This is a genomic window from Streptomyces sp. NPDC029044 (assembly GCF_040637495.1).
Classification (GTDB): domain Bacteria; phylum Actinomycetota; class Actinomycetes; order Streptomycetales; family Streptomycetaceae; genus Streptomyces.
In genome coordinates this window covers 1-55,390 of the sequence record NZ_JBEZWN010000040.1, presented here as the reverse complement: position 1 = coordinate 55,390, position 55,390 = coordinate 1, and the positions used below count along the sequence as shown (strand labels likewise).

The window sequence follows — 55,390 nt, the reverse complement described above, 5'->3', positions numbered from 1 at the left end:
GCGCCCACGACGAGGGAGGAGACCGACTCCAGGTGGAGGGTGCCCTCCCCGCCGTTGCGCAGGACCACTTCGGCGCGCAGCACGGGCACGCCGTCCGGTGAGCGGTAGGTGACCTCCGCGGCGAGACCCGTCTCGGGGTCGTGAAGCCGGACCGCGAGCATGTGCCACTCGCCGTCGCGCGTGACCCGGTGCTCGCGGTACCGCAGGCGCGCGCCGAGAGAGGTGTCGATGAGGCGCCCGCCCGACCAGGCGCGGCCGTGGCCCGCGGCCGTCACCTCCACCAGGGGCAGCTGAGGCCAGGTGCGCCGCTCGGGACGCGTGCCGCTGGGGCGGCCGATCCGTGTGAGGCGGGCGATGCCGTCCTCGGCGACGCCGATCTCGACCTCCAGGGCCCGGTGGCCCCATCGGAGGATCTGCGGTGCGCTGGTCATGGTTGCCTTTCCGGTCGGGCAGCGGGGTTCAGGCGATACGGAGCACGAGGCAGCCGCCGGGCGGCAGTTCGGACACCGGGGCGTCGAGCAGGTGGCGGGCGGGCTCGGGGAGCGGCACGGGTTCGGTGCGATGGCTGATCAGGAAGCGCCGGCGGCGTCCGTCCGGGGCGTGCCGGGTCACGGTCTCGACCCGGGGAGGCAGGCCCGGCACCTCGGGTCCCACGCCCGTCTCGTCGAGGAGCCGGGCGACCGGGGCCGCGTAATCGGCGTCGTCGAGACGGGTGGAGAGGTACCAGCCCCGCCCGGCGCCGAAGCGGTGACGGGTGAGCGCCGGGCTGCCGGCGAGCATGCCGTGGGTGTAGGCAGCCGCTCGCCGCCCTCGGAAACCGCACGCCCACGGTCAGAACGCCGGACGCGAAGCCGGGTCGAACCGGTCAGTCCTCCGCAGCCGTTCCCGCAGGCGGCGAGCAGGGACGTGATCGCCGCGGCCCCCGGCCACAGCGGTGTCCTTGGCGACGAAGCTTCTGCGGTTCAACTCGTTGCTCATGAGCGGCCCTTCCCTCGGAGCGTCGAAGCGCTTCACCTGGGCGCGAACGCTAATGACATGTTTCTTGCGAAACAAGAGGGCGATGCCCGGGAAACTTTCCTTCCTCCCTTGCATTGACAGCTTGCGACCTTGCATTGACAGCTCGCGAGAGCGATGGCAGCGTCGAAGCGCTTCAACACCCGAAACCGGCCTGCTGCTCACGGTTGCCGCGTGGGTTCTCCGTCGCAGAGCACCGGAAGCGAGGTGGCGCAGCTCCACGTCTGTGCGCTGAACGCCCGTTACGAGGCGCCCAGGCTGCGGCTCGCGGACTTCCGCACCGCCTGCGAGGTCCTCGTCGCACGGTCCGCCGGACCCCGGAGGACGACAGCGACGGCTTCCATGCCCTGCGAGCCTGCTGTGGTCTGGTCCGGGACAGGCGCGGCCCACACTTCACCACGCAGGACCGCTCGCTTCCCGCGGGTTGCCGGCCTGCACGGTCGAAGCTCTGGACTTGCTCAAGAGGTGCTGTAGGCCAACGCAACGCCGGGCATACTGCGGGCAATCGGGCGCAGTCCGGCGGAGGGGGACGTCATGTTGATCGCATTCGTATGGGTGGGCGTGCTCGTATTGGCGCTCGTCACGGTGATCACCTGGATGGTGCGCCGGGCATGGCGTCGTGCGTGGGACGATCTGAGTTTGCGGGCAACTGCGCCCGGCTGGGGTGCGGGGCCGGGCCATGGGGCATGGCCGACCGGGCCGACCGGGCCGGGCATGTACAACGCCACGACGGCGCATGCTTCCGGCAGTCCCGCGGAGCACCCTTCCTGGTGGGAGGCAGGCGCGAACGAGCATCCTTCGAGTGACTGCTCCGGCGGCGGTTCCTCGTCTTGCGGTAGTTCGTCTTCGTGTGGGAGTAGTTCGTCTTCGTGTGGGAGTAGTTCGTCTTCGTGCGGGAGTAGTTCCTCTTCGTGCGGGAGTAGTTCGTCGTCCTGCGGCAGTTCCTGCTGACCGAGCCAGGCCTCTCGCTGAAAGGCGGAGTCCCGTCCCGCAGTCACGGCTTGGTCCGTGCTCATTGAGGTGTTCGGGCAGTGGGCCGAGGCGACGGACGGAGGACGGCGGCCCTCGGGCATCGTGGAGCCGGAGCCGGAGCCGGAGCCGGAGCCGGAGCCGGAGCCGGAGCCGGAGCCGGAGCCGGAGCCGGAGCCGGAGCCGGAGCCGGAGCCGGAGCCGGTGGTGGTGACGCCCGGGGCGGGTGTGATGCGGCTGATCCCGGACCGCGTGGAAGGCATGGGGGCGGAGGCGCTCGCGCCGCGGTACCTGCGGATCATGGAGATCGTCGCGAAGGCGTCGGGGCCGGTGATGGCCAAGGACGTCGAGCTCGCGCTGGGCCGGGAGAACACCCCGGGCAAGGTCGAGCCGGTCCGCGGCCAGTTGCGCAAGCTATCGGACCGGGGCTGGCTGTCGCGCACGGGCTCCGGACGCTATCTGCCGCGCTGACCACCGGCTGCGGTCCGGCGTCGGCGTACAGATCTCTGTGTCCAGCCGCGTACACCAAAACGTGCCCATGGAATCGCGTGGCGCAGACATGGCGGAAGCCGGGCGCCTGTTGACTCTCCCTTCGTGGGAGACCCAAAGGTGGAGCGCATGCACGTCGGTGACAACACGTTCTGGAGTATCGGGGAGGTTGCCCGGAAGACCGGGCTGTCGGTAAAGCTGATCCGGCACTGGTCCGACACCGGGGTCATCCACCCCGCAGGCCGGACTCCGGCCGGCTACCGGCTGTACGGCACCGAAGCACTGGCCCGTCTACAGCTGGCGCAGACACTGCGAGGGCTGGGCCTGGGGCTGGCGACGATCCGCGACGTACTGGAACGCGAGAACACCCTGTCGGAGGTGGCCGCAACGCACATCGACGCGCTGGAGAGGCAGATCCGCACGCTGCGAACGCAGCAGGCGGTGCTGCGCTCCGTCACCCGCCGCAACACCACTGCCAAGGGGCTCACCATCATGACCGAGCTGGCGCGCATGTCCGCCGCTGAACGCCGTGCCGTCATCCAGGACTTCGTCACCGACACCTTGGGGGAACTGGACGTACCCACCTACCGACGGGGCCTTCTGGCAGCGACCCCGGACCTGCCCGCCGATCCCACCAACCAGCAGGTCGACGCCTGGCTCGAACTGGGCGAACTCGTCAGAAACCCAGCTCTGCGCACCGGTCTGCGCCGTATGGCCCACTACGCCGCCGAACACCACCCAGGCGAGCACGACGACAGCGCGTTGCGGGACGCCGAGCGGGTGACAGATGACTGGCTGCGGCGAGTGGAAACCGCGATGGCGCAGGGAATCGCCGCGGACTCGCCGGCGGCCGACCCCATCGTCACCGCCATCGTCGAGACGTGGATCCCCACGCAGGCCGCTCCGGACGACGAGACGCTCGTTGACGACGCGCAGACGAGGGGTCTGCTCCTTCAGCAGCTCGAAGTCGCCTCCGACACGCACGTGGAGCGGTACTGGCAGCTGCTGTGCATCATCAACGGCTGGCCCGTGCGGCCCAGCATGGCGGAAGCCGGTCGATGGCTGACGACGGCATTGAGGGCGCATCCTGAACCCGGTGCGCGAGCCGCACAACTCGCTGAGATGTACGACGCCGGTGAGGACGCGTGGGGACCGACCGGCGTACTCCATGCCTGTGAAGAAGTCCTGGACGCCGTCGGCAGGCTCGTCTCCGCGGTGGAGCCGGGCCAGTTCGCCCAGCCGACGACCTGCGCCGACTGGGACGTTCAGGCCCTCCTCAACCACCTCGTCTGGGAGAACCTGCTGTGGGCCGGCCTGGCCAACGGAACCCCCCGCTCCGACTTCACCGCCGACCACCTGGGGGACGACCATGTCGCGGCCTTCCGTACCGCGTCCCAGGCCGCACGGTCGGCCTTCGCAGGCCCGGGCATGCTCGAACGGCGCTACGGGCCCGCTCCCGGGCGACGGCTCGTCGAGCAGTTGGTGATCGAGATGCTGGTTCACGGCTGGGATCTGGCCCAGGCCATCGGGCGCCCCTACGACAGCGTTCAGCACGTCGCTGAGACGGCCCTCCCTGTCGTATGCGAGATCTACGGCGATCTGCCCCGTACTGCCGGGGGTTCCTTCGCCGAGCCGCAGCCGGTACCCGCTGACGCCGGCCCGCTCGACCGTCTGGCCGCCTACCTGGGCCGCACCGTCACCTGACGAACACGAGCACGCTCCCGTGTACCTGGCTGGGCGCGTTCGCGCGTACGCCGACATCCGGCCGGTTACGGCCGTAACACGAGGGCCCCCGGCGGGAGTTGGCGCCTGTGTGAAGAAGCAGCCGCCCGCCGAGGGCTCTCCCGGTGTTGTCTACCAGGTCCGGCTTCCCGTGTCGAAGCGGACCGTAGATCTCGTCGCCGGCCTGATACGCCGCAGGCGCAAGCAGCTGGGCACCCGCTGGCGCAAGGCCGCTCCGGGCACGCAGGCGATCGTGGTCCTGGCCGTCCTTCTTTGCGTTCATGCCACGCCTCGGCCGGCATGCTCTCGCAGCACACTGTGCAGGATGGCCGTACAGCTCTGACCCTCGCGCTGTTGCTGTTGCTGTTGCTGTTGCTGTTGCTGTTGCTGTTGCTGTTGTTGCTGCCGCTGCTCGCCTGTGACGGCGGGGCTCACCGATCGCCTGCGAAGTGGTCGTGGATCTCGTCGCTGCAATCGTCCGCGCCGACCTTGCTCCGTGAGAAGGCCAGCACGCCGTCGTCCGTGTCTTGCTGCTCGGCCTTGGCCAGCTTCGTCTCGATGTCCGCGATGTACTGGGCGCACTCGGGGCTGACGGGCTTCGGGGGGCGTGGGTCCGGAGCGGAGGTGGCGTTCAGCCCGGCGGTGGCGGCGATGCCCAACGCGCACAACAGCACCCACCCGGCGATCCATGTGCGGCGGCTTGTCCGTATCGGCTTGGGCATCCGGGCATCCTACGGGTGCTACGGGATCGCCCGCGATGCTCCGGCACCACGAGCCGCGAGCCGTTGCATCGAAGCCGCTCTTCCAGATCGCCGGCGCGCGCTGCCCGTCCGCGTGGAAGACCGCCGACCCTGGGGTCTCAGCGCAGCCGGCGTGCCCGCAGCACGATGTCGTCGGTGTGGTGTGCGCCGGCGCCACCCTCAGGTGCCACGCGCGGCCGTTGCTCGTTCGCCTCCACCTCCCAGTCGTCGTCGAGAAGAGCGGCGACCATCGAGGGCCAGACGTAGTCGGCGGGGTCGAAGCCGCTGTCGTGCGCGTGCCGGGTGTCCATCCCCGCGTGATGCACGAGCAGCAGCACGCCGCCGGGCGCCACGGCTGTGAGGAGCGCACGCTCGGCTGCCGCGTCGGGGGTGCGCAGCAACGCCGGATACTGCGCGGACACCAGGTCGAAGGAGGCCGGTGGAAGCACCGCCTCGGTGAGCGCCGCATGAACCCACTGAACGACGACGCCGGCGTCCAACGCGTGCCCGGCTGCCCGTTCCAGCGCCAGGCCCGAGACATCGAGCGCGGTCACGTCCCAGCCACCGCGCGCGAGCCAGATGGCGTCCGCGCCTTCCCCGCAGCCGACGTCGAGCACGCGCCCGGGTGCGAGCCCGGCGGCTTCGGCCACGAGGGCGCCGTTGGGCCGGCCGCTCCACAAGGAGTGTCGGCCGGCGTACCGGCTGTCCCACTCGGCCCGCACCGCGGGGTCGCCGACGTATCCGTCGGCAGGCGTTGGGCTGTCCGGCGCGGGCGATCCTGCTGCGAGGTCTTCGGTCACGGGCCCACGGTCGCCCACCGGATCGCACTCTGGCCACTCCCGTTGCCGATCCGGCAAACGGCCTCGCCCCTGAGCTGCGGGCGCAGAGGCGGCGGTCTCGGGCGGCCATACGCAGCCGGGGCGCGGTCCCTCCACCGGTACGCATGGAGATGTAGGGCGGTTCGACCTGTACTTCGGTTGCGGCGATCGCCCCCGGAACGCGACCGGGGGGCATGGCCAGGGGGCTCGGGGCGCCGATCTGCTGCCGAGGGTTGTTATGACCGCTGTCATGATAGATGCTGCCTATCGGCGTTCACTGCACCCGAGCAGGACGAGCCGGGAGGGCTTGAAGATGAGCGAAAGCGTCGCACGGGCAATGTGGGAGAGGTTCGAACCGGTCCACCAACTGGTCTACTTCACCCCTGAGGTGCGCGAGGCCGCGGAGGGTCTCGGATTACGCGGCTACTGGATGGGCTATTTCGCTCTGCGTGCGGCGCCTCTCGGCCCGGTTCCCGCCTCCGTCGTCACCAGCTGCTTCTACGTCTTCCATCCCGACCGGGCCGCGGGCGCCCTGCCTGACGCCTGGGCTGTCGCATCTCCTCAGCAGGTGATCGAGGCGCGCGAGCGGGCCGTGGACGCCGCGATGACGAGCCTTTTCGGTGCGGACGTCGTTGCCTCCGCCGGGCTGGCCGAGGCCGCCGACCTCGCCTGGGAGGCCGCCCGCGCCGCGGACACGGCGGGACGGGTGCTCGGCGCGGCCAACCAGGCCCTGCCCCGCCCGGCCCAGCCACACGTGAGGCTCTGGCAGGCTGTGACCACCTTGCGCGAACACCGCGGCGACGGCCATGTCGCCGTGCTGGTGGGCCGTCGTCTGGGGCCGGTCGAGGCACTGGTACTCAAGAGCGCGACAGGGGAAACCGACGCCGAGTTCCAGCGACGCATCCGTCAGTGGGACGTCGTGGAATGGCGTGCGGCGCAGGCGACACTGCGGGAACGCGGCTGGATCGACGAGGAGGGGCGCCTCACCGAGACCGGGGCGGCCGTACACGAGCAGATGGAGGCGGACACGGACGCGGCGGCCCTCACCCCGTGGCAGGCCCTGGGCGCCGACGCCACCACCCGCCTCGCCCACCTGCTCGAACCGCTCGCACGACGCGTCCTGGACTCCGGAATCATCCCGACCGGAAACCCGGTCGGACTCACCAAGGGCACATGGAGCTCCAAGACTTGACGGTGGCGGTGCGGTCGATCGGGATACCCGTATCGGCAGTAGAGGGCCGCCCGCCCCAGGCATCGATGCGGGCCTGAGTCGGACGAGCAGTCCGGCGAACAGCCGGATCGGGCCAGTGCCCGTGTCCGACCGCGGTGATGAAGCTGTCGGAGGTGCCGTAACCCACGGCGATCTATGCACGGAGGATCACCCAGAACCGGAAGTGCTGAGCAAAGCCGTCATCTCAGACGTCGGTAGTCGGCGCAAGGGTGTCCAACCAGACGTCGAAGACGAAACGTGTGTGGTCGGGGCCGCCCTCCAACCACCACGTGCTCACTGTGGCGATGTCATCAGTGACCTCTTCGATCGTGCACTGGATGCTGGTCGGGCACGGGTAGGCCGAGGTCGACAGAAGGTTCCCTCCGAAGTAGGCGGTCTTGCCGACCAGTTGGTGAGGGCGGTCGTAAGCGTCGGCGAACTCCACCAGGACCAGGCCCGGTTGCGGATCGTCGGTGAGCCAGCAGACAGCGATGGCGGGCAGTTCACAACCATCACCCTTGCCCAGGTTCAGCCCCATGGCTTGACGTTATCAACCGGGCGTCCCACAGGAGACAGAAGCAGAGGCAACCGCACGTCAGGCCGCGGCCTCGGCCTCGGCCGCATGGTGGCTCTGGCGGCTTCGGTGGGTCCGTGCCGTGGCCAAGTCCGCTGCCCGCGTGACCGAGTTGGCGTCGGCGGCCAGCAGGGGTAGCCGGACGGCCGGGCTGGGGATGCGGCCCTGGGCGTGCAACACCCCCTTGATCACGGTCGGGTTCGGCTCGGCGAAGAGTGTGGCGGACAGGCGGGCCAGATCGGCTCCCAGTCTGCGAGCCGGTCCGGCGGCGTCACGCTGCCAGAGGGAGATCAGCTCGGCGTAATCAGCGGTGCGGACATTGGCCGACGCCAGGATGGCGCCGTGGGCGCCCGCCGCGAGCAGTGGCGAGATGACGGCGTCGTCACCGCCGAGCACCGCGAAGTCCGGAGGCGACGAGCCGAGCAGTTCCATCGCGGCCGCGTTGATCGCGCCTGTGGCGTATTTGACGCCGACGACCTCCGGCAGGTGCCCGAGCGCGATGAGCGTGCTGGTGCTGAGGGACTGGCTGGTGCGGTACGGGATGTCGTAGATGACCAGCGGCAGGCCCCCGTGCTCGGCGAGTGCCGTGAAGTGCGCCAGTGTTCCCGCCTCGCCGGGGCGGGTGTAGGCCGGCGCGGGAACCAGCGCCGCGGCCACGTCACCGCTCTGAGCGAGCTCCCGCAGCGTGGAGTTGGCGGCGGCGGTGTCGTTGGTGCCGACGCCGACGATCAAAGGAGCTTTGTGTGCCCGGCAGGCGGCCGCGCAGATGCGCACCACGGCCTGCTTCTCCTCGCTGGTCAGTGTGGCTGCCTCCGCGGTGGTGCCCAGGGCGACGAGTCCGCGAGCACCACCGTCCGACAGCGCATCGTGGGCGAGGCGGGCGAGCGCGTCCGGGTCAAGGCGCAGGTCGTCGGTGAACGGTGTCACCAAGGGGACGAAGAGGCCGGTGAGGTTCGCTTCGGGCTTCATGCATCCAGCCTGACCGACCGGAACCCGGTAGATCCAGCTCATGTTTCTACACGTATGCGTAAGATCAGCTTATGCTCGATGTCCGAAGGCTCCGCCTGCTGCGCGAACTGGACCGACGCGGCACCATCGCGGCCGTGGCCGAGGCGCTCGCCTTCACCGCCTCGGCCGTCTCCCAGCAACTGGGCGTGCTGGAGCGCGAGGCCGGTGTGCCCTTGCTGGAACGAAGCGGCAGACGGGTGGTGCTCACGCCCGCGGGCCGCATCCTCGTCGCCCACGCCGACGCCGTTCTCGAACGCCTTGAGCTGGCCGTGTCCCAATTGGCCGGGGCGCGCGAGGGCATCGGCGGGCCGCTGCAGATCGGGACGTTTCCCTCCGGCGGCCCCGCGATCGTGCCCGCCACGCTGGCCGAACTGGCCCGCAGACACCCGGCGCTGGAGCCGATGGTGCGGGAGATCGACTCGGCACGGGTCTCCGACGGCCTGCGCGCCGGCGAACTCGATGTGGCCCTCGTTCACGACTACGACTTCGTTCCCGCGTCTCCGGACACCACGGTCGACCAGGTGCCCCTGCTGGAGGAGCCCATGTACCTGGCGACGGGCCGCACCAACGACAGCCCTCCCGCGACCGGTCCCACCACCCCCGGCGGCACGCTGTCGGAGTTGCTCGGACCCTGGGCCACGTCACCGTGGATCACGGCCAGGGAGGGTACGACCGGTCACGCGATGGCCGTACGCGCCTGCCAGGCGGCCGGCTTCCAGCCGCGCATCCGGCACCAGGTCAACGACTTCCGTACGGTCCTGGCACTGGCCGCCATCGGGCAAGGCGCCGGATTCGTACCGGAGATGGCCACCCGACACGCCCCCGAGGGCGTGTCGCTGACCCGACTGCCCCTTTTCCGCCGCTCGAAGGTCGCCTTCCGCGCGGGCGGCGGCACGCACCCTGCGATCGCAGCATTCGTGGCGGCGGTGCGAACAGCGGTCCAGGGGCTGGGAAATCCCTAGTTGGTGAGTGCGTAGCAGGTGGCGCGGGCTGCGCCGTGCTCGTTCCAGTCCCATTTGTCAGTGGGCCAGGTGAACCAGTGCGTGTCTCGCTCGGCGGACTCCGCTCGCCAGGCGGCGGGGGAGTTGGGGACGGCTCGGTCGCAGGCGGTTTCGGCTTGCTGCCGGGCTTTGTCGGCCCCTGGGTAGGTGGTGGTCATCTCCGGCTGGGCCAGGATCCGGGCGCCGTGCTTCGTCTCGCACGGGCGGCTCACGACCAGGCGATTGGAGTCGGTGCCGGTGTGCGGGTCGAAGCACGCGCCCGGTTCCAGTTCATCGATCTCCCGGACCGTGTCCCGCGCGGGGAGCTGCCGGGCGGCGGACGGCAGCTTCGGGGCACCCGCACCGTGCCGACTGATGGTCAGCTCGGCCCGGATCCCCTTCAAGCTCCGCAACGAACCCCACTCCCGCGCCTTCAGGGCACCCAGATCGGCCGAGGCGCGGGTGAAGCGTCCTTGGCCGTCGGTGCGGAGCACGAGGTCGATGGGCAGGGGTGCGGCGGCTTCGTCGGTCCCGCGGTGCAGCATGTCCCGCAGGTCCTTGGGGAAGAGGGCGAGGGCCGCGGGAGCGGTGGTGCGGATCGTGTAAGTCCGGCCGGCCTTCGTCGGCATGGACTTCGTCACCTGACCTCCGGACGAGAGCAGCTCCAGCAGTGTCCCGCCGAACGGGACCTGGGTGCCGGCCAAGGACTCGACATTGCGGTTGCCGTCGAGGGTGAAGTCGCTCGGGGCATGGCGGATCCAGTACGGCGCGGTGCCCGGCCGCACCAGCACGTCTGCCCCCTCGACGGCGACGCCCAGCTCCGCAGGCTGAGGAGACGGTGCGGGGGAGGAGCCCAGTAGCGCCTCCCGCTGCCCCGTGGTGACCCGCTTGGTGAAGGTCCACGACCGGGTGCCGACGGCGTGTCCCGCCTTCGGGGCCATCCGGCCCTCGCTCGTCAGGACCGCCTCACCGGTGCCGAGCTCGAAGGCCATGGTCTGCCGGAACGCGAAAGCATCCGCCGCCAGGGTCGCTTCGAGAGCTTTGGCAGGCTGCTGCTCCTTCGGAGCGGAGAAGACGGGGTGCGGCGGCTCGGCCGGTTCGCCGGCAAAACACCCAGCGACCGTAAGCGCGGCTGCGGCTGCGGCTGTGGCGACGCCGAAACGGGCGCGCGTGAGGGAGGGATGACGGGATATCACGACGGTACGACAGCGGCACCCACTCCACGGTTGCACGGCGGACGATAACGGAACCGCAACGCCGCCGGGAGGCGCCGGACCTGGGCCGGCGGGCTGTGTGTCCCCACCAGCCTCAGAGAGCACTAAGAACCCGTCTTTGAACCTGCTTGTACGCAACAGCGTTTGCTGTGGGTTGCCGGGGGTCTCGTGCGGCAGGATGCTGCGGGCAGAGGCCGGGACTTGTCGCCGGCGGAGGGAGTGCCGGCGTCCCGTGCCGAGGGGTGGTGGGCGCCATGCCCACGAGCACGAAGATCGGGAGCGTCTCCCGGGCGCGGTACGAGGAGATCATCGCCGAAGACCGGAAGCTCGTCGAGGTCGATACGAAGATCCAGTTCAAAATCGGTGACCATGCTTTGGAGATCGAGCCGATGCGGCCGCACGGCGGCTCGTTAGCGGCGGCCGGTGAGGAACTGCTCGGGGTGCGAGAGACCCTGGAGCTCTATGCCGAGGACATCGGCGTTCCCTACAACCAGGTCCGCCTCAACCGGCAGACGGCCAGCAAGTGGCCTGCAGAGCACCGGATCGCGGGCGTCTCCTTCGAGATCCACCGGATCCTGGAGAAGCTCGATGACCGTTTCGACCGGATCAAGGAGCCGCCCTCGCATCCGCGCGACGGAGTGCCGCGGTGGACGCAGGACGCGGCGAAACGTCAGGTCGGGTGGCGGGTCGACCATCCGCAGACCTCGCAGGAGAAGGTCGAGGCGATCCACGACCTGGCGGTCGACGATCAGGTCGCCGCACGCGTAGCCACCGACTTCCTTCGCCGGCCCAGCGTCGCCTTCCGGGCGGCCAGTGACGATACGACCCGGCATCTGTTCAACAAGGCCCAGACCGACCGGTGGCACCAGGCCGACCAGGCAGAGCCCGTTCCCGGGCGGCCGGAGAGCCCGGTCGCGCCGGTCGTGCGGCAACTCGACCGGACGATCGACTTCCTGGATCTGATCGGCGCCTGTCACAAGTTCGTGGCCGCGACCGGCCGCCTGGTGCCCCAGATGCGCGGACGCCGCCTGTCCGAGGACGAGCGGGAACTGATCCACAAGCAGGTCGACAGGGTCCGTGCGACCTGCGAGTGGATTGTCACCGCCGTCGACAGCGGCCATCTGGACATGGACGAGGAGCTGACCAAGCTGCTGCGGGGCGAGTAGCCGTGCCGCGCCGATCGCGGCGCGAGGGCGATGCCGCCCGCGAGTATGCCGAGGCTCTCTGGCGAGTACTGATGTCGGCCCGCCCCGCCGGCCTGCACATGCCGCAGCTGATGCGGGCCACCGAACTGACCCGAAGCCAGGTCCGTTCCGGGCTCGCGATGCTGCGCGACACCATCGGCAAGAAGGGCTGGCCGCCCCTCATCTACACACGCGCCGACGGCTACCAGTTCACCGCCGACGGCGACGTCCTCCAGGCATACGAGGTGGCAGTGATCCGCGAGAAACTGACCGAGATCCGCAGACTGATCACGGGCACGGTCACCCCGCACGCCGCACTCGCCCCCGAGGACAAGTGGGTCCGTCACATGGTGGCCCAGCTCAACTCCGTCGAGTCCACCCTCGACCTGATCGCCTGATCCCCGCCTCCGCAGGGAGGACAGGCCTGAGGAGCACGGGATGCGACAGCGCCGCTATCCCTCGGACACCAGCATCGGCGAGTGGGTCCTGCTGGAGCCTCTGCTGCCCACGCCCGCATGCCAGTTGTCCACGGGCGGCCACCCTGAGAAGTGGCCTCGCCGCGCGATCGTGGACGCCATCCGGTATGTGGTGGATACGGGCTGCAAGTGGCGGGCCCTGCCCGCGGACTTCCCGCCCTTCCAGACGGTCTTCGGGTTCTTCAGCCGGTGGCGCGCGGCCGGCATCTTCAACCTCATCCGCGACCAGCTCCGGCGCCGGGTCCGCCGCGCCATGGGCGCCTCCCCGCACCCCGTGGCCGCGGCGATCGATTCGCAGTCCGTCAAGGTTGCCGCCACCGTCCCGAGATCCACTTCCGGATTCGATCCGGGCAAGAAAATCTCGGGCAGGAAGCGACATATCGTCTGTGACATGAAGGGGCTGCTGCTGTTCGTCATGGTGACGCCGGCCGACACCCACGATGCCGTCGCAGCCAAGGAAGTCCTCCTGCGGGTGCGTCTCATGCATCCGCAGATCGCCGTCGTCTGGGCCGATTCGATCTACGGCGGAACGCTGACCGACTGGGCCAAGTCCTTCCTCAACCTGACGGTCAAGACCGTGAGCAGGCCCGAAGGAGCGAAAGGCTTCGTTCTCCTGCCACGACGATGGGTGGTGGAGCGAAGCCTGGCGTGGTGGCTCCACGCCCGCAGAAACGCCCGGGACTATGAGACCCGGCCCGAGCACTCCGAAGCGATGCTCACCCTCGCGGCCATCACGCTCATGACCCGTCGCCTCACCAGGCCTACGACCGAGCCGAACGCCGCTCCACCGCGTCCCGCCTCGGGTGTCGTGGCTGCGTGAACGAGAGCATTCACAAGCGGTCCGTACGCCGGTGATGCTGGGTCGTTCGGGATGCATCACCGCTAGGAAGTGCCGTCCTGCGGATGCGGCAATTGTCAGGTGGCCGTGTAGCCGCCGTCGACGGCCAGCACGGAGCCCGTGACATAGCTGGCGGCCGGTGAGGCGAGGAAGGCGTAGGGTGCGGCGATTTCCTCGACGGTGGCGCGGCGCCCGAGGGGTGTGAAGGTGTTGATCCGCTGGTCGGAGCCGGGGTCGTCGTGGGCGGTGACACTGTCCATGATGTTGGCGACGTAGCCGGGGGCGACCGCGTTGACCCGGATGTGGTGTTCTGCCCACTCCGCTGCGAGGGTGCGCACGAGTTGGTTGATGCCGCCCTTGCTGGCCGCGTATGGGGCGAGTGTCGGGATGCCGACCGTACCGGCGATCGAGGACGTCATGGTGATCGACCCTCTGCTGTTCTCGGCGATCCAGTGGCGGGCTGCGGCCTGGGCGGGCTGGAAGGCCCCCCGCAGGTTGACCGTCAGGATCCGGTCCCACTCCTCAGGGGTGTATTCGATGGCGGGCTTGATGATGTCGATTCCCGCGTTGCACACGAGGTGGTCGAGGTGCCCGAAGATGCTGGCCGCTTCGTCCACCAGGCCGCGGGCCACCTCGGGGTCGGTCACGTCGCCGGCGAGGGCGGCGGTCCGGGGACGCTCACGGTCGGTCTGTGGGTACTGCTCGCGCAGAGTCTTGAGCGCCGCGCCGGTCTCGGCTTCGTCGTAGCCGTTGACGAGGACGCTCGCGCCCTGGGTCAGCAGGGTGCGGGCGATCGCCAGCCCGATACCGCGGCTGGAGCCGGTCACGACAGCCGTGCGGCCGGAGAGATCGAAAAGGTTACTCATGTCGGATTTCCTTGATTCGGGCCCCAGGGCGGTCGGGGCGGAGGTTCTGCAGTGCGGCAACCGCCCGGTGCAGGCACAGGGCAGCGGCCCGCTCTGCCGCTTCCGGGTCGCCGGCCTCGATCGCGGCGACGATTGAGGCGTGCTCCGGTGCCTGGTGACGTACGGCATCGGGCAACGGGGAGTCGACGACGGCCCGCAACGTCTCACGCAGCCCGTCGGTCAGGTGCGCGTACAGGTCGATCAGGGCGCTGTTGTGCGAGGCCGCCACGACCTGGCGGTGAAAGCGCAGGTCCGCCTCCACGAACGCCTCGTGCTCCTCTGGGCGGGTGCTCTGCGCCCGGTCCCGATCTGCCAAAGCCGCACGCAGCAGAGCCAGGTCGTCCGGGGTGCCGCGCATAGCAGCCATCCGGGCCGCATCCCGTTCCAGGGAGGCCCGCACCTCGTAGACGTCCAGGATCTCCCGGTGGTGCCGGGCCACGCGGGCCAGTGCGGCGCCGACCCCGCTGCGCGAGCGCACATAGGTGCCATCGCCCTGGCGCGCCTGCAGCATCCCCGAGTGCACCAGCGCCCTCACGGCCTCACGGACGGTATTACGTCCCACGCCCAGCAACTCGACGAGTTCCGGTTCGGAAGGGATGCGGTGCTCCAGCGGCCATTCGCCGCCGGTGATCAGGTCCTCAATCTGCTCAATGACCTCGTCGACCAGATTCCTGCGGACCGCTCCGCGCAGCGGCACGACCGGCCCCTTTCATCTGCTGACGGCTTACCTTCACCGTAACAGACATGTGGTCATCCCATGTTTGTATGCTGCGGTGTCTGCTGGAGCCGGTAGACGACCGTCCGCTCGGCTTACACCAACACCGCGCCAACCGTGCGGTCCCCGCTTTGACAAGCCGCCCCGACGACCTGCCGCCGGGGCGCAAGTTCCAGGTTCAAAGACAGGTTCTAACAGGGACGCCGTCGCAGCTGTTGCCGGGCATCCTGACCACGGGGCCACTCAGTGACACGAGCAGTGCGGTGTACCGACCTCGGCGCCGGGTACTCCGCATGAAAATCAGCAGGTCGAGCCGCTTGTGGCGAGGAGAGTCATGACGCAGGAAACTCGGATCGAGAAGGGCAACCGGTTCTGCAAGGCGTGCGGCGCGCCGGCCGAGAACGGGAGGTTGTGCAGTCACTGCGGAACTGTTCTGCACTTCCCCGACGCGGATGGTCTGGTCGAGGACGAGGGTGCTGCGGTGCGGCGGGACTTCGAAGGGCGTGCCCCGCACCCAGAGGTCTGAGCAGTCGAAGTAGACCGCCTCGATCCCCCATCTGCAGGTCCTCAGCGGCACGACTCGGCCGGGGTACGCGCTTCACACAAGGTTCCCCGGTCTGCCGATCGCGGTTACGGGGGAAACTGTGCGACGGTGGATGAACGCCGAGACCGGCCGGCCACCTTCGGGTGCCGGTCTTTTGGGGAAGTCGGGCGTTGCCCCCATCCCGGGCACCCGGCCCCCGCCATCGTCGTCCATCCCCTCCAAGGGGGGTGCTTCGCCTTTGGGCTCGCCAACCCCCGAAAGGGGGCGCACCCCGCATGAACATCATCACCACGATCGACGGCACCTCCGCACGCGTCTCCCCGGGCGGAGACATCGACTTCGACACCCTGCCCCCGCTCCGCGCCACCGTCGACGCCCTGCCGCCGCATGTGACCGACCTCCAGTGGGACCTGACGAGTACGGCCTTCATGGACGTCACCGGCCTCAACTTCCTCTTCGCCTCTGCGCCGCACGACAGCGCGCCGGGCCGCCGAACGACCGTGACGGGACTGAACCGCCAGCCGCTGTGGCTGCTGCTCCTGGCCGCCGAGGTGCGTCCCACGGCGTTCGACATCTCCCGCCTGATTCCCAACACACCACCGGCCGATTTCCGGCCCGTGGCCCCTTGAGCGGCCCCGCGCCGGTTCCGATGGGCGCCGGCGGCAACCGGACCGTTACGACCGGGCCGGCAGCGGGGGCAGGCGGGAAGCCAGGAGGCCGGAAGCCGCCGGGCCCCGTCCCGGTCGACGGCACGGCGGCGATCGCTCGCGGCGTAGCAGCCGCCGGCGCCTGACTGGACGCGTTCTTCAGCTCACTCGGCCCATCCGTCTCCTGAAGGATCACCGGAGCGGACGGCGCTCCTGCTGCGCAAGCCTCCGTCATGTTGGCCTGGGGGAGGGGCCCTGGTGCCCCTGCACGGTCGCCGTGCCGTGCGACGGCGTGACGATGCGGGAGCTGGGCCCGCCCGCTCCCCGATCGCCCGGTCCGGCACATCGCCGCGGCGTGTGCAAGGGGCCTGGGGCGGGGAGGATGCCGGCTGTGCCGGGGGAGGCCGCCGAGGCGTCCGGCCTCGCGGGACGGGGGCGTGAACCCGTTGGCCGCGGCGTGGCAAGTACTGGATGTGAACACCCACCCTCCTCCTGCCACCCACGATCCCGACGACCACCAGCCCCACCAGCCCCACCAGCCCCATCGGCTCGGCCCCTTCGGCCCCATCGACGGACGGACTGTCCATGACTGATCTGGACGGCGGCGACGCCGAGCTCATCGCAGCCTCACGTGAGGAACCCGAGCGTTTCGCCGCACTCTTCGACCGTCACGCCCCGGCGATCCACCAGTACGTCACCCGAAGGCTCGGTCGGGACGCAGCCGACGACGTCACCGCCGAGACGTTCCTGACGGCCTTTCGGATACGGGCCCGGTTCGACCCTGCCCGCGCCGGGGTGCGGCCCTGGCTGTACGGCATCGCCGCCAAGCAGATCGGCCGGCACCGCCGCCAGGAGGTCCAGGCACTGAAGCTGCTCGCCCGTACCGGCCACGACCCGGTCGCCGACAGCTGGACCGACTCGGCCGATGACCGCCTGGCTGCCGAGGCCGCCGTCCGCTCACTGGCGGGGGCACTGGCCCGTCTGCCCGCGGGTGACCGGCACGTCCTGCTGCTCTTCGCCTGGGCCGACCTCGGCTATCAGGAGATCGCCGAAGCCCTCGGCATTCCCGTCGGTACCGTCCGCTCCCGCCTCAACCGCGCCCGCCGCAAGCTCCGCACCCAGGCCGGCACGGTCGGCGACTCCCTCATCGAAGCTCGCATACACGAAGGTGACCCCGCATGAACGAGCTTGACGAGTTGCACGGCCTGCGCGCCGACGCACCCCTTCCCGACACAGAGCGGCTCGCCGCGCCCCGGGCCCGGCTCGCCGCGGCACTCCGGCACCAGACCCGCCCGGAGCGCGCCGCCCTTCCCCGGCGCCGGATGATCCTGGTCGGTGCCGCCACCGCAGGGGTCCTCGCCGTGACCGCCCAGATCGTCGCGAACGGACCCGAGGACGGCACCCGCGCCTCCACACCCAAGGGCCCGAAGGTGCTCTCGGCAGGCGCCTCCGCCGACGCCCTCGAACTGGCCGCCGCGACCGTGGAGAAGCACGACGGCACCGAGCCCGGCCCGAAGCAGTGGGTGTATGACAAGAGCACCGTCTTCGTCCAGGGCAAGCCGCAAAGCAGCGAGGAGTGGTCCCGCTGGGACGGAACCGGGCACGCCAATCTGCCCGGCATCCCCCCGGCCGGTGACGTCTCGGACTTCGATCCGGACAAGCTCCAGGTCTGGTACGGCCCCAACCAGGAGGAGAGGTGGAAGAAGGAGGGCTACGACGACCGCTCCCAGCGGCAGTTCTACCGCTTTCTCGCCACCCTGCCCAGCGACCCCGGCCGCATGATGCAGCGCATCCGCCAGGAGCACGCCATCGACTCCATCAAGGGGGAGACCCGCGCACAGCGCGACTGGCGGGAGATCGACGTCCTGTACCGGTCGGTGCTGATCCCGCCGAACGTCCAGGCGGGTCTGTTCCGGGCTCTCGCGAAGATCCCCGGCGCCCGTGTGACGACCGGCGTGAAGGACCCGCTCGGCCGCGCGGCGATCGGCGTGAGCGTGACCTACGCCGCGAAGACGCCCTCCGGCTGGCAGGGCAAGCAGGAGATCTTCTTCGACCCCGACAGCTACGCCTACCTCGGGCAGACCCGGGACGACGGACAGCTGGTCAGCGCCCGCGCCGCCTGGGGCGTCGTCGACAAGCCCGGCGCCCGCCCCTGAGCATCCGCGAGGGGCACCCGATGCCACACGGGGCGCCCCTCACCGGCGCACCGGCTGCTCCGGGCTGCCACGTCCGCAACGTGGGCCTTCAGCGCGCCGGAGAACGGCTTCGTCCTTGCGCTGGAGAACGGCCTCGTCCTTCTGCGACTAGGGGCGGCTCACCCCCGCCAGGGCGCAGAGCACGTCCGCTGGCCCACCTGGGCGGACCTGCGGACCTGAAGCCCGATCGCGACGTGACCGGCGGCTTCCAGGAGGTCACGGGGGGCAGGCACGCTCTCGGCCGGTCCCCGAGACCCGGCCCGGCGTATCCTGCGGGGGTGGAGCTGCGCTTCGGGACACGTCGGTCGGACTCACCGTGGGTCGACAGCGTATGGACCTGCACCAGCGAGCAGGTCACGGCGATGACGTCCGTCGCCGGTGTGCGCTGGGGTCTGGTGTTCTGGGAGCAGGACGCCCGGTCCTACGCGGCCGTCACCGGCCCGGAGACACGCACGAGCACGGCGCCCGTCCCGGAGGGCGCTGCCTTCACCGGCATCGAGTTCGCCCTGGGCACCTCGCTGCGGGCCCTGCCCGCACCGGAGCTGCTCGACGGCGGCGTAGAGCTCCCCGACACCACACGCAGGACGTTCCGACTGGACGGCGCCCGCTGGCAGACCCCGGGTGCCGATGACGCCGAGCACTTGGTGGAGCGGCTGGTCAAAGCCGGGATCGTGGTGCGTGACCCGCTCGTCGTCGAGGTATTGCGAGGTCTCGAACCGGCGGTGTCGGGAAGGACCGTGGAGCGCCGATTCCGGGCCGCCACCGGTTTGACGCGGGGTGCGGTACGGCAGATCGAGCGGGCCCGTACGGCGGCGGAACTGCTGGCGGCCGGTGACACGGCCGCCGACGTCGTCGTCAAGCTCGACTACTTCGACGAGCCGCACCTCGCCCGGGCGCTGCGCACCTACGTGGGCCGCACCGCCGGGGAATTGCGCAACGGCACGGGCGGCGCGATCGCACTCGACCTGGGTCAGCGCTTGACGTCGTAGACCAGCTTCAGGATCCCGTTGGAGTAGCTCTCCGACTCCCGCAGTGACAGCATCTGCTTGTCACGGTCGGCCCGGTGGAACAGGCTCTTGCCGGCGCCGAGCAGGACGGGGAAGACGAGCAGGTTGTACTGGTCGATCAGGCCGGCTTCCGACAGCCGCCGCGCCAGTTCGGCACTCCCGTGGATGTAGATGGAGCCGCCCTCACTTTCCTTGAGGCCGGCGACGTCCTCCGTCGTGCGCAGGATCGTCGACGGCCCCCACCCGCCGACGAGAGCGTCGTCCGACAGTGAGCTCGACACCACGTACTTGGGCAGTTCCTTGTAGGAGGCGTGGTCCTCCGAGGCGGGCCAGACCGACGCGAAGGCCTCGTAGCTACGGCGGCCGAACATTAGCGCCGACGTGTCGGCAAGCTCCTCGGCCTTCAGCGACCAGGCCTCCGGTACGAACTCCAGGTCCTTCACCACCCAGCCACCGCTGCGGTGCCCTTCCTCGGGCCCGCCGGGCGAGTCCAGAACGCCGTCGAGCGACATGAAACCGGTGTAGACCAACTTACGCATCTGCGTCTCCTCATCACGTGCTGGGCTCCTGGGATCAGGCTATGTCTCGCCGGGACGGGCGTCTTGGACGGAAACGACATCAGTGCTCCGGCCGACGTTGTTGTGGCAAGCGTTGCTGAAGACCTGGCGTCTCAGCCGCGGCAAGACGCTGACCCGGGCGGGTTACGAGCCGACCGGAGGGCTGGACGGCGCCGTCGCCACGACCGCCGAGCAGGTCCATGACCGGTTCACAGAAGGTCAGTCGACCGCCACCCGCCGGGCGTTGCTGCGCGGCAGCGTTCCGGCGCCACCGGGTGTTCAGGGCGTCCCCAGGGTCGGATTGCGGGAGACGGAGTGCCGGTCGCGGTAGCGGGTGGCGGCCATCAGGTTCGATCGTGAACACCTGACGCCTTCCGGGTGCGCAGTACAGCCACGAGCGGCCGGCTCTACCACTGCCCGCTGCACACCGAACGTATGACGAGATCGTGGCCCTTTCCCGAGGGGAGCGTCGCCTCACAAGCAGCAGCGGCCTGAACCACCAGAGTGCGCTACCGCACCACACAGATATCTGGCAGCACCGAAGTCTCCGCGCCTTCCCGGACCAGAACCCGCTGAGCCAGCTCGCGAGCCTGGCCCCACCCGACGTCGCTGATCAGAGCCGCTTTCGTCCACCGATCGGCGGACTCATCGCGAGTCATCTCATCGAAGATCGAGTCGATCATCCGCAGGTCAGGCAGTGCACCGCGACTGAGGAGTCCCTGCTCCACCAGGCGCTCGGCCATGCGGAACGCGTGATCGAAATCGAGGGCGATCTCGTCCGTCACGACACCGTGTTTCTCCAGCCATGCCGTCTGGGCCGGCGCAGACGCAGCCAACACGATGAGCGCCTCCATCAGGAGGCGACGGGGCAACGCGGGATCCGGACTCTCCACGCCCCGATCGTGCCACGACTCCACAGAACAGGAGTACCCGCTTGTTCGACCACGACCAACTTGACGCAATAGCGCCGGAGGTGCCTCAACCGCCCTTACTGGCAGGGGCGGTGGCATCCCGAGGGCGACCACTCCTCCTACGACCGCTGCACCCCGGTCATGGCGACACGCTGGAGGAGCTGCGCGAACACGGCCCGGCCTGGCATCCCGCCTCCTGGCGCTTCGGGCCACGACCACCGCCGGCCGCTGCGGAACGCGATCGGCAAGCGCCGGCCTCATGGAACGTCGACGGCGGTAGACGACGACCAGGGCTCGGAGAGGTTCGGGCAGGGGCGGAGTGAGTAACAGCTTGGACTCGTGACCCCTAGTCGGCCCGGGCACTGGCATGCTCGGGTCATGGGCGGACGCGAGGGGGTGCGGAGTGGAACGACCGGAGGGTGTCTGTTCCATGGTTGTCTGACTGTGCTCGTGCTGCTTCTTGTGTGCACCGTCGGGCTGGGGATCTGGGCGGTCACGGCGGATGACCGCGCCGAGAGCCAGGCCCGCGCCGATATGCGGAGTGACGCCGAGACGCGGCAGGAGAAGCTCGTCGGGGCGGCGGCCGACGGCGTGCTGGACGACAGCGAGATCGCTCGGGTTCTCCCTCGGGGAAAGCCGGCTCAGGGCCTGGTCAGGGTCGAGCGGCACGGGCCTGACGTCATAGTGACGGCAGAACTGCTGGGCGTCGGGCCAGGGGTCTTCCTCACCAGAGAGACACTCGTGAACGGATGCTTCACCTTCACCATCACACCGCACGGGCGCGGCCACCGGATGACTGAGGCCACCACCAAGGAGCTGGCCGTGGAAAACGAACCACAGTCCGCGTGTACGACGGCACGAGTGCCGTCTCCCAGCGCCTCCCCCAGCCACTGAATTCGGATGAGCGGTGACGTCGGATCCGATCGCTGGAGATGTGGTGAACGCGGTGGACGGCCTCCCGCTGGCCGAAGGAGCCCCGGGCGCGGGGGCCTCCTATACGGTCCACCCGATCCTGGCGGGGATCGCGGACGACGAGGAGCGGTTCGATGCGATCGGCACTCCGCCCACGGGGAAACCGCGGTGGACGCCGGACAAAGCGAACCGGCCGGCGTGCCGTCAGTCGTCGAGGCCATCACTCCTCAGGAGAAGGCCAGCGCAATCTACACGCTCGCGAGGGACGAGGAGGTCGGGGCGACGGTGACCGGCGACGTGCTGCCGCTCCCCCCGGGCAGTGGTCGGGCACCATTGGGTGCCTCAGCCGGGGCGAGCGCGTCGTGGGGCGGCGGCCGGCGGACGTGCTGCTCGACGAGCTCAACCGCCCGGGCCGCCGCTGGAACCAGTCGCGGGCCCTAGGGAATCGGCATGGGCCGCTAGCGTGACATCCGTGGTGGTGCGGCTTGGGTGAGTGTCTCGGCAGCCGAGAGTAGACGGCTGCCGAGGGTGTGCTCGCTGAAACGTGATCAGATCGGCCCGTCGGACCGGGGCGCGCCGGTCTTCCGGTTCGGTCGACAGTGACACTTCGGCCGCTGCGCAGTTGCGCGTACAACGTTCGGAGCAGTAACCAGGGCCGGCTGCCGATCCTAAGTGCCTAGCTCCGCAGGCCGATGACGGCCCAGTCGCGGCGGGCGGCCTGGCTGACGACGTCACCCCATTCGGTGACGAGCCGTGAGAACGACGGGAAGTCACGGATCCAGCCGATGGGTTCGGTGAGATGACGGTCGAAGGGCTCGCGCAGTGAGCCGAGACGGGGCGCGACCTGCCCCCAGAAGCGCTGCAGCGCTGCCACCTCCTGCGGCAGCAGCCAGAGCATGACATCGAGTCGAGAGGTCCAGTCACAGGCGCCCGGCTCCACAGTCGGAGAGAAGCCCGACGTCTGCGACGCGTAGGTGGAGCCGCCCCAGAACAGCGGTGCACTGAACTGGTCAAGGGAGTCTCGCAGCGGCACATCGACGAAGGCACGCAGTTCGTCCCAGCGTTCGCCGGCCCAGAAATGCGCTTTGTACGAGGTCATGGTGTCGAGGAACTCGTAGCGCGCCCACCACCCGGTCTGCGCGGGATCGGGCCACGTCCACCCCGGCGGGGGGTCGTAGTCGTACACATCGTCCGGGCCGAACGCGGCCTCCATGATCAGGTCGTCCCGCTGTCCAGCCGGCACCGACTCCAGATGGGCCCAGTCGATGATCAGGACCTCCATGCACACGCCCATGCGGTCATCATACGAATTCGGCTCATGCGCTCTGACTGTGCCGGGCACCGCCCAGGTTGTGCCTCCTTGACTTGGCGCTGTGAGGCGGACGCGCTTCAGGCCGGCCAGTGGCTCGATGTCGTTGCCCGCGTGAGCCCTGGTGGATGATGTTCCGCATGATGATGCGACCTCCCCGACGAGGCATAGTTCCTGTTGTGCCACCGGTCGCGACATCCTGGCGCCGCATCGACGCCTGGTTGTCCCGGCACGCGTCCAGGGCTCTGGCAGACCTCAGGCCCCCGGCTTCGTGGCAGTCCCTCCAGGAAGCCGAGTCGCGTTTGGGGTTCCCTCTTCCTGAGGATCTCCGCCAGTCGCTGCGATGCCATGACGGAGATACATCCCTGCTGGGTGTGCTCCCCTGCCGGAGGCTGTACTCGGTGTCGGAGATCATCGAGGTCCGCGAGAGGCGGATGGAGGTATGGGAACCAGAAGACCCGGACCAGGCGGAAACGCCCTGGTGGGGAACGAGGTGGGTCCCGCTCTCCGGAAGTGACGGTGACGACCACTTCATCGATGCCGGGGAAGGGATGTGGCACAACCACCTTGGCGATGCTGTTCACAATGACCGGGCATGCTTTCTGGGGTGGCCCAGCCTGGGTTCATGGCTCCACGAGGTGGCGGAAGCCATGGAGCATCACGGCCAGACTTTCTGGTTCGGCGCAGTGACCGCCCCCAAGGTCGACAGCAGCGGAGACATCGACTGGTGAATTCTGAACCGGGGTCGGCCGTGCGTTGATCATCGGAAGTTAGGGTCACCAATAGATCGACTGGTTTGGCTGACTGGGAGGGCACATGGTTCGCGGGCGTTTGCTGCATTTAAGGGCTGCTGGGTTGGTGTGTGTACTCGCTGTCGGGGCCGGGTGCTCGGGAGGGGAGGCGTCGCCCCCTGGCCCGGCAATGTCTGGCAAGGCCCGGTCCTACCTGTCCACCGCGTTGGACCTCATGGAGGACAAGGCACTTCGCCGCGACGATGTCGACTGGGATGAGGTACGGCGAACAGCCTTCACCGAAGCCGGCAACGCGCAGCGTCCTGGCGATACCTATCGAGCCATTGAGGCGGCCCTGGGCAGATTGGGAGACGGGCACAGCGGCTTCCACGACCCGAAAGAGGGCGAAAAAGCTGCACGGGGAGGAGCAGATCCGCAACCCTGTGGAAGGGCGGGCGTTAGCCGGCCGCATGGGGTTTCTGTCGCTCCCCGGCGTCCTGGGATCTGAGAAGGTATATCAACAGTACGTGCGGGAGGGGCGAAATGCCGTGGCGAAGGCTGATCGTCCGAACGCCTGCGGCTGGGTGATCGACCTCCGCCGCAACCTCGGTGGCAACATGTGGCCGATGCTCGCCGTCGTGGGACCGATCCTCGGTGACGGTCATGTCGGATCATTCGTCGATGCGGACGGCAAGAAGACGGTGTGGTCCATTGAGAAGGGCAGCCCTCGTCTGGACGGTGATTCCACCGGCTGGGGAACAAGCCCTCCTATAGGCGGCGGATCGGCCCCTGTTGCGGTGCTCACCAGCCGTTCCACTGCCAGTTCCGGGGAGGCGGTGACCGTGGCCTTCCGCGGGCGCCCTGATACGCGCTCCTTCGGCGAGGACACGGCAGGCGTCCCCACTGGCAACGTACAGCATCGACTGTCCGACGGGGCGGTCCTCAATCTGACAGAAGTGAAGGACGCCGACCGCACGGGGCGCTCATACGACAGCCCCATACCGCCTGACCAGCCAGTCGTCGACAACCTCGGGCGCGGAAGAAGCAACGATCCCGTCCTGGACGCGGCAACGCGATGGTTGTCCGAGCAGCCCGGCTGCGCGTAGACGGGGCGGGTGATCAGCTGGTCGGCGCCGGTTTTCTCGCCCAGCTGGGGGTTGCGCCTTTCCGCGCGAGTCGCCTGGTCATGAGGGTGATGGCGGCTCAGGTGATCAGTGTCTCGGAGTGCTGGATGAGCCGCTCGTAGTCCCTCGCGTGGCGGCGGGCGTGCATCATCAACGCGAACGAGGGAGCGGCTGCTGCGGCTGCTGAGGCACGGGCGGCACACCGCCTGCGGGGAGCCGAAGGCGCCGCCGCCCGCCCGCGTTCGGCGCAGCACAGCAGGTCTGGGAGGATGGCCGGCAGCCGTCCGTGCCCGGATCTGGGAAGCTGCGGGCGGCGAGAGGCGGGCGCGGACGGGCAGCGGCCCGGCGGGCGGGAGAGCGGAGCGGTGCGGCACATGCCGGAGTACCCGGAGTATCTCGCTGCGGTCGTGTTCGCCGTGGCCGGCGTCGGCAACGCCCTGCTGGCACCGCGCCGGTTGGCCACCGCTGTCCTGTTCTGCCTCGCGGTGGCCTCTGCCGGACTGGGCGTGGCCGTTCGCAGTGCGGCCGCCCACCCGGCCTTCGCCACCGTCCTCGCCGTCGCTGCCATGCTCCTGGCGTTCGCGCTGGGCTTGCTGCTGCTGGCCGACGGCGTCCTCCTGGTCCGGCGTTACGGACCCCAGGCAGCCCTGCTGGCCACCGGGGCCGCCGGCTGCGCGGTGCTGGCGGTGCTCGGCCTCGATGTGGCCTTCCACGTGGTCGGCGGCGAGGCGTTCGGTGCCATCGTGATCGCGGTGAACGCGGCCGCGGGATACCTCACTTTGCTCTTCCTGGTCTTCGCCGGCTACGTGTTCGTCCGGGGCCGTGGCAACCCCCTGCCGGGAACCACCCATGTCGTCGTCCTGGGCGCCGGGCTCAACGGCGACCGGCCCGGCCCGCTGCTGACGCGCAGGTTGGAGCACGCCCTCGCGATCGACGCCGACCGCGCACCGGACACGCCTGGTGTGGTGTTCGTCGTCTCGGGCGGCCAGGGCGACGACGAGGTCCGCTCCGAGGCGGACGCGATGGCCGACTATCTGCGAGGACGCGGCGTGCCCGCCGACCGGATCGTGCGGGAGGACCGCTCCGTCAACACCGGGCAGAACCTCCGCTTCAGCGCGGCCCTCGTGGACGGCACCACTCCGGGCCACCGTGTCACAGTGGTCACCAGCGGCTTCCACGTCTACCGCACGACCTTGCTGGCCCGCCGCGTCGGCGTGCCCGTGCGCGTCGTGGGCGCGCCGACCTCCCCCGCATACTGGCTGGCCGCGACACTGCGCGAGTTCGCCGCCATCCTGTGGCTGGACCGCCTCCTGGTCGGACTCAGCCTGCTGCTGGCAGTGCCGGTGGCGACGGCGGTCTTCGAGCACTGAAGCGCTGGGCGCCGACCTCGTAAGAGGACCTGACAAAGGCGCCGTACACGGCGCGGTTGAGGAGGAGAGGCGCGGTGGGTGTCGGCGCAGTGCTCGATGCCGCGCCGGCTGATCTGCGCATACGCCGCGACGAACTCCTTAGTCCAGTGGGAACCAGTACTCCAGCGGCGCGATGAGCCCGTGCTGGTGGAGGTAATAGGCCAGTACGTGGCTCACCGGTACCTCGAGCGCGGCCGCAGCCACGGCGAACCACCAGGCGAGGTTCCACTCGCGGAGCCTGCGCGTGAAGCGCCGTCCGGATACGGACGGGGGGTGGAGCGGAGGAGGCGCCAGGGCCGCCGCCTTGGCCGTCGCCCGCGTCGCCGCCCCGTCCGGCATCGCCTCGGCCGGCAGGGCGAGTACGACGGTTGATCCGGCGGCGACGGCCCCCGCCGGTACGACAACGATCAGTACGGGCGCCGGGCGGATGCCCGGTTCGGCCTCGGGTTCGGAGGGCACGGGTACGTCGGACATAGCGGTCTCCAGCGGGATCAGCCAGCAGCGGACTGCCGCCGGCGGAAGGCCAAGGAGGCCGTTTACAAGGGGTTTCCATCGATCGGGTCACCGCCCCGCACGGGGACGACTAGGCTGGTCAGCCCTGGGTTCGAGGACTTTTCCGACGATCGCGAACCTTGCAAGCCGCACATGGTGAAAGGCCGGCGATGGGGCACGCGGAGCGGTTACGGGCGGAGCTGAACGCGCTCCATGAGGCGGCGGGTTCGCCGACCTTGGCCAGCATGGCAAACCTGGGCGCGAAGCAATTACCGCCCGTCACCGTCTCCCTCTCGTCCGTCGCCGGGTGGCTGAAGGGCCCGGCCGTGCCAAGCGCCGGCGCGTACACCCGCTACTTCCTGGCCCTCGTACGCCACCTGCAGACCGAGGCTCAGAAAGCCGGGTCGGACTACGCCCCGCGGCCCCCGCGGTACTGGGAGGCGCTTCTGGGCCGGGCACGGGCGGAGCGCAGGGCGCGCGGCGGGCGTCCTCCGAGTGCCCCGGCCGATCACGTGCCGGCGCCCGCCCCGATAACACTCCCGCCGGCCCCGGCCGGGTTCACCGGCCGGACCGACGAAATCGACCAGGTCTTGCGGTGGTTGCAGCCGCCGGACGGCGACGGTGAGCGGGACGAGGAGGCGGCGGCCATCGTGGTGTCGGCCGTTTCCGGGATGGGCGGCGTCGGCAAGACGGCGCTGGCCGTGCACGCGGCCCATCAGGCCCGGGCTCGGGGCTGGTTCCCGGGTGGGACCCTCTTCGCGGACCTGCGCGGGTACGGTGACGAACCGATTGGCGCCGCCGAGACGGCCGACCGGATGCTGCGTGCTCTGGGAGCGAAGACCAGGGACCTGCCGCCCACGCCTGATGGGAAGATCGACGCCTGGCGGCAGAAGCTGGCGGGGCTCGCGGCACAGGACCGGCCGCTGCTGGTGGTCCTGGACAACGTGCGTGACCCCGCGCAGGCCGACGCTCTGCTGCCGGGCACGCCCCACCGGGCCCTGCTCACCTCGCGGCACCGGCTCTCGGCGATGCCCGTGCGCCGGATCGAGCTCAAGCCGTTGAACGCCGCGGACGCCGTAGCGCTCCTGGACCGGGCCCTGCGCGCCGGCGGCATGGAGGACGACCGCGTTACCACCCAGCCCGAAGCGGCAGTGGAAATCGTGCAGCTGTGCGGCTTCCTGCCGCTTGCCCTGCGGATCATCGGCGCACTGCTACGGGACGAGCCGGGCCGGCCGCTGGCGGCCCAAGCCAGGGAACTGACGGACGAACGGACGCGACTGGATGCGCTGAAGTACGACGGCGTCGAGTCGGACGGGCGGCCGCTGGCCGTGCGGGCCTCGTTCGAGCTGTCGTACCGGCACCTCACGCCGGATGCGCGGCGCGCGTTCAGGCTGCTGAGCGCGGCTCCCGGCGTGGACGTGTCCACCGCGTCGGCGGCCGAGCTGTTCGACCGAGGCCCGGCGCAGGCTCGGCCGCTCCTGGCCGGGCTGGCGCGGGCCCACTTGGTCGAGCAGAGGGCGCAGGGTTGGGCCGACCAGGAGCCTGCGGAACGCGAACGCTGGTCCATGCACGACCTCTTACGGCTCTTCGCGGACGAGCGCGGGCGCGAGCAAGCCGCGTACGACGGCCGGGATGCGGCGGTGGCGCGCTTGCTCGACCACTACCTCACCACCGCTCAGGCCGCCGACACTCACCTGCAGACGACGCCAGGCTGGCCCCTCCCGGACGACTTCACCGACCGCGGTCACGCGCTGGAGTGGCTGGAGGCCGAACAGAGCAACCTCGTCGCCGCCGCCGCGGCCGCCCCTGCGCATCACGCCGCCGCGACAGGACTCGTACTGGCTCTTGGTACGTTCTTCGACCTGCGCCACCACACCAACGACTGGCTCAACCTCAGTACTGCCGCCGTCGGCATCGCTCGTGATGCCGGAGACCGTCACAACGAGAGGGCAGCGCTTGATGGTCTAGGGCGTGCCCTCATCCGTGCCGGCAGGTTCAAAGAAGCTGTCGACGTCTTCACAGCGGTTCTCGACCTGTGCCGTGAGACCGGAGACCGCCACGTAGAAGCCATAACGTTGACCAATCTCGGTCAGGCTCTGGCATTCCTGGAGAACTTCGTGGATGCCGTCAACGTCCTCACCGACGCTGCAGCTCTCTTCGGAGAGGTAGGAGACAGTCTGGGCGGGGCCAGGGTTCTGGGAATCTTGGGGCCCATCCAGATCAACCTGGGCGCATCCAGGCAAGCCGTCGGCTACTTGACCGAGGCCGTCGCTTTCTGGAGGGAGATAGGCGACCGCCACGCAGAGGGCGTAACGTTGGTCAACCTCGGACTGGCGCTGGTCGGCGCGCAAAAGTTCAGGGAGGGGGTCGAGGCTCACACTGGTGCCGTTGCCCTCTTCCATGAAAACGGTGACCTCCATGGGGAGGCAGATGCTCTGAACAACCTCGGGGCCGCATTGATCCAGATGCGGAAACTCAACGAGGCCGCCGACGCTGTCCTCAGCGCTGCTCGTCTCTCCAAGGAAATCGGATACCCTCAATGCGAGGCCAAGGCGCTGGCCAATTTCGGGCAACTGCTCCTTCGGAAGAGGAGATTCGACAAGGCCGTCACTCCGCTCACCACCGCTGCCAGCCTCTTCAGGGAAACCGGCGACCGCCACAGTGCCGCCTCCACGCTGGATCTACTCGGCCAAGCCCTCGCGGAACAAGGCAGATTTAACGAGGCTGCTGACGTCGGCACCCAGGATGCGTCGCTTTGCCGGGAGCTGGGCGACCGCCACGGCGAAGGCATCGCTTGGAAGAATGTCGGGCTCAGCCTGTGTCAGGTGCACAGGTTCGACGAAGCCGTTAAGGCTCTTTCCACCGCTGCTGCCCTCTTTCGAGACACCGGCGATCGGCGCCGCGAAGCCGAAGTACGAGCCCAACTGGCCCGGGTCTCCGGCGGGCGGCGCAACTGAGCGGCCGTCCCCCAACCACAGTCCCTGTCCCTTGAGCCGATTTCGCCGGCCTCCAGCCGACGAAGCCCCCGGACCCCACCTCCCGCTCCCTGATTGAGCGTCACTTGAGCGACACCCATTGTCGTGTCGGGCCCAATACTCCAGCCCTAGATCGTGATCTTCCTGGTGCGGGACGTCGCGGAGATGGCCGGCGTTGATCATCTGGGCGAGATCGCCCACACCGACGGCGGCGTCCGTCCCTTGCCCGCTTACTCCAGTCCACCGAGGCGGAGGGCATCCTGCATCTGCCTGAGCTTCGCGGCTGCCGTCTCCGTCCACTCCTGCGGCTGTTCAGCAACACGGAGAGCGTCCTCAATCTCCCTGAGCTTCACGGAGGACAGCACGCCTGCCCGCTCGACCAGGTCGTCCCGGGAGACCATGGCCAGCCACGTGCACGGGGTGAAGCCTGGACGCGGGAGCGCGAACCGCAGCACGCCTTCAAAGGGCAGTCCTTCCGTGGCGCCCACGGCCACTTCGATGCCCAGACCGCTGATGTCGACGCCCGCCGGAGCGACGACCTGCATCGCCCGGAGCCCGAACGCCTCGTCTCCCGGCAGCAGCACGACCGGCCGTCGCTCATCAAACTCGACCCACCAGACTTCGCCGTGTCGCATATGTCCTCCTGGGTGCGCTCTGCGGTGAGAGCGCTGTGAAAACGGGTGCGGCCACCGTTGACCATAGGTCTTCTCTCGGTCCCGGGCTCCAGCCCTACCGGCGAAGAACCTTGAAGAAGACCACGGGCGCCTGCTGGGGTCGGGCGGGGGAGGCACGTGGAGCCGACGTGAGCCGACCGGTGCACCGACGTCCGGGCGGGGACTCATGCGACATGGCCCGGCCCCCGGCTCAGGTTCCGGGGAGGATACGGCGCGTTTCGTAGGCCCACATCGCGATCTCGACCCGGTTGCGGGCGCCGAGTTTGGCCATCAGGCTGGCCAGATGCGTCTTCACCGTACTGAGGCTGATGTGCAGTGCGTCGGCGATCTCGGTGTTGGTCAGCCCGCGCGCGACGGCGAGGAGCACCTGCTCCTCGCGGGCGGTGACGGGGGAGACCGGCTGGGCCACGGGCCGGCCGGCGGGCAGCTCCGCGAATGCCTGGAGCAGACGGACGGTGACGCTGGGCGCGATGAGCGCCTCACCGTCGGACGCCGACCGTACGGCCTGCGCCAGAAGGTCCGGTCCCGTGTCCTTGAGGAGGAATCCGCGTGCGCCGGCACGCAGTGCGCCGTAGACGTACTCGTCGAGGTCGAACGTGGTGATGACGACCACGGCCAGCGGGTCGGCGACGCCCGGGCCCGCGACCAGCCGGGTGGCCTCCAGCCCGTCGAGTACGGGCATGCGGATATCGAACAGACAGACGTCGGGGCGCAGTTCGCGGGCCTGCCGGACCGCCTCCCGCCCGTCGGCGGCCTCGCCGACCACCTCGATTCCGGGCTGGGCGTTCAGCATGATCCGCAACCCGGTGCGGATGATCGCCTGGTCGTCAGCGACGAGGACGCGAATGGACACCGCTCTCGCTCCTCGCTCTCGGCAGTTCGGCTTCGACATGCCAGCCCCGGTCGGTACCCGGGCCGACTCGTAGTGTGCCGCCGAGCAGGGTCGCGCGCTCGCGCAGTCCGGTAAGTCCGTATCCGTCGCGACCCCGGCCGGTACGCCGGCCGTTGTCGCGCACGCTCACCCGTACCGTGTGCCGTTCCGCGACGACCCGGACGACGAGCTCGGTCGCGTCGACCGCATGGCGCAGCGCGTTGGTCACCGACTCCTGCACGATCCGGTAGACGGCCGCGTCCACGGCCGGGGGCAGCGCGTCCAGTTCGCCGTCGAGCCCCAGGTCGACCCTGAGGCGGCCACCCGGGGTGCGCACCAGGCGCTCCAGATCCGCGACCCCGGCAGGGGGCGCCAGCTCGGCGCCGACCCCGCGGTCGCGCAGCGCGGCGACCATGGCGCGCATTTCCTCCAGCGTGCGCGCCCCTTCCTCCTCGACCCCCTCCAGCGCCGCGAGGGCGGCGGACGGGTCGGTGCCCGCGAGCACCCGGCCCGCCTGGGCGACGATCACCATGGCCGACACATGATGGGCCACCGTGTCGTGCAGTTCCCGGGCGAGCTGCTCGCGCTCGCGGGAGCGCACCTGCTCCACCTGCCGCTCGCGGGCGGTCACCCGGAACCGCACGGCAGCCCCGACCACGCCGGGCACCAGCAGGAAGACGATGCCCACGACATTTTCGACGACCGGGGTCTCGTCCGTGGCGGAACACAGCGCGCCGGCCGCGAGGGTCACCGCGCCGCCCAGCACGATCTCGCGTCCCGATCCCCACCGGGGCAGCGCGTACACCAGCACGAGCACGACCGCGCCGGTGTACAGGCCGAGAGGCTCGGGCGGTCCGGCGACGAACCAGGCCACCTGAAGCAGGACCACCGAGCCGAACGCCAGCGTCACCATCGCCAGTGGGCGGGTTCGGCGCCACAGGGGCAGCAGGCACAGCCATACGGCGAACACCACCGCCACCGGCCGCCACACGACGTCCTCGCGCAGGGTGGCCTCCAGCGCCACACCGGCAAGGCCCGCGGCGAGCAGCGCCCAGTCCCGCCACACCCGTGCGGGCGCGTCGGGCGGCCGGGGTTCGGTCCACAGGGTTCGCAGGTCGTCTCGGAGCACGGTTCTCAGCCTAGGGACCACGGCGTGCCGCGCATCGGCCGAAAGGACGGGTTGTCACTCCGCCCCGGGGCCGACGGATCCGCGGCCCGCGGGCCGATGTCGCGGAGCGCCGTGGCGACGAGCCTCGGCATCGGCGGCCGTACAAGGACGGCCGACGAGGTGGTTGGAGGACCCGATGCTCTCGAAAGCCCTGTTGCGCCTGGGCTCAGGCGCCGCCCGCCATCCCTGGCGGATGATCGCGGCATGGCTGGTCGTCGCCACACTCGCCGTCCTCGCCGCCGTCGCCTTCGGCGGGCGGATCGCGGACTCGATGACCGCTCCGGGACTGGATTCGGGGCGGGCCGCGGAACTGATCGAGCGGGCCGGCACCGGCCAGGAGGGGATGACCGCGCAAGTGGTCGTCACCCCCCTCGACGGCGCTGCGACGTTCTTCGACGACGACAGCGCGCGCACCGCTCTCACGCGGTTGCAGACCGAGGTGAAGCGGCTGCCGCACGTGCTCGGCACGAGCGACCCGGCGGGGGCGCTCGACGCACGCGGGGACACCGCCGTGCGCGGCGGCCTCGTCTCGGCCGACGGGCGGATCGCGGTCGTCCGGGTGCAGTACCCCGACCAGAGCCGGCTGTCGGCCGAAGACCTCGACGCCCTCGTCGGCCTCGGCGACCGGCTGCGCGACGAACTGCCCCTGCGCATCGAGATGGGCGGGAACCTCTTCTACGCCTTCTCCGACCCCGACGGCGGCGCGAGCGAGCTGATCGGCCTCCTCGCCGCGGCCGCGATCCTGTTCCTGGCGTTCGGTTCGCTCGTCGCCGCCGCGCTGCCGATCGGCATGGCGGTCTTCGGGCTGACCATCGGAGTTGCCACGATGACGGTACTGGCGGGGGTGACGGACGTCCCGACGTTCGCCCCCGTCCTGGGCAGCATGGTCGGGCTCGGAGTGGGCATCGACTACGCGCTGTTCGTGCTCGCCAGGCACCGGGAGTACCTCGCGGGCGGGCTCGATCCCCACGAGGCGGCGGGGCGAGCGGTGGCCACGGCGGGGAGGCCCGTGGTCTTCGCCGGCGGCGTAGTCGTCGTGTCGATCCTCGGCCTGGCGGTCGCGAACGTGCCGTTCATGACGGTGGGCGGACTCGCCGTCTCGATCGTCGTTCTGACCATGGTGGTCGCGTCGGTGACGCTTCTGCCGGCGTTCCTCGGCGCCGCCGGCCCCCGCCTTGCCCGGGCCGGCCGGATCGGCCGGGCTCTGCAGACCAGGAAGCCGGGCCGACTCGCACGGCGGCGGGACCCGGCGGCAGACGCCGTCCACGCTGCCGGGTGGCGGCGCTGGATCGGGCACGTCAGCCGGCACCCGGTGCCGTACGCGGTCGGCGCTGCGGGGCTGCTGCTGACCGCGACGCTGCCCGTGCTCGGCCTGCGCGTCGGCCTGCCCGACGACGGCTCACTGCCCGACAGCCGTACCGAGCGTCGTGCCTACGACCTCGTCGCCGAGGGGTTCGGCCCGGGCACCAACGGTCCCCTCGTCATCGCCGCGGACCCCGCCGGTGATCCGGGAGTGCTGGACCGACTCGTCGGGGCGGTCGCGGCGGATCCGGGCATCGCATCCGTCGCGCCGACGCACATCGACCGGGCCACCGGCATCGCGACCCTCGTGGTGTTTCCGACCACCAGCCCTCAGGACAAGGCCACGGCCGACACCATCGCCCGGCTGCGCACCGACAGGCTGCCCACGGCGATCGGACACGGCCCGGCCAAGGCCCACGTCGGCGGCGCCGCCGCGAGCCTGTCCGATGTGGGCCAACGCACCAGCCAACGCCTGCCGGTGTTCGTCGCCGCCGTGCTGGCGATGTCGTTCCTGCTGCTGATGCTGGTCTTCCGCTCGATACTCGTACCGCTCAAGGCGGTACTGCTGAACCTGCTGAGCATCGGCGCGGCCTACGGCATCATGGTCGCGGTCTTCCAGTGGGGCTGGGGAGGCGCACTCATCGGACTGGAAGCGACGGTTCCGATCGTGTCGTTCATCCCGATGTTCCTCTTCGCCATCCTGTTCGGCCTGTCGATGGACTACGAGGTGTTCCTCCTCTCCCGCGTACGCGAGGAGTACTTGCGTACCGGCGCCAACGGCGCGGCGATCGTCGAGGGCCTCTCGCGCACCGCTCGGATCATCACCTCGGCCGCCCTCATCATGGTGGCGGTCTTCCTGTCCTTCGCCGTCGCCGAGGACCCCTCCACCAAGATGTTCGGGCTCGGCCTGGCCACCGCGATCTTCATCGACGCCACGGTCGTACGCATGGTGCTGGTGCCGGCGACCATGACACTCCTCGGCCGGACCAACTGGTGGCTGCCGCAGTGGCTGGACCGGATGCTTCCCCGCGGCCCACTCGGCACCGACGACACCGACGCGGAATGCACGAGTGGCACCGCTTCCACGGCTGGTTGACCGTTGACCCAGCTCCTGCCCGCACTTGGCGTCCGGCACCTCGACGCGTCCCATAGGGCGTGTGCCGAAAGCGTCCGTGGAGAGCCCGGCGCCACTCGTGTGATGCTGGCGTCATGAATCATCACCGCGAGATCGCTATCGTCCGCTGGCCAGGCCAAACTCCTCCGATCGAGGACGGCCTGGCCGCGCTGCTGGCCGCCTACCATCTGCGTACGGAGGCCGAGAAGGGCGCATCGGTAGCCGACGTGCATGGGCTGCCGGACCGCTACCGGGCAGAGATCACCGACCCCCGGACCGCGTTCGCCGGCGATGTCGTACTGGTGGCTCTCCTGGACGACACCGTCGTGGGGTGCCTGGTGGTGACCTCCCCGAACAACGGGCAGTCGGAGATCAAGAGGCTCTGGACCGACCCGGAGTCCCGTGGCCGTGGCGTTGCCTCGGCCTTGCTCGGCGCCGCGCTCACCCAAGCTGCGGAGCACGGGGTGCACACGGTCCGGCTTTCGGTGTGGGAATGGCGAACCGGGGCCATCGCTCTGTACGAACAGCTCGGCTTCACCACCACCCAATCGTGGGATGAGCGGAAGCAGTTGGTGTGCATGCAGCGCTCCCTCTGAGTGGTCACAGCCATTCGTTGACGGCCGCGACGAGGACGATCGCCTCATAGCGGACCGCGAGCTTGTCGTACCCAGTGGCGACGGCACGGTGCCGCTCAAGGCGGTTGCTACCGCACTCGACCGCGTGACGCTCGCGGTAGTCGACCGGGTCGAAGTGCGGCGGCCGGCCGCCGCGGGAGCCCAGCTTCTGGCGGTTACGCGCTGGGTCGGCCTTGCGCGGGATAGTGCAGCGGATGCCCCGACGACGCAGGTAGGCGCGGTTCTTTCGGGAGGCGTAACTGACCGAGCTCACCGGCGGCGGCCGCGGCCACCAGCCGGCTCCTGGTCCACCGCGCCCGACACGTCCCGCTCGGCCAGCAGACTGCATACGGAGACCCAGAACCCGGCTGGGACGGCCCTGGCCTCGTGCACCGACACCGCGCCGTCGGCCAACTCCTGCTCGTCGACCCCGCCGCCCGCGTTCCCGGCACCTCCGTCCTTCTCGGCGGGGACTCGGCCAGCGGGGTGTGCCGTCCTCCCTCCCCCCGCCGGCCGGCGGCCCAGCACTGCTCGCAACCGCCGTCGCACCGTCCTCCTCAGTTGACGATCTCCGACTTCGCGGTCGGCCGTCACGTGTTCCTCCAGCGGTACACCGTCGACCCCGGCCACATGACCGAAGCGTCGCCGGGGGTCGAGCGGTGCGGGGGCTCGTTGCACGGCGTCGCTCAGGGGCGTTGCCCCACCCGGTCCACCACACCGTGGGCCGCCACGTACGACCACTGCTCGTAGGTCGTGGCTGCGCGCTTCCCCTTGCGCTGGTCGCGCATGCCCAGGTACTGGTACGTCTTCGCGTCGAAGATCAGCACCTGTTCACCGTCCGCCCAGGGGGTTCCCGGCGGACCCACGTACTGGATGCCGACGCCGGCGCGGCCGTCCACGTCGGTCCGGCCGGGCAGCACCTTGACTCCCGGGACGGTGGCGAGGGCCTCGAAGGCGGCGGGGCGCAGCCCCTTCGGCAGGACGGGGGCCCGGAGCAGGCCGGAGAGGAAGGTGTGGACCTGCGGCCAATCGTCGGCCTTCATCGGCCGACCGTAGTCCGGCTTCCCGGTCACGTCGCGCAGAGCGATCGACAGCCTGTCAGGCTCGGTGGGCAGCTGCTTCAGCTGCGACCACCTGCGCGGCGGCCAACTGCGCTGACCCGGCTTGTCCGGCGGGACCCACTGAGTGTGACCCAACTCGCTGACGTAGGACTTCTTGGAGCCGTCGACCGAGTTCCAGCTCTCGTCGACGTACGTCCTGGTCCGGCCTCCTCCGACCGGGGTTTCCTCGATGATCTCCTTGGTGTAGAGGAACTGGTCGTCGCGCGGCGCGATCGGCCTTTCGAGCCTGCGTTCCTCGGCGGCCGCCCCTCGCAGCACGGTGGCCGCGCTGACCGTCCGGGTGCGAGGCGGGGGCCCGGTGTTCTCGGCGACCACCACAGTGGTGATGACCGTTGCCGCGGCAACGGTCGCCACCGCGACCCGCAGCAGCGGACGGCGGCGAACGACCGTGGGGGCGACTGCGGGAGCCCGCATCGCCTGATACAGGCGGAAGCGGGCACGGGCGCGGACGGCGTCCGTGAGAGGAGGTGCCTCCGCGTCCAACTCCTTCACGAACTCGAGTTCATTCATCGTCAGATTCCTCTCGAAGAGTGGTGGGATCGGACCCACCCAATGCCTCGCGGACCTTTCTGCGTGCCCTGTGCAGCCGTGACCGGACAGTCCCCACCGGCACCCCAAGCGCGCGTGCGGCCTCCTCGTAGCCGAGGTCGGCCCAGGCGACCAGCAGCAGCACGTCCCGGTGCCGGGCGGGCAACCGGGCCACGGCGCGGGCGAGTTCGCGGCTGACCGCCTGCGCGCTGACCCGGGCCACCACCCGGTCCGCGAGCATCTCTTCGGCTTGGTCGCCGGGTGCGGACGAAGGCAGCTGCCCGAGCGCCTTCAGACGCCTGGCCTCGGCGCGCCGGTGGCGGCCCACGAGGTTGGTCGTGATGCCGAACAGCCACGGGCGGGCGCTGGCCAGCGCCGTGTCGTACCGGAAACGCAACTGGAATGCGGTGGTGAAGGTCTCTGCCATCACGTCCTCGGCCGCCTCCGCACCCAGCCGACGCGCCGCGTACCGGTACACGGAGTCGGCATGACGGTCGAAGAGCACGGCGAAGGCCTCGGGTTCATCCCACGACCGTTGCACCACCGAGGCGTCACTGTCCTGCCCCACCCTGACGCCTGGTTCGACGGTCATCGGGGCTCCTTTCATCGATTCACCGCTTCGAAATACTGTGCTCTCACCGGTACTTCGCCGCCCGCGGCGATCCGGTTCCCCATGTCGCGACCGCGCGTGCCGGAGCAGGGGCGGGCCTCATACGGCGGCGAGTGGCCGGCCCGCCTTCGGGCGCGGCGTTTCGTCGGCCGCGGCGTGCTGGGTGACCTGAGCGTGGACGCCGATCGAGGGTCCCCTGAGAACACGAGCCGGGCAGAGGCCGTCGACGTCGCGCTCTGCACCACCGCGTCCATCGATGTGGTGGTGCGCAAAGGGGGGCAACCGTCACGGCCCGGCACCAGTCGAACCCTGCGAGGTGCTCAAAGGGGGAGACCGGAATGGCACAGTCGGACAGGGCACGGCGGTGGGCTCGGTGGCTGGCGGCTCACCGGTGGTGGCAGCACGGGCTGCGGTGGCTGCTGATGGCCGTTTTCACGGCGATCGTCGTCACCATCGCCCACTTCGCCGGACTGCCCCAGTGGACGCTGATGATCGGCATATTTCTCATGCTGGCGATGGACGACGCGGTGGCCTGCTACGTGAAGCGGTGGTCCGCCGAACCGGGCCGTCCCGGCGGTGAAGAGGTGTCCGCCTGACCCCGGTTCGTTCGTCGTCTCGGTGACCGAGAGCCGGCTTCCGTCGGGAGCCAGACTGTAGCCGACGCCGCCGGCCATGTCGTGGACGGCCGTCCGGTCGGGTTCGCAGGTCCGCGGGTATGCGCGCAGATCCAGGACCGCCGCGGCCGCGACTGCCGACCTTCAGCAACGGGCGGCCGGCGAGGACATCAGCAGTCCGCGGACGGCAGCAGGTGGAGCGGCACCGACTGGCCGGCCACCGGGATCCTGACATCCGTCAGGACCATGTGCCTCGCACCCCCGCGTACTCTGCGGCGGGCAACGGAGTGACGAGGAACACGGGGGGACAGGGGGAGTCATGAGACGCATGCGCGCCGCCCCGGGGCGGTCGCACGGTGCCGGTTCACCGGCGGTACCAGCCGCCGGGACGAGGCCCGAGGGCGGCGGGGGCCCCGGGCGCACACACCGCGGTCCCGAAGCTCGCGACTTCGGGACCGCGGCTGCCGACTGCGCCCGGAGTCGGCCCTCGTGCAGGGCGGGGTCAGCAGGGGCGGGCGAACCAGATGGGGGCGTAGTCCCACGACGGGGTGGCCGTCCCCGGGGAGATGGAGAGGTTCACGGTCCAGTTCCGGTTGTAGAGGGTGCCGACGGCCCCTCCGGTCTGGTTGTTGGCGACGGACCCGAAGCCGTTCCAGTTGTAGAGGTTGTAGGTGCCGCAGTTGTACAGCGGGAACATCGTTCCGCTGTAGTCCCTGCCCGTGTACAGGCACAGGTTGCCCCGCGGGCAGTCACTCGGATTCCCGGTGGCCGGGACGCCTCGTACTCCGCCGACGGTGGCGCCGTTGTTGTTCGTGGACGCCGCGCCGGCGGGTGTGGTGGCCATGCCGAGTCCGACGGTGGCCAGCGCCGTGACGGTGGCAGCGGTCAGTGCCCTCTTGATGCCTCGACGGTTCATCGGTCTTCCTCCCCGTGGGATGAGCGCGAGACCCCGCGGACTGCGGGGCGCGGATTCTCGCATGCGGTCGAAGTGACGTCCCGATCCTGCGGTCGCCGACGGCCGCGCGGTAGCGGAACGACTGTGCCAAGGAGTGCCAGAACGATGAGGTGTTGTGCATGAGTGCCGGTCGGAGCGTCGAGGGCGCCGTCGCGACCCGCATCGGGACCGCGGCGGCTTCACACCGTGACCCCACCACGCATCTGTTGCGGCTGTTCCTGACGGTCGCCGACGAGTTGCATTTCGGTCGGGCCGCCGCCCGGCTGTACATCACGCAGTCGGCACTGAGCCGGCAGATCCGCACGCTGGAGCAGCACCTCGGTGTCGCCCTGTTCGAACGGGACAGCCGTACCGTGTCCTTGACCCCGGCCGGCCGGGACCTCCTGCCCCGTTGCCGGGCCGCGGTGGAGGCGATGGCGCAGGTGCGGAGCGCCGCGGCGTCGCACCGCCGCAGAGTCGGCGGGCAGTTGGTGCTCGGGGCCATCGGCGCCGAGGCGTCGATGCCGTACGCCCATGCCGTTCTCACGGAACTGCGTGGCCGGCACCCCGACATCACGGTCACGGTACGCAGCCTCGGTTTCGCCGCGCAGTTCCGCTCCGTCATCTGCGGAGAGGTGGACGCGGCGTTTCTGTGGCCGCCGCTGCCGACCGGGCTCCAGGGCCTGGCGCTGTCGACCGAACGGCGAGTGGTGTGTCTGCCCGCCGACGACCCGCTCGCCCGCTCGTCGCGCCGCTCCCCGCTCCGGCTCGCGCGGCTGGCTCGGCATCCCGTGGCGGACGTCCCTGCGGGCGTGCCTCGCGTGTGGTGGGACGGTTGGGCTGTGAACCCCCGCCCGGACGGCACAGCGGTGCGGCTCGGACCGGTCGTCGATGACATCGAGGCGATGTTGCACACCGTGGCCCGGGGGCAGGCCATCGCCTTCGTCCCGGCGGCGTTCCGCCGGCTCTACCCACGGCCCGGCGTGAGCTACGCGGACGTGGCCGACCTTCCGCCGGTCACCGCGGTGCTGGCCTGGTCGCCCGCACGCCGCGACCTGCCCGTGGTCGCAGGCCTGCGCCAGGTGGCCCATGATGTCGTGCACGCGCATACGCCCGCGTCGACCGGCGCGCATGTGTCCTCCGCGGGCGCTACCGCCTGAGTGGCCGACCAGGGGCCCGGTCGTCGCAGACGAGCACGCGGATCGGTGACAGCACATCGCTCACTGCTACGCGGCCGGTGTCACGCGGGGGTCTCACACCAGAAACGTCAGAGCCGTCACGGCGCACAGGGCAAGCAGCGGACGCCGCACGCGAACCGCGCTGACGCTCGGAGGGGGGCTTGTTGGTGTATTGCGGGCTTGCTGGCCTGGTGTGTTGTGGGTTCGTTGAGAGAGGCCGGGTGCACAGGTTCAGCGGGCAGTTCGGGGGGTGAGCTGGGGTTGTGTCATGTGCGCTGAGTGGGACCGGGCTCGTTGTGGGTTTCGCCAGCGTGTAAAGGCTCGGTTGGTGTTTGTGCTGGTCAGCGCTGTTTTTCCTGGTCGGTGGGAAGGGGTTAGCGGCTGCGGGTGGGGCGCCTGTGTTGTTCGGCGAGGTGGTCGAGCTGTACCGCGTCGAGGGCAGCTTTTGTGATGCGTTCGGTGCCGTCGTGGATGGCGATGATGGCTGTTTGGCGGATGAGGCGGGTGAGGGATCCGATGCGGCCGGCGGTGCGCTGGTGGAGGTAAGCAGCGTGGCGGGGGAGGGTGCCGGGTTTGTGTTGTTCGAGGTCGAGGGCGTTCTCGATGTCGGTGATGACGTCGCGGAAGGGTTGGCGCGTGCCGTGGCGGGCGGGGAGGGGGCCGCAGGTGATGAGGGTGGCTCGTCCGGCGAGTTGAGCGCCCCGTGTCCCGCTGAAGAGGGGGGTGTCGGTGACGTTGATGCCAGCGTAGACGAAGGTGGCGGCCAGGCGTTCGGTGAGGTCTTTGAGCAGGTCGGCGGCTTGGGCGCCGGTGGTGGTGCGGGGGTTGAGGCGGTGGATCTCGTCGATGAGGACGAGTTGGACGCCCGCGGCGGTGTAGGTGTGGCAGACGGCGTCGGTGATCTGGGTCTGGGTCATGCGGGTGGCCACGGGGATGCCGAGGTAGCGGGCGAATTCGGTGATGAGGGTTTTCGCGGTGGCGCCGGGCGGGACCAGGACGTACGCCACGGGTGCTGCGGCGTGGGCTGATCCGGGCGGGGGCGGGTTTTTGCGGATGTGGGCGAGGTGGCAGGTGCGGCCGACGTTCAGCAAGGCGGTGGTTTTCCCGGCTGCAGCGGGTCCGGTGACGATGAGGGAGGGTCGTGCGGTGGTCTGCTGGTGGCGGCCGAGGATCATCAGGGTGCGGACCTGGGTGGCGAGCTGGCTGATGGCGGGGGTGCGGATGGTGACGAAGGCGGAGTGGTAGGCCAGGCGTTCTTCGGTGCTGCGGGGTGGGTCGTCGGGCTGGGGCGGGGTGGGCGGGTCGGTGGTGGCGAAGCGCTGCCAGCCCTGCCAGGTGGTCAGGGGCCAGGACGGCTCGGCCGCATCACTGTCGCCGGCGCCGACTGGTGTGCTGCCCGCACTCTGCGGGTTCGGGTTCACCATCTGTCGGCTTCCTCGTGTGCGTCGTAGAGCCCGAATCCGGTGGCAGGGGCGGGGCTGAAGTCGCCGTCGGGCGCGTCGTCGAGATCGTCGATGCTGTCGTCCTCGCCGTGCTGCGCCGACTCGCCGGTGGTGGGGTTGGTGTCGTGCTGCGGATGTCGGGCGGCGGGGATCGGCGCTGTGGTGGCGCGGGCGACGAGAGCTTGTTCCGCCTTGGTGGCGTGACCGGTGGTCACGCGGCGCATGAGCTGGTCGAGGGCGTCGGCGAGGCCGGCTTCGTAGTGCTCGGCATCATCGCGGTTGCCGTGCACGGCGAGGGTGCGGATGTGCTGCCAAGTGTGGTCGTTGAACGGCTGGTGGACGTGGTCGCGGTGGATCCAGGGGATCTCGGTGAGGTCACCGTCGGGGAGGCGGATCCAGATCTGGCGGACGTCGTGGGGGTTGTAGTGGATCTCCCATTTGCCGCCTCGGCCGGCGACGGGGGAGGGCTGGCCGCGGTAGGGGGCGAGGAGGTCCGCGTCGTAGGTGCGGTGGTGGATGCGGATGCCGGAGGCGGTGATGGCCTGCCAGCGCACGGGCAGCAGTTCGAGGTAGTCGCGGCCGGTGAGCGGGACGGGGACGTGTCCGGCGACGGCGACGAGCGCGGCCCACATCTGGTTCGGTGTGAGGGCTTTGCGGGGCATCATCGGGTGGCGCAGGCCTTCGTGGGGGCGGTGGTGGTAGTGCACCAGCCACTCATCAAGCAGGTCTTGGAGCTGAGCGACGCTGTAGCAGGCGTCTTTCTCGGTGTCGGGGCCGCGGCGGGTGACGTCGGATCCGGTGTAGCCGGGCAGGTGCTGGCAGAACAGCACGTTGATGGTGCCGAAGGTCCGCTCGACGATGCCTTTGGCGGTGGGGGCGCGGGGCGGGGCGGGCTGGACGCTGATGCCGAGGTGCTCGCAGGCGGCGGTGAAAGCGGCGGAGACGAAGACTTTGCCGCGGTCGACGACGATCGTCTCGGGCAGGACGACGGGCCGGGCCGCCGCGCCGGCCAGGCGCTCGTCCAGCGCGGCCAGCCGCTGGTGGGGGAGTGCGGGAGCGTGGTCCATGCGCAGGATGTCCGGCCAGGTCGGCCGGGCGGGGTGCGGGACGGCCATCTCCGCCAGCAGCAGGGCGGCGTCAACGGCTTTGGTTGCGCTGGGGCACAGCACGGCGGCGAGGACGGCGCGGGTGGCGACGTCGACGGCGATGGTGAGCTCGGGCCGGGCCAGGCGCCCGTCGTCGAAGAGGGCGAGAACGTCCAGGCGGGTGGTGTCGACCTGGACCTGCTCGCCGGGCCGCAGCGCCGTGGCAGGGGTGAAGGCCCGTCCGTCGAAGCTCGCGGGGGTCTGACGGACGGGCCCGGAGGGCAGTTCGCCGGGCCGGGCCAGGGCGGTGACCAGGCGGTACAGCGTGGCCTGCGACGGCGCGGGCACGGTGCCGGGGCCGTGCCGCTCTTCAAGGATCTGGTTGATCAGCGGGAAGAGGCCGTTGATGGTGCCCTTGGAGCGGCCGCGGCGGCGGCGCAGCGCTTCGCGGACGGCGGCGACGACTCGTTCGTCGGCCCGCCCGGTGGGACTGGGGGTGCGCGTGGTGCGGTGGTCGAGGAGCCCCCACAGGCCTTGTTTGCGGTAGGCCAGCCGCATGCGCTGCACCGTGGTGCGTGAGACGCGGCCGAAGCCCAGCGCGGTGAGCTCCTCGGCCTTGGCCTGCTCACGCTGGGCCAGCGTGTGCTGTTCGGGGTCGTACTGCGGCCGTAGGGCCCCTTCGCTGCCGGGCCCGCCGGGCAGCCCGCATTCGACTTCCCTGACGTGCCGCTGCCAGGCCAGTGCCTTCTCGCGCGCCGCGGCGGGAGCGGTCTCGAACAGGCCCCACTGCGGAGCTGCTTGGGGCACGTCGGCCCCGATGACGGTGAAGCCGGGGTCAGCGAAGAGGTGCCCGGCGAGCACGGCCTCACCGCCGCCGTCCGGGCCGACGAGGTGGATGTCCTGCCCAGCCAGGGCGACCACCTGCCACTTCACGCCGCGGAAGCGGATGTGCGCCCCGACCCTGACCGCCGGGCGGGCATTGTACCGCGCGCTCATCCGGCACTTCCCGTCCTGTTCGGGACTTCCCCGTCCCAGGGGCCGACCAGGACACGCTCGTGCAGCGGCGTGTCCAGGCAGGCTGTCAGATGTCCGTGCCACAGGGCGTGGAAGACCACGGGGAGGACCTCGACTGGGTCACCGGCCGCGATGGCGCCTTCGAGCAGCGGCCGTGGCCGCGTGAACGCCTGAAGGACCGCGGGCATCAGACCGAGGCGGCCGGCGTTACGTAGATGGCGGTAGCCGGCCAGCCACTTCAGGTTCGCCGCCGCTACCTCGTCCAGCGGGGCGAGCCGCCGGTAGGTCCAGCCGATGTGCGCGCACGCCTGCGCCACCGCTTGGGCGGCTTTCACCGCCCGCTCGCCCCCGGCCTCCGGGTGGCTGGGGCAGTCCGCGAGCAGCGCGGTGCCGTCGGCACGGCGGGCGAAAAGCTGCGGCACCCAGGAACGCACCTGCCCGCGGGGATTACGCCACAGCAGCCGCACCGGCCGCCCCGCCAGGCCTGTCACGTCCGGGTCGCGGTCCAGGACCATCAGCTGGACACGCATCGCGTTCGACCCCGCGGCTACGTGCCGCTCGGTGGTCGCCGACCACCACAGGCCCGGCCCCCAGCGTCGCCCCGGGACCACAGGGAACGCCGACACCGGCGGCAAGTCCTCGAACGCCACGGTCATGGCGGCATCCGCCCACCGCTGCTGGACCGCCTGCCCCACCGGGTCGAGGAACACCGCCTCGAACCCGCTGCCCTTGTCCACGGCCGCTCGCCCTGCCCGGCTTTGGTGCCGGGCCGCTCCTGTGCTGGTCACCCGCGCCAGCCAAGCCGCTCCCGCCGGCACAGGCTCCCGTTTTCAGTATTTCTGCCACGAACGAGTGCCGTATCAGCTAACAGCCGACCCGCCCGTCGACGCATCGCTCTCAGCCGCCGTTCTCCTGCCTTCCCGCCGTCAGCATCTGGCTGAGCACCTCAACGGGCATGTCCACCCACCGGGCCACCTCCTGAAGCGGCACCCCGCCGTTCACCGCCGCCACCGCAGTCCGCTTCCAGGCCGCCTCGATCAGGCCCGCACTGTGACCGAGCCCGCGCAGCAGCCGCCGGGCGACCTCGGCGGTCGAACCGGTCTGCACCCCGCGCAGCTGCAGCAGCTGCTCCTCGGCGCTCTCGATAGCGCTGGTGATCAGCCTGCGCTGCTCGGCGGGCACCGCAGCCCGCCACCTCGTCCCCGAACCGGGCGCCTTCTTCTCCTTGCCCAGCACCCGCAGCTGCCCGGCCATGGTCGAGCTCTGGTGTTCCTGCCGCAGCCACCACGGGTCGTTGTCGTACCCGGGCGGCCCGCCGGCGCCGCGGCGAAGGCGGATGACGCTGCCCATCCACGCGATGAGCGGCCCGCCGTGGTCCGTCGCGGCCAGCGGCCCCAGCCATCCCCGTCCCAGCCGCTCACCGAGCCTGCGGCAGAACATCCCGTCGGCGGGAAGCGCCCGCGGCCGCCCGGCACCGCTGTCGGCCCACACCAGCTCGGCCATGGCCGGGTCCAGCAGTGCGTCGGCCACCGCCACCACCTCCGGGAAGACGACCGCGTCCCGCCCCACGATCCGCCACCGCTCCAGATCACCACCTGCATCCCCGCCCGCGACCTGATGCAGGCGCCGCGGCCAGATCGTCTCCCGCTCCCACTGCAGGGCCTGCTCCCACCACCGGGCCACCACCGCCTGCGCCAGCGCGAACACCCGCTCCGGCTCCGCACCGGCCCGCACCGCCCGCCGCGCCACCGAGGCCCACCGCCGCTGCGCCGCCACCACCTCCGGCAGCCCACGCAGATCGAGGTGCTCCAGCGGCTGGTTGGCGTCCGCGTCCAGCAGCCACCGCCCATGCCGAACACACGCCCGCTCCCACCGCGGCGCGTACCGCACCACCCGGAGAGCCGTCCCCGTGCGCTGGGCCGTGCACAGCCGGCAGCCGAACGCCACCGGACCGGCCACCGCGCCACCGATCCGCCACAGCCCCACCGGATCGCCATCCTCGGCGCGCAGCTTGGTGTCCCCTTCTTCCCAGGACGGTAACGCCAGTGCCAGCACGTCTTCCTCGACACCGCACATGCCTGCCAGGAGCTGGCGTCCGGCTGCGTTCAGCAGCACCTCGGCGTCGGCCCGTGCGCCTCCACCCTCGTGCCCAGGCTGGTAGTTGCGCCACTTCCAGCACGCCCGCAGCACCTTCGCTTCCATCCCGTAGCGGCTGGCGATGCGGCAGATCAGCGACGAGGTCGTCTCCCTCCGCAAGGGAGCGGTCCGCCGGAGGCCGAGGTTAAGGATCACTCCACCACGGTCTCGTGTTCACCGTTCCGGGCGGGCGTTTTCGCAACGACTGCGCAGTGGATAAATCAAACCGGATCCGCACGGAGCCGCACCACGCCCGGTCGATCAATCCGGTGATCGGAGGGGAGGCGCCCCTTGACACCCATCACTCGAATGGGTGACGGGTGTGCTGCTATCCGAAATTGTGCGACAGACTGCCTGTCCGATCTTCAACCCGGCTGGTGGCCTTCACTTCTAACATGGCCTCAGGTTCGGGGGAGCGAGTCTTGGGGAGGGACCGCGCGGATGAAGGTTCTCAGGCCGACGCAGCCGACGAGCGAGCAGCTCACGGTGATCAACAATCACAAGCCGGGGGTGTTCGTCGTACGGGGCGCCGCAGGCAGCGGCAAGACCACGACCGCCCTGTACCGGCTGAAGTTCACTGTCGGTTTCTGGCAGCGTCGTCGCCGTGACGGCTTCATCAGCGGCCCCGTCCGCGTCCTGGTTCTCACCTACAACCGCACGTTGCGTGGCTACATCGAGGAACTCACCCAGGAGCAGCTCAAGGGCAATGACGTCGAGCTGACGATCTCCACTTTCGCGAAGTGGGCCACCGATCGCGTGGCCTACGAGCGGATCCTTCAGGACCGGGAGAGCAGCCGGAAGCTGGACGCCCTCGCCGAGCCTCTGCCGTTGTCCGCCGACTTCGTACGTTCCGAAGTGGACTATGTCCTGGGCCGCTTCATGCCCGACCACCTGGACGAGTACATCGAGTGCGAACGCCAGGGCCGCGGCCGCTCCCCGCGGATGCCGGCCTCGCTGCGCCGCCGGCTGCTGGAAGAGGTGATCTACCCCTTCCAGGAGTGGAAGAAGCAGCAGCAGGCCTGGGACTGGTCTGACCTGGCGAATGCCATGGCGGCCAAGCGCGCCGACGACCCCTACCACGTGGTCGTGGTCGACGAGGCTCAGGACTTCTCCGCCAACCAGGTCCGGGCCGTACTCAACCACCTCACCGACGAGCACACGCTCACCTTCGTCCTCGACGCTGCTCAGCGCATCTATCCGCAGCGCTTCACCTGGAGCGAGGTCGGCCTGAGCGTGGGCTCGCACAACAGCAAGCTGTTGTCCAAGAACTTCCGCAACACCCGGCAGATCGCCGCCTTCGCCGCCCCGCTGCTCAAAGACGTGGAGACAACGGACGACGCCGCGATCCCCGACCTCACCTCCTGCAAAGAAGAGGGCGACAAGCCTTTGCTGGTCCAGGGCACCTTCACCCAGCAGATGGACCATGTGGTGCAGTTCCTCAATGATCTCGGACCCGACAACGACGAGTCCGTCGCCATCCTTCATGCCAAGGGCTGGTTCGGCGAGGTCAAGAACCGTCTGAACGCCGCCGGACTGGCCTACGTGGAACTCACCCGCAACGCCGAGTGGCCGACGGGACCGGTGAACGTCGCACTGTCGACCATGCACTCCGCCAAGGGGCTGGAGTTCGACCACGTGATCATCGTCGGACTCAACAGCGAAGTCATGCCCCACGCCACCGAACCCGGGGACAGCGAACGAGACGCCCACCTGCGCCTGCTGGCTATGTCTGCCGGACGCGCCCGCAAGACGCTGACCATCACCTACAAGCCCTCCGAAGCAAGCGATCTCATCGCCTGCATGGACCCGGACACCTACGAGGTGAAAGCCGTATGACCGCGGCAGAGCCGATCCCGGGCATACCGGATGGCCAAGGACAGGATGAGGACATCAGCGCCCTCATCCAGGAGCGCAAGATCAGCGAAGTGGTGCACTTCACGACAAACCGGGGCTTGCTGGGCATACTTCTGCAACGAGAATGCAAGGCTCGGGCGCTTCTGTCAGAGGACGAGTATCTCGAGAGCATCTACCACGAAAACACCAAGTGGCGCCGCGAGGACCCAAAATACTGGCGGTACGTGAACCTCAGCATCAGCGAACCCAACCACAGCTTCCTGCGGATCAGCAGCCAGAAGTGGTGGGCGAACGAGGACCTATTCTGGGCAGTCCTCAGCTTCGATCCCGTCATCATGACGCACCCAGGCGTCCTTTTCGCCCCAGGCAACATGGGATACGAGGGCATCACACCCGTGAAGGGACTGCCTGGAGCCCAAGCTCTCTTCGCCGACCGCGTCCCCTACGGCTTCGGCAAGAACACGCCGCCACGCGGCAACCGCGAGCCTCACCTGCCCACGAACCCGCAAGCCGAGGTGCTCTACCCGCAGGCCGTCTCCACCCGACACCTGCAGCACATCTGCGTCCTCACCGACGAAGACGCAGCGAAGGCTGAGGCCATTGTCAGTGTCAGCGGACATGATGAGGTCGACATCATTGTCGACCCGGTCACGTTCGGCAGGTAAGGACTACGGTGAGCGCCATGCAATGGGAGGCAGTACGCGCCTCGGCCCAGTGGGCTGCGTACGGAGACGCACTCGGCTTCATCACCGAACTGACCGACACCGCCGGCGTACGTCGCCGCATCGGACAGGACGAGGTCACCACCACCGTCCCCTGGAAGAGGCGCATCGGAGGACGCTACGGGCGCGACATGCCCCTTCCTGCAGGTGCGTATTCCGACGACACTCAGCTGCGCCTTGCCACCTCACGTGCCATCCGCGGGGACGGGGAGTTCGACGCCGAGGCCTTCGCGAAGATCGAAGTCGTTGCTTGGCAGGCTTATGCCCTCGGTGCCGGCCGCGGGACCAAAGCGGCAGCCACCGGTTTGATGCGGGTCGAGGCCAAGTGGTCGCAGAACATCTTCGCCACCAAAGCCGCCCGCTACGTCGACATCGGCGGCAACGGGGCAGCCATGCGTATCCAGCCCCACGTCTGGTCCGCGCGAGACCTCGCCAACTGGGACAACATCACCCGCGACGTCGTACGCAACGCAGTCAGCACTCACGGACACCCGCGAGGCATCCTCGGCGCCGTCCTGCACGCCGTCCTGCTGGCCCACACCCTGGACACCAATGAGATTCCCGGCCCAAAGCAGTGGCGCCCCGCGGTCGACTGGCTGGAGCGGGTACCGGACGTCATTGCAAAGGACGACGAACTCGCGTACCTCTGGCTACCCACCTGGACCAACGCCGCTGGCACCGACTTCCAGTCAGCCGCCCTCACCGTCGCGGACGAATGCCGCACAGCCTTCGAAGCTGTTGACTCCACAACACCTCTTACCCCGGAGGCCTACGCGGCCCTGGTAGAGCGGCTGGGCGGCTTTGACGGCGCCACGCGCGGATCAGGCACAGTCACCACTGTGCTTGCCGCGGTGCTCGCACACGCTCACGCCAGTTCACCAGAAGCTGCGCTGCTCCTGGCCGCCAACACCCTCGGTTCGGACACGGACACCATCGCCACGATGGCCGGCGCTCTCCTCGGCGCTGTCACAGCAGCTCCCCCACCCGGTGCCGTACAGGACGCTGACGCCATCGACTCCGAAGCACGCCGCATGTGGGATATCTCCCGAGGACGCCAAGCCGCCACGTTCGCCTACCCAGACCTTCTGCGCTGGAGTCCGCCCAAGGCCACGCTCGATCTCGTAGGCCACACGCCAATGGGGCCAGCATTGGCCGGTCTGGGGCCCCTTACGCCTACTGACACACCGTCAGCGAGTAACCAGGCCACATACGTGTGGGGTACTTTGCCGTTCGGCCAGAGCGTCCTTGTCCGCGCCAGGCCGGATCTCAGGCCACTGGATGAGAACCTGCTCCCGGGGGAAGTGCGACCACCGCGGGGTCGGCAAGCTGCAGACGCCCCGAAAGAGCAGCAACTCCTCTTCGAAGCTCCGGTGCAGGCTGCCGCATCCGCCGATCAAAGGCCTGCCCTGGCCGGAACTGCGCCTGGTGCCGTGAGCGAGCGTGCCCACCGGCACGCACCACCGTCCATTGAGGAGATCGTTCAAGAGTTGGCGAGAAACGGGTTCACTCCCGAGCAGGTAGGCCGGGCGCTACTTCACCAGATCCGAGGTGGTCGGTACGGCGTTGAACGGGCCGCTGCGTTCGCTGGACTCCTAGCCCGTGCCTATCACAGCGAGCAGGAGCGCCCTCGCGGAAACTAGAGCTGCCTGCCCATGCTGATGCCGAGGTTGGCCAGGAGCTGCTGCTGGTCAGGGTGTAGGAGCGGCCATGCCTGGCGCTGGGCGGTGATCCATCGTGTGGCGCGTGGGGTGTCGGGGTGGGTGCGGGTGTGGTGGTAGGAGTACTGCCATCGCATCGGCCAGGGTGGGTTCCACCACGGGTCCAGGCTGGCCAGGATCCGGGCTTGAGGTGACGTGCCGTTCCTTTTGCGGGCGCGTTGGCGGTGTTCGGCCAGCCACCGCCCGATTGGGAACCCCTCGTGTTCCTCGCCAGCGTGTGGGGCGAGGTGTCCGTGCTGGGCCGTGTAGGAGCGGGCGTGGGCGACGTCGGTGTCGAAGCGCGGTGTGGTGGTTAGTCGGCGGGAGTCACGGGGGCCGACCCGCGCCCGGGCAGCTTCGAGGGTGATGCCGATAGCGGTGAGTAGGTGCTGCTGATCGGGGTGGAGGCTGGTGTAGAGGGTGCACTGGCGCTTGACCCAGATACCCAGGGCATCCTTCCCGACGGGGAGACCGCCCACCGTGTCGGCTCCACGGCCGGCACGCATGCAGTCGCGGGCGCGGTAGTAGTTGCGCTGCCAGTGCAGGTCCCACGGCGGGTTCCACCACGGATCGATCGCGGCCAGTTTGACGAGGTGTGGTGAGGCGGGCTGGCCTTTCCGGGTGCGCTGCTTGGCGCGGTTGCGCTGGCTGAACAGCCACATTCCGAGCGCGAATCCGTTCTGCCGTGTTTCGCGTGGAACGGCCAAGTGCCCGTGGACGTCGGCCCATGCCCGGGCGTGCTCCAGCGCCCTCTCGAACCCAGCACGGTGGTCGGGGCGCTGTCCGAGCCGGGGAGCCCCCAGCGGCCTCTGCTGCGCGACCGCGGGAAGGCCTCCCACCGCTGGTGCACCTTCCTCATCACCTTGTGGGCCACCAGGGGCCCGCACGGGTGCAACAGAGGCACTGGCCGTGGCGCCGGGTGCCACGGCGGTGGCCGGCTCAGGCTTCAGACCGAGCTGGTCGAGGAGATCGTGTTGGCCCGGCAGGAGGAGGTGGTAGCGGCGCTGCTGGATGCGCAGCCATTCCTGCGCCGGTCTGTCCATCAGCGGAAAGCCCGCCGCCAGCTCCCCGCCTCCCGTCTGTTGGAGCTGCTGGCGCGCGTGCTCGTAGGAACGCTGCCAGCACAAGTGCCAGGGCGGCCGCCACCACGGGTCGATCCGCGCCAGAGCTTCGGCACGGTCTGGCGACAGCACCCCGCGCCCCATCTGGCCGCGCCTGTCGGAAAGCCACCTGCCCAGTGGGTAGTCCTCGTGCACGGTGCTGACACTGACTCCCGCCAAGCTTCCATGTTCCGAAGCCCAGTCCCGGGCATGGGCGAGCGCCTCCTGCTCCCCGTCGCGCTGACTGCGACGCCGGGGCCGGGCATCCCGAGCCGCTGCGGCATCGATGCCCAGCCGTGCAAGGAGCCGTTGCTGCTCGGGATGCAGATCCGGATACCGGGTGCACTGCAGGTACAGCCACTCGCCCAGGCTGAGGCCGGTACCGGGAAATCCTCCCCGCGCGTCCAACGGGCTCTGTTCCGCGACGTGGCACCTGGCCTGGTGGTAGGTGCGCTGCCACAGGGTCGGCCACGGCGTGTCCCAGTACGGGTCCAGTGCACACAGCGCGGCGCTGCGCCAGGCAGGCATCCCCAGACGGAGTATGCGCTGGTTGGTCATCCACGCCCCCAGAGGAAAGCCGTCCTGGAGCGTGTCCGCCCGCGTGGCCAGATGCCCCTGCGCAGCCGCGTAGGCCCGGGCACGAGTCAGGCCCGCTTCGAACGCCTCGTCGGCCTGGCGGCTGTGCCCGCGCCGCCGTTTGAGGGGCAGCGCCTCTGCGGCTTCACCGCCGGCCACCTCCTGCATGTGCTGGGCGAGTTCGTCAGCCAAGGGACGAGGCCGGTGCGCGGGATGGACCTTCCACAGCAACCGCTGCCCGTCGCCATCGGGCACTTCCGCCGCCTTGCTGCACTGGTGCGCCCAGGCGAACAGCGGTCCGTCCATGCACGATTTCAGGCGATCAGTGAGCCAAGGCCGCCCCAGACAGCGCGCCAGCTCACTGACGAGCACGGGGAGGTCACCCAGGCAGAAAGGGAGGTGGCCGCGCACCTGGGTACGGCGCCTCATCGTCTGGTCTACCAACATCCCGGCGACGGCCACCGTCTCCGGATAGGTGACCAAGCCGCGGGCCAGGACCCGCCATCGCCCGGGCTCCTCGCCCTCGGGAACCGTCGCGCACAGCCTCGCCGGCCACGTAGTTCTGCGCCCACCACCAGTCTGTGACCGCCGCAGCAACCTCGAACGCCGAAGCAGCTACGGGGGAGCGGCGCAGCAGCCTGCGGTGATCCTCCTGCCCTTGGACCACCTCCGGGCATTTGGCCAGCCCGATGACACGGCCTCCGCTGCCAGGCACGCTCATCAGCCAGCGCCGGTGGCGTGGGCAGACTCGCTGGTGCGCTGCCAGGTACACCCGGGCTGGTGCCACGCGACCGGTCCGCGCAGCCACACAGCCCGGGCACGCCGGACCCCAGGCAGCAACCGTCTCCACCCCGTTGGCGAGCCGCGCCGCCGGCCTCTCCTTCGAGGGGCCCAGCGGCTCCTCCCGCGTCCAGGCCGGCAACGCACGGCGCAAGCCCACCTGCGGCACACGACACAGTGCCGCGACCCGGTCCCGGGCCGAGGCGTTCAAGAACACCTCACTGTCGCCCCGCAGAGCCCCGACGACGTCCTGCTGGCCAGCCACTTCGGTAACCGCCGACAGCAGACTCCGCACCGTCAGGCCGTACCTGTCCGCGATCCGCCCCAGGAACGACAGCGTCATCTCACCCTGTAGGGGAGCCACCCGAAAGGCACCCGCGGCCAGCAACAGTTTCCCCACCCATCCCGTGGCTTGTGACAAAGATCGTGCTTCGGCTCAGACGAGCTGTGACTGAGCGGCACGGTTGGCCAGTGTGGCCGACTGGAGCACTCGCCGGGCCGCGACGAGATCAGCCGCCCCGAGCCGGCCTGTGTGCCTCACCCGAGGGCAGCCGATTGGTCAGCCGCGGACGTGGATGCAAATGCGCACGGTTCCTCCGATGGCTGCCGCCGCAGCGCCGAGCCCGAGGACCGTACCGAGATAGCCGGCGTTGTCGGTGAGGGCGAGCACGATTACAGCCGCGACCGTGGCCAGGAGAGTCAGCGCGGTGATCCACTGCAGCGCCTTCTCCATGCGGCTCGAATGCGCCGGTGCTGAATCATGGTCGAGCGAAGTCATTGTGGTTTTCCTTTGCGAGTCAACCGATGGCGGAGCTCAGCCTTGTCCGGCCGGGGCGGGCCGGGCCAGCAGTCCGGGTTGTCCGGCGGATGGGCCCGGACGGGGTTCCGGCACGGCAGCATGGTCCTGGCTGTTGATGCAGGCGGGGGAGGAAGGCAAGGCGATGAACGGAGCGGGAACGAAATGGGGGCCGTTGTCAGGACCGAGTGCCGCGCACAACGAAGTGGCCCAGCTGTTGCGGTCGTGGCTCGACCAGGTCGGCTGCACCGTGCCCGCCTTGATCGACCGGTTTACCCCGGAGCACTTCGGCGACGGTGCCCCGCCGCGACGCACTGCAACTTATGAGCGCCTCGCGGGCAGGGGCCTGACGTGGGAATTCATCGAGGCCGTTGTGGATGTCACCACGGACAACGCCGCACTGCAGGAACGGCGTCTGGCCGAAGTCCGCGCCCCCTGGGACGCGGCCTGCCAGAGGGCGGTCTCTCGCCGCGAGCTGGTGGACAGCCATCTGGCGCTCCGGGCACTCGATCTCGCCGAGCAGCTGCGCCAGGCAGAGCAGCGTGAGGCAGCGCTGCTGGCGGAGCGGGACCGCATGCGGCAGGTGGCACGGGCCCTGCTGATGATCTGTGAGCGGATCCGGCAACGAGTGGATGATCTGAGGCTGGCTCAGGCCCGGGGACAGCTGGCAGAGGGAGATTCGTCGGTGCTGGCATGGAAGCACCGGCTGCAGGAGAGCGAGTGGCAACAGGTCGTTGCCGAGATGGAGCGGGACCGTGCCCAGCGCATGCTGGTGGAGTGGTCGCGGTACGTCGCCGATCTCAGCCGTTCCCTGCTGCCAGGAGGCCGCCCCGGCGAGCCGCAGCCGACCATCGCGAGGGCAAGTGCTCCGCCAGCTCTCGATCTTCAGGATGGTGAGCTTGCCGACGTCGACCGCATGTTGGGCCTGACGGGGCAAGAGGTCGAGATTGCGGGAGAGATCCTCGACGGCTTCTCCGACGAGTTCGCCCACCAGAACGGCACAGGGGAGGGATTCCTGCAGTCGGTGCGGCTGGTCGGCGGGCAGCACGTTGGGCTGTCCTCCTTGCCGATCATCCGAAGCTTGCAAAAGGGGGTTTCGTTCCACTCCGGGATCACTGTCTTGGCGGGCCCGAACGGCTCGGGGAAGTCGGCCGTTCTGGAAGCACTGGCACTGCTGACACACTGCCGCTTCAGCAACGGCGGCCTGCCGCATGGGCTTAGTTCACTCAGCCGTGTGATCGCCGGAGGGCTGGAGGCGCGGTGGTCCACCTCGCGGGAGCCGGAGAGCCGCCTGTTCGTGTCATACCTGGGCACCTCCCCCGAGGGCTCGGATGCGCTTCTTGAAGGTATGGACGGGCCAAACCGGCTGTTTCTGCTCGATGAGCCGGAGGCTGGCCTGCACCCGGAGGCCAGCGCCCGGCAAGTGCAGTGGATGTACGAGAGGGTCGAGCAGGGCTGTCAGTTCGTAATTGCGACGCACAGCATGACCCTCGCGTCGCTGTCGCGGGCCCGGATCATTCGTTTCCGCCCGGAGAGACCCCCATAGGCCGAGCTCGCCGCACTCCGCCTTCTGGCTCCAGCCGGTTTGCTGCGCGTCCAGCAAGGTGCCGATGCTGCGGGCGGTTCGCCGAGATGCGGTGCTCAGAACGGCCAGGTGAAGCACTAAGTGGCCAAATCAAGCGCTCAGTCACACGAGTGTGACTGAGCGCTTTACTTGGCGGATGAGCGGTTGAGTTGGCGAACTGAGCACCCGCGCGTGGGGACGCCTGGCAAGCCGAAGCGCTCAGTCAC

At 69.7% G+C, this 55,390-nt stretch carries 54 protein-coding genes and 2 pseudogenes (1 of these 56 cut by a window edge); 27 read left to right on the top strand and 29 right to left on the bottom strand.

Annotation, left to right across the window (positions count from 1 at the left end; genetic code table 11):
- A protein-coding gene (locus tag AB0E85_RS27155) for an alpha-galactosidase (protein ID WP_361932188.1) crosses the window boundary here: on the bottom strand, positions 1-431 show its start. 1,705 nt of this gene lie to the left of the window's left edge; the window shows 431 of its 2,136 coding nt (coding positions 1-431); the start codon lies at positions 429-431; the stop codon falls past the left edge of the window.
- Positions 432-459: 28 nt separating this feature from the next.
- A pseudogene (locus AB0E85_RS27150) lies at positions 460-789 on the bottom strand (beta-galactosidase trimerization domain-containing protein); the annotation flags it as partial.
- Positions 790-2,022: 1,233 nt separating this feature from the next.
- Between AB0E85_RS27150 and AB0E85_RS27145 the strand changes: the two are divergent.
- Together AB0E85_RS27145 and AB0E85_RS27140 are read left to right on the top strand one after the other, a co-directional pair.
- Positions 2,023-2,454, top strand: coding sequence for a hypothetical protein (locus tag AB0E85_RS27145; RefSeq protein ID WP_361932185.1), 432 nt, complete (start codon positions 2,023-2,025; stop codon positions 2,452-2,454).
- Positions 2,455-2,601: 147 nt separating this feature from the next.
- Positions 2,602-4,176: a TIGR03086 family metal-binding protein gene (locus AB0E85_RS27140; protein WP_361932183.1), complete on the top strand. Its 1,575-nt coding sequence runs from the start codon at positions 2,602-2,604 to the stop codon at positions 4,174-4,176.
- Between the two features lie 449 nt (positions 4,177-4,625).
- Here the strand turns inward: AB0E85_RS27140 and AB0E85_RS27135 are convergent, their stop codons facing one another.
- Together AB0E85_RS27135 and AB0E85_RS27130 are read right to left on the bottom strand one after the other, a co-directional pair.
- Positions 4,626-4,916 (bottom strand): hypothetical protein, encoded by a 291-nt coding sequence (locus tag AB0E85_RS27135; RefSeq protein WP_361932181.1) that lies wholly within the window; start codon positions 4,914-4,916, stop codon positions 4,626-4,628.
- A gap of 137 nt (positions 4,917-5,053) precedes the next feature.
- A complete protein-coding gene (locus AB0E85_RS27130; RefSeq protein WP_361932178.1) occupies positions 5,054-5,734 on the bottom strand; it encodes a class I SAM-dependent methyltransferase in 681 nt (226 codons plus the stop codon).
- Between the two features lie 331 nt (positions 5,735-6,065).
- Here AB0E85_RS27130 and AB0E85_RS27125 point away from each other — a divergent pair, with 331 nt between their 5' ends.
- Complete coding sequence (locus AB0E85_RS27125) at positions 6,066-6,944, top strand: hypothetical protein (RefSeq protein ID WP_361932175.1); 879 nt, start codon at positions 6,066-6,068, stop codon at positions 6,942-6,944.
- A gap of 223 nt (positions 6,945-7,167) precedes the next feature.
- On the opposite strand, the gene AB0E85_RS27120 is transcribed toward AB0E85_RS27125, so the two are convergent.
- Both AB0E85_RS27120 and dapA read right to left on the bottom strand, forming a co-directional pair.
- Positions 7,168-7,500 carry a hypothetical protein gene (locus AB0E85_RS27120; RefSeq protein WP_361932173.1) on the bottom strand — a complete coding sequence of 111 codons (333 nt, stop codon included), beginning with the start codon at positions 7,498-7,500 and terminating at the stop codon, positions 7,168-7,170.
- Positions 7,501-7,557: 57 nt separating this feature from the next.
- On the bottom strand, positions 7,558-8,505 hold the full coding sequence (gene dapA, locus AB0E85_RS27115; protein ID WP_361932171.1) for a 4-hydroxy-tetrahydrodipicolinate synthase: 948 nt from the start codon (positions 8,503-8,505) through the stop codon (positions 7,558-7,560).
- 71 nt (positions 8,506-8,576) lie between these two features.
- Here dapA and AB0E85_RS27110 point away from each other — a divergent pair, with 71 nt between their 5' ends.
- Positions 8,577-9,506, top strand: coding sequence for a LysR family transcriptional regulator (locus AB0E85_RS27110; protein ID WP_361932168.1), 930 nt, complete (start codon positions 8,577-8,579; stop codon positions 9,504-9,506).
- Here the strand turns inward: AB0E85_RS27110 and AB0E85_RS27105 are convergent.
- Positions 9,503-10,516, bottom strand: coding sequence for a hypothetical protein (locus AB0E85_RS27105; RefSeq protein ID WP_361932166.1), 1,014 nt, complete (start codon positions 10,514-10,516; stop codon positions 9,503-9,505). The two genes, AB0E85_RS27110 and AB0E85_RS27105, sit on opposite strands and share 4 nt — an antisense overlap.
- Positions 10,517-10,992: 476 nt before the next feature.
- Here AB0E85_RS27105 and AB0E85_RS27100 point away from each other — a divergent pair, with 476 nt between their 5' ends.
- Genes AB0E85_RS27100 through AB0E85_RS27090 form a run of 3 tightly spaced genes read left to right on the top strand, consistent with a single transcriptional unit; the run spans position 10,993 to position 13,218 of the window.
- Positions 10,993-11,904 carry a DUF6192 family protein gene (locus tag AB0E85_RS27100; RefSeq protein ID WP_361932164.1) on the top strand — a complete coding sequence of 304 codons (912 nt, stop codon included), beginning with the start codon at positions 10,993-10,995 and terminating at the stop codon, positions 11,902-11,904.
- Positions 11,905-11,906: 2 nt separating this feature from the next.
- Positions 11,907-12,320, top strand: a complete 414-nt coding sequence (locus tag AB0E85_RS27095; RefSeq protein ID WP_361932161.1) for a RacP protein — start codon at positions 11,907-11,909, stop codon at positions 12,318-12,320.
- Between the two features lie 40 nt (positions 12,321-12,360).
- Entirely contained in the window at positions 12,361-13,218 is an 858-nt protein-coding gene (locus tag AB0E85_RS27090) for an IS5 family transposase (RefSeq protein WP_361932159.1), read from the top strand.
- 95 nt (positions 13,219-13,313) lie between these two features.
- Here the strand turns inward: AB0E85_RS27090 and AB0E85_RS27085 are convergent, their stop codons facing one another.
- On the bottom strand, positions 13,314-14,102 hold the full coding sequence (locus tag AB0E85_RS27085; protein ID WP_361932156.1) for a glucose 1-dehydrogenase: 789 nt from the start codon (positions 14,100-14,102) through the stop codon (positions 13,314-13,316).
- Entirely contained in the window at positions 14,095-14,838 is a 744-nt protein-coding gene (locus AB0E85_RS27080) for a FadR/GntR family transcriptional regulator (RefSeq protein WP_361932154.1), read from the bottom strand. The genes AB0E85_RS27085 and AB0E85_RS27080 overlap by 8 nt, the downstream gene beginning before the upstream one ends.
- Before the next feature lie 352 nt (positions 14,839-15,190).
- Here AB0E85_RS27080 and AB0E85_RS27075 point away from each other — a divergent pair, with 352 nt between their 5' ends.
- The 5 genes from AB0E85_RS27075 (at position 15,191) to AB0E85_RS27055 (ending at position 19,231) form a co-directional block, all read left to right on the top strand.
- Entirely contained in the window at positions 15,191-15,382 is a 192-nt protein-coding gene (locus AB0E85_RS27075) for a hypothetical protein (protein ID WP_361932151.1), read from the top strand.
- A 293-nt stretch (positions 15,383-15,675) separates the two neighbouring features.
- A complete protein-coding gene (locus AB0E85_RS27070; RefSeq protein ID WP_361932148.1) occupies positions 15,676-16,029 on the top strand; it encodes a hypothetical protein in 354 nt (117 codons plus the stop codon).
- Positions 16,030-16,632: 603 nt separating this feature from the next.
- Positions 16,633-17,229: a sigma-70 family RNA polymerase sigma factor gene (locus AB0E85_RS27065; protein WP_361932146.1), complete on the top strand. Its 597-nt coding sequence runs from the start codon at positions 16,633-16,635 to the stop codon at positions 17,227-17,229.
- Positions 17,226-18,203: a CU044_5270 family protein gene (locus AB0E85_RS27060; RefSeq protein ID WP_361932143.1), complete on the top strand. Its 978-nt coding sequence runs from the start codon at positions 17,226-17,228 to the stop codon at positions 18,201-18,203. The genes AB0E85_RS27065 and AB0E85_RS27060 overlap by 4 nt, the downstream gene beginning before the upstream one ends.
- A gap of 317 nt (positions 18,204-18,520) precedes the next feature.
- Positions 18,521-19,231 carry a helix-turn-helix domain-containing protein gene (locus AB0E85_RS27055; protein ID WP_361932140.1) on the top strand — a complete coding sequence of 237 codons (711 nt, stop codon included), beginning with the start codon at positions 18,521-18,523 and terminating at the stop codon, positions 19,229-19,231.
- On the opposite strand, the gene AB0E85_RS27050 is transcribed toward AB0E85_RS27055, so the two are convergent.
- A complete protein-coding gene (locus AB0E85_RS27050) occupies positions 19,213-19,788 on the bottom strand; it encodes a dihydrofolate reductase family protein (protein ID WP_361932137.1) in 576 nt (191 codons plus the stop codon). The genes AB0E85_RS27055 and AB0E85_RS27050 overlap by 19 nt on opposite strands.
- Positions 19,789-19,870: 82 nt before the next feature.
- On the opposite strand from AB0E85_RS27050, the gene AB0E85_RS27045 reads away from it, so the two are divergent.
- On the top strand, positions 19,871-20,137 hold the full coding sequence (locus tag AB0E85_RS27045) for a hypothetical protein (protein ID WP_361932134.1): 267 nt from the start codon (positions 19,871-19,873) through the stop codon (positions 20,135-20,137).
- Positions 20,138-20,315: 178 nt separating this feature from the next.
- On the opposite strand, the gene AB0E85_RS27040 is transcribed toward AB0E85_RS27045, so the two are convergent.
- Positions 20,316-20,699 carry a hypothetical protein gene (locus AB0E85_RS27040; RefSeq protein ID WP_361932132.1) on the bottom strand — a complete coding sequence of 128 codons (384 nt, stop codon included), beginning with the start codon at positions 20,697-20,699 and terminating at the stop codon, positions 20,316-20,318.
- Between the two features lie 462 nt (positions 20,700-21,161).
- Between AB0E85_RS27040 and AB0E85_RS27035 the strand changes: the two genes are divergently transcribed.
- Together AB0E85_RS27035 and AB0E85_RS27030 are read left to right on the top strand one after the other, a co-directional pair.
- Positions 21,162-21,611, top strand: a complete 450-nt coding sequence (locus AB0E85_RS27035) for a hypothetical protein (RefSeq protein WP_361932130.1) — start codon at positions 21,162-21,164, stop codon at positions 21,609-21,611.
- Between the two features lie 13 nt (positions 21,612-21,624).
- The gene (locus tag AB0E85_RS27030; protein WP_361932127.1) at positions 21,625-21,918 is read left to right on the top strand and encodes a DUF6192 family protein; all 294 of its coding nucleotides are present in this window, start codon (positions 21,625-21,627) and stop codon (positions 21,916-21,918) included.
- Between the two features lie 387 nt (positions 21,919-22,305).
- Here AB0E85_RS27030 and AB0E85_RS27025 read toward each other — a convergent pair whose 3' ends face one another.
- Positions 22,306-22,923, bottom strand: coding sequence for a hypothetical protein (locus tag AB0E85_RS27025; protein ID WP_361932124.1), 618 nt, complete (start codon positions 22,921-22,923; stop codon positions 22,306-22,308).
- A 143-nt stretch (positions 22,924-23,066) separates the two neighbouring features.
- Here AB0E85_RS27025 and AB0E85_RS27020 point away from each other — a divergent pair, with 143 nt between their 5' ends.
- Entirely contained in the window at positions 23,067-23,669 is a 603-nt protein-coding gene (locus tag AB0E85_RS27020; protein ID WP_361932122.1) for an SMI1/KNR4 family protein, read from the top strand.
- 263 nt (positions 23,670-23,932) lie between these two features.
- Positions 23,933-24,775 carry a S41 family peptidase gene (locus tag AB0E85_RS27015; protein ID WP_361932119.1) on the top strand — a complete coding sequence of 281 codons (843 nt, stop codon included), beginning with the start codon at positions 23,933-23,935 and terminating at the stop codon, positions 24,773-24,775.
- On the opposite strand, the pseudogene AB0E85_RS27010 reads toward AB0E85_RS27015, so the two are convergent.
- Positions 24,723-24,956 (bottom strand): annotated as a pseudogene (locus AB0E85_RS27010) (hypothetical protein); the annotation flags it as partial. The gene AB0E85_RS27015 and the pseudogene AB0E85_RS27010 overlap by 53 nt on opposite strands.
- Positions 24,957-25,167: 211 nt before the next feature.
- Between AB0E85_RS27010 and AB0E85_RS27005 the strand changes: the two are divergent.
- Entirely contained in the window at positions 25,168-26,163 is a 996-nt protein-coding gene (locus AB0E85_RS27005) for a YdcF family protein (RefSeq protein ID WP_361932116.1), read from the top strand.
- A gap of 138 nt (positions 26,164-26,301) precedes the next feature.
- On the opposite strand, the gene AB0E85_RS27000 is transcribed toward AB0E85_RS27005, so the two are convergent.
- Positions 26,302-26,676 carry a hypothetical protein gene (locus AB0E85_RS27000; protein WP_361932114.1) on the bottom strand — a complete coding sequence of 125 codons (375 nt, stop codon included), beginning with the start codon at positions 26,674-26,676 and terminating at the stop codon, positions 26,302-26,304.
- Positions 26,677-26,939: 263 nt separating this feature from the next.
- Here AB0E85_RS27000 and AB0E85_RS26995 point away from each other — a divergent pair, with 263 nt between their 5' ends.
- Positions 26,940-29,651 carry a tetratricopeptide repeat protein gene (locus AB0E85_RS26995; RefSeq protein ID WP_361932112.1) on the top strand — a complete coding sequence of 904 codons (2,712 nt, stop codon included), beginning with the start codon at positions 26,940-26,942 and terminating at the stop codon, positions 29,649-29,651.
- A gap of 248 nt (positions 29,652-29,899) precedes the next feature.
- Here AB0E85_RS26995 and AB0E85_RS26990 read toward each other — a convergent pair whose 3' ends face one another.
- The 3 genes from AB0E85_RS26990 to AB0E85_RS26980 form a co-directional block, all read right to left on the bottom strand.
- Positions 29,900-30,304 (bottom strand): type II toxin-antitoxin system PemK/MazF family toxin, encoded by a 405-nt coding sequence (locus tag AB0E85_RS26990; RefSeq protein ID WP_361932109.1) that lies wholly within the window; start codon positions 30,302-30,304, stop codon positions 29,900-29,902.
- 229 nt (positions 30,305-30,533) lie between these two features.
- Complete coding sequence (locus AB0E85_RS26985; RefSeq protein ID WP_361932107.1) at positions 30,534-31,196, bottom strand: response regulator transcription factor; 663 nt, start codon at positions 31,194-31,196, stop codon at positions 30,534-30,536.
- Positions 31,171-32,343, bottom strand: a complete 1,173-nt coding sequence (locus AB0E85_RS26980; RefSeq protein ID WP_361932104.1) for a histidine kinase — start codon at positions 32,341-32,343, stop codon at positions 31,171-31,173. The genes AB0E85_RS26985 and AB0E85_RS26980 overlap by 26 nt, the downstream gene beginning before the upstream one ends.
- Before the next feature lie 175 nt (positions 32,344-32,518).
- On the opposite strand from AB0E85_RS26980, the gene AB0E85_RS26975 reads away from it, so the two are divergent.
- Complete coding sequence (locus tag AB0E85_RS26975; RefSeq protein WP_361932102.1) at positions 32,519-34,780, top strand: MMPL family transporter; 2,262 nt, start codon at positions 32,519-32,521, stop codon at positions 34,778-34,780.
- Positions 34,781-34,893: 113 nt separating this feature from the next.
- Positions 34,894-35,394 (top strand): GNAT family N-acetyltransferase, encoded by a 501-nt coding sequence (locus AB0E85_RS26970; protein ID WP_361932099.1) that lies wholly within the window; start codon positions 34,894-34,896, stop codon positions 35,392-35,394.
- Positions 35,395-35,398: 4 nt separating this feature from the next.
- On the opposite strand, the gene AB0E85_RS26965 is transcribed toward AB0E85_RS26970, so the two are convergent.
- The 4 genes from AB0E85_RS26965 to AB0E85_RS26950 all read right to left on the bottom strand — a co-directional run bounded on the left by AB0E85_RS26965 (position 35,399) and on the right by AB0E85_RS26950 (position 37,653).
- On the bottom strand, positions 35,399-35,686 hold the full coding sequence (locus AB0E85_RS26965) for a transposase (protein WP_361932097.1): 288 nt from the start codon (positions 35,684-35,686) through the stop codon (positions 35,399-35,401).
- Positions 35,683-35,949, bottom strand: coding sequence for a hypothetical protein (locus AB0E85_RS26960; protein WP_361932095.1), 267 nt, complete (start codon positions 35,947-35,949; stop codon positions 35,683-35,685). The genes AB0E85_RS26965 and AB0E85_RS26960 overlap by 4 nt, the downstream gene beginning before the upstream one ends.
- 149 nt (positions 35,950-36,098) lie before the next feature.
- Positions 36,099-37,043, bottom strand: a complete 945-nt coding sequence (locus AB0E85_RS26955) for a CU044_5270 family protein (RefSeq protein ID WP_361932092.1) — start codon at positions 37,041-37,043, stop codon at positions 36,099-36,101.
- Complete coding sequence (locus AB0E85_RS26950; RefSeq protein ID WP_361932089.1) at positions 37,036-37,653, bottom strand: RNA polymerase sigma factor; 618 nt, start codon at positions 37,651-37,653, stop codon at positions 37,036-37,038. The genes AB0E85_RS26955 and AB0E85_RS26950 overlap by 8 nt, the downstream gene beginning before the upstream one ends.
- 356 nt (positions 37,654-38,009) lie before the next feature.
- Here AB0E85_RS26950 and AB0E85_RS26945 point away from each other — a divergent pair, with 356 nt between their 5' ends.
- The gene (locus AB0E85_RS26945) at positions 38,010-38,267 is read left to right on the top strand and encodes a hypothetical protein (protein ID WP_361932086.1); all 258 of its coding nucleotides are present in this window, start codon (positions 38,010-38,012) and stop codon (positions 38,265-38,267) included.
- 520 nt (positions 38,268-38,787) lie between these two features.
- Here the strand turns inward: AB0E85_RS26945 and AB0E85_RS26940 are convergent.
- The gene (locus AB0E85_RS26940) at positions 38,788-39,201 is read right to left on the bottom strand and encodes a peptidase inhibitor family I36 protein (protein ID WP_361932083.1); all 414 of its coding nucleotides are present in this window, start codon (positions 39,199-39,201) and stop codon (positions 38,788-38,790) included.
- Between the two features lie 158 nt (positions 39,202-39,359).
- Here AB0E85_RS26940 and AB0E85_RS26935 point away from each other — a divergent pair, with 158 nt between their 5' ends.
- On the top strand, positions 39,360-40,379 hold the full coding sequence (locus tag AB0E85_RS26935; RefSeq protein ID WP_361932079.1) for a LysR family transcriptional regulator: 1,020 nt from the start codon (positions 39,360-39,362) through the stop codon (positions 40,377-40,379).
- Between the two features lie 392 nt (positions 40,380-40,771).
- On the opposite strand, the gene AB0E85_RS26930 is transcribed toward AB0E85_RS26935, so the two are convergent.
- From AB0E85_RS26930 to AB0E85_RS26915, 4 genes are all read right to left on the bottom strand, one after another.
- Positions 40,772-41,740 carry an ATP-binding protein gene (locus tag AB0E85_RS26930; RefSeq protein ID WP_361932217.1) on the bottom strand — a complete coding sequence of 323 codons (969 nt, stop codon included), beginning with the start codon at positions 41,738-41,740 and terminating at the stop codon, positions 40,772-40,774.
- 74 nt (positions 41,741-41,814) lie between these two features.
- On the bottom strand, positions 41,815-43,920 hold the full coding sequence (locus tag AB0E85_RS26925) for a Mu transposase C-terminal domain-containing protein (RefSeq protein ID WP_361932076.1): 2,106 nt from the start codon (positions 43,918-43,920) through the stop codon (positions 41,815-41,817).
- On the bottom strand, positions 43,917-44,726 hold the full coding sequence (locus tag AB0E85_RS26920) for a TnsA-like heteromeric transposase endonuclease subunit (protein WP_361932074.1): 810 nt from the start codon (positions 44,724-44,726) through the stop codon (positions 43,917-43,919). Before AB0E85_RS26920 ends, AB0E85_RS26925 begins: the two co-directional genes overlap by 4 nt.
- A 109-nt stretch (positions 44,727-44,835) precedes the next feature.
- A complete protein-coding gene (locus AB0E85_RS26915; protein WP_361932071.1) occupies positions 44,836-46,230 on the bottom strand; it encodes a DNA-binding protein in 1,395 nt (464 codons plus the stop codon).
- A gap of 285 nt (positions 46,231-46,515) precedes the next feature.
- Between AB0E85_RS26915 and AB0E85_RS26910 the strand changes: the two genes are divergently transcribed.
- From AB0E85_RS26910 to AB0E85_RS26900, 3 genes are read left to right on the top strand one after another with little or no spacing between them, the layout of a single operon-like run.
- Complete coding sequence (locus AB0E85_RS26910; RefSeq protein WP_361932068.1) at positions 46,516-47,910, top strand: 3'-5' exonuclease; 1,395 nt, start codon at positions 46,516-46,518, stop codon at positions 47,908-47,910.
- Complete coding sequence (locus AB0E85_RS26905; protein ID WP_361932065.1) at positions 47,907-48,593, top strand: DarT ssDNA thymidine ADP-ribosyltransferase family protein; 687 nt, start codon at positions 47,907-47,909, stop codon at positions 48,591-48,593. Before AB0E85_RS26910 ends, AB0E85_RS26905 begins: the two co-directional genes overlap by 4 nt.
- A gap of 17 nt (positions 48,594-48,610) precedes the next feature.
- Positions 48,611-50,290 carry an ADP-ribosylglycohydrolase family protein gene (locus tag AB0E85_RS26900; protein ID WP_361932062.1) on the top strand — a complete coding sequence of 560 codons (1,680 nt, stop codon included), beginning with the start codon at positions 48,611-48,613 and terminating at the stop codon, positions 50,288-50,290.
- Here AB0E85_RS26900 and AB0E85_RS26895 read toward each other — a convergent pair.
- The 3 genes from AB0E85_RS26895 to AB0E85_RS26885 form a co-directional block, all read right to left on the bottom strand.
- Positions 50,287-52,329, bottom strand: a complete 2,043-nt coding sequence (locus AB0E85_RS26895; protein ID WP_361932059.1) for a helicase associated domain-containing protein — start codon at positions 52,327-52,329, stop codon at positions 50,287-50,289. The two genes, AB0E85_RS26900 and AB0E85_RS26895, sit on opposite strands and share 4 nt — an antisense overlap.
- 73 nt (positions 52,330-52,402) lie before the next feature.
- On the bottom strand, positions 52,403-53,146 hold the full coding sequence (locus AB0E85_RS26890) for a TniQ family protein (protein ID WP_361932057.1): 744 nt from the start codon (positions 53,144-53,146) through the stop codon (positions 52,403-52,405).
- Between the two features lie 216 nt (positions 53,147-53,362).
- Positions 53,363-53,581: a hypothetical protein gene (locus tag AB0E85_RS26885; RefSeq protein ID WP_361932054.1), complete on the bottom strand. Its 219-nt coding sequence runs from the start codon at positions 53,579-53,581 to the stop codon at positions 53,363-53,365.
- A gap of 136 nt (positions 53,582-53,717) precedes the next feature.
- On the opposite strand from AB0E85_RS26885, the gene AB0E85_RS26880 reads away from it, so the two are divergent.
- The gene (locus AB0E85_RS26880; protein WP_361932215.1) at positions 53,718-55,145 is read left to right on the top strand and encodes an AAA family ATPase; all 1,428 of its coding nucleotides are present in this window, start codon (positions 53,718-53,720) and stop codon (positions 55,143-55,145) included.
- The last annotated feature ends 245 nt before the right edge of the window (positions 55,146-55,390 follow it).

Bases quoted from the DNA above. Each gene is read 5' to 3' on its own strand.
- AB0E85_RS27140 (WP_361932183.1), top strand. From the start codon at position 2,602: ATGCACGTCGGTGACAACACGTTCTGGAGTATCGGGGAGGTTGCCCGG.
- AB0E85_RS27135 (WP_361932181.1), bottom strand. From the start codon at position 4,916: ATGCCCAAGCCGATACGGACAAGCCGCCGCACATGGATCGCCGGGTGG.
- AB0E85_RS27125 (WP_361932175.1), top strand. From the start codon at position 6,066: ATGAGCGAAAGCGTCGCACGGGCAATGTGGGAGAGGTTCGAACCGGTC.
- AB0E85_RS27120 (WP_361932173.1), bottom strand. From the start codon at position 7,500: ATGGGGCTGAACCTGGGCAAGGGTGATGGTTGTGAACTGCCCGCCATC.
- dapA (WP_361932171.1), bottom strand. From the start codon at position 8,505: ATGAAGCCCGAAGCGAACCTCACCGGCCTCTTCGTCCCCTTGGTGACA.
- AB0E85_RS27110 (WP_361932168.1), top strand. From the start codon at position 8,577: ATGCTCGATGTCCGAAGGCTCCGCCTGCTGCGCGAACTGGACCGACGC.
- AB0E85_RS27105 (WP_361932166.1), bottom strand. From the start codon at position 10,516: ATGGCCTTCGAGCTCGGCACCGGTGAGGCGGTCCTGACGAGCGAGGGC.
- AB0E85_RS27100 (WP_361932164.1), top strand. From the start codon at position 10,993: ATGCCCACGAGCACGAAGATCGGGAGCGTCTCCCGGGCGCGGTACGAG.
- AB0E85_RS27090 (WP_361932159.1), top strand. From the start codon at position 12,361: ATGCGACAGCGCCGCTATCCCTCGGACACCAGCATCGGCGAGTGGGTC.
- AB0E85_RS27085 (WP_361932156.1), bottom strand. From the start codon at position 14,102: ATGAGTAACCTTTTCGATCTCTCCGGCCGCACGGCTGTCGTGACCGGC.
- AB0E85_RS27075 (WP_361932151.1), top strand. From the start codon at position 15,191: ATGACGCAGGAAACTCGGATCGAGAAGGGCAACCGGTTCTGCAAGGCG.
- AB0E85_RS27070 (WP_361932148.1), top strand. From the start codon at position 15,676: ATGAACATCATCACCACGATCGACGGCACCTCCGCACGCGTCTCCCCG.
- AB0E85_RS27065 (WP_361932146.1), top strand. From the start codon at position 16,633: ATGACTGATCTGGACGGCGGCGACGCCGAGCTCATCGCAGCCTCACGT.
- AB0E85_RS27060 (WP_361932143.1), top strand. From the start codon at position 17,226: ATGAACGAGCTTGACGAGTTGCACGGCCTGCGCGCCGACGCACCCCTT.
- AB0E85_RS27050 (WP_361932137.1), bottom strand. From the start codon at position 19,788: ATGCGTAAGTTGGTCTACACCGGTTTCATGTCGCTCGACGGCGTTCTG.
- AB0E85_RS27025 (WP_361932124.1), bottom strand. From the start codon at position 22,923: ATGGGCGTGTGCATGGAGGTCCTGATCATCGACTGGGCCCATCTGGAG.
- AB0E85_RS27020 (WP_361932122.1), top strand. From the start codon at position 23,067: ATGATGTTCCGCATGATGATGCGACCTCCCCGACGAGGCATAGTTCCT.
- AB0E85_RS27015 (WP_361932119.1), top strand. From the start codon at position 23,933: ATGTCGACTGGGATGAGGTACGGCGAACAGCCTTCACCGAAGCCGGCA.
- AB0E85_RS27005 (WP_361932116.1), top strand. From the start codon at position 25,168: ATGCCGGAGTACCCGGAGTATCTCGCTGCGGTCGTGTTCGCCGTGGCC.
- AB0E85_RS27000 (WP_361932114.1), bottom strand. From the start codon at position 26,676: ATGTCCGACGTACCCGTGCCCTCCGAACCCGAGGCCGAACCGGGCATC.
- AB0E85_RS26995 (WP_361932112.1), top strand. From the start codon at position 26,940: ATGGCAAACCTGGGCGCGAAGCAATTACCGCCCGTCACCGTCTCCCTC.
- AB0E85_RS26990 (WP_361932109.1), bottom strand. From the start codon at position 30,304: ATGCGACACGGCGAAGTCTGGTGGGTCGAGTTTGATGAGCGACGGCCG.
- AB0E85_RS26975 (WP_361932102.1), top strand. From the start codon at position 32,519: ATGCTCTCGAAAGCCCTGTTGCGCCTGGGCTCAGGCGCCGCCCGCCAT.
- AB0E85_RS26970 (WP_361932099.1), top strand. From the start codon at position 34,894: ATGAATCATCACCGCGAGATCGCTATCGTCCGCTGGCCAGGCCAAACT.
- AB0E85_RS26955 (WP_361932092.1), bottom strand. From the start codon at position 37,043: ATGAATGAACTCGAGTTCGTGAAGGAGTTGGACGCGGAGGCACCTCCT.
- AB0E85_RS26950 (WP_361932089.1), bottom strand. From the start codon at position 37,653: ATGACCGTCGAACCAGGCGTCAGGGTGGGGCAGGACAGTGACGCCTCG.
- AB0E85_RS26945 (WP_361932086.1), top strand. From the start codon at position 38,010: ATGGCACAGTCGGACAGGGCACGGCGGTGGGCTCGGTGGCTGGCGGCT.
- AB0E85_RS26940 (WP_361932083.1), bottom strand. From the start codon at position 39,201: ATGAACCGTCGAGGCATCAAGAGGGCACTGACCGCTGCCACCGTCACG.
- AB0E85_RS26935 (WP_361932079.1), top strand. From the start codon at position 39,360: ATGAGTGCCGGTCGGAGCGTCGAGGGCGCCGTCGCGACCCGCATCGGG.
- AB0E85_RS26925 (WP_361932076.1), bottom strand. From the start codon at position 43,920: ATGAGCGCGCGGTACAATGCCCGCCCGGCGGTCAGGGTCGGGGCGCAC.
- AB0E85_RS26910 (WP_361932068.1), top strand. From the start codon at position 46,516: ATGAAGGTTCTCAGGCCGACGCAGCCGACGAGCGAGCAGCTCACGGTG.
- AB0E85_RS26905 (WP_361932065.1), top strand. From the start codon at position 47,907: ATGACCGCGGCAGAGCCGATCCCGGGCATACCGGATGGCCAAGGACAG.
- AB0E85_RS26900 (WP_361932062.1), top strand. From the start codon at position 48,611: ATGCAATGGGAGGCAGTACGCGCCTCGGCCCAGTGGGCTGCGTACGGA.
- AB0E85_RS26895 (WP_361932059.1), bottom strand. From the start codon at position 52,329: ATGGACGGACCGCTGTTCGCCTGGGCGCACCAGTGCAGCAAGGCGGCG.
- AB0E85_RS26890 (WP_361932057.1), bottom strand. From the start codon at position 53,146: ATGACGCTGTCGTTCCTGGGGCGGATCGCGGACAGGTACGGCCTGACG.
- AB0E85_RS26885 (WP_361932054.1), bottom strand. From the start codon at position 53,581: ATGACTTCGCTCGACCATGATTCAGCACCGGCGCATTCGAGCCGCATG.
- AB0E85_RS26880 (WP_361932215.1), top strand. From the start codon at position 53,718: ATGCAGGCGGGGGAGGAAGGCAAGGCGATGAACGGAGCGGGAACGAAA.